Here is a 57671-nt window from a genome sequence, read left to right as displayed (position 1 = left end):
TGTAACCGACCATAGTCCAGCCACTCTGAACAAATAATAGCTTGCTTATTCGTTCGTTCTATACAGCCAATATGATCCTTTGCATACATCTTCATAAACCACGTATATCTTCTCATATCCTCAAGTTCACCTTTAGCATCAGCCAATTTAGCCAGGATTGTATTGAAGAACCGTTCTCTTTCTGAACCCTCTATAAACCGATTCAATCGTAATGTTGAATGGGAAGTTACATTGTCCTTTAATTCCAAGTTGATCAACTCACTCAGGATATCTCTAGCTTCCTTAAATTCACGATTACTTAAATGAATACGATCTGCCAAATGCTCAAACCAGTCAAATGAATTGTCTTTACTGCCAATATCCCAGACACAACTGTCATAGTAAATAGGCATCTCGTCTATGATCACCAATCGTTTCCACTTATGTACTTCTTTAAGCTGAGCATCATCTTTCGTATTCTTAGCCCGCTGCGGGTAATATAATAAATAGTTATTCATGTGCTCATCATCTAACATCAAATCTCGAAGTCTTTGCTGAGGAATACATAAAATTTGATATTTTCTCATAATATCTATCACTTTATGAATCTCATCAGAATTGACATATGCAATGGCATCTGGTATTTCATGTTGCTTGGCAAATTCAGAGACATCCTTATATACATTATTCTTCATCGTGTCGTTATTATTAAACACAAGCAATAGCGGATACTTTTCATGTTGATTTGAAGCATTTTTCTGTAATAGACTCTTGCATAGAACATTTAATGCTGTACTTTTCCCTGTGCCAGGAGCAGATTTAACTATCCATGACAAGTAGGATTCTTCACGTTCAGATTCATCCATATTCATTTGAAATCCCTTATGTACGAAACTTGTTAATGCATGATATGTTTCCATAAACGCCTCTTCGTGGAGACTGTTCATATGCGAACGAGAAATATAAGCTTCCAGATCGCTCCATTGATTCACTGCCAAATCAGATTCACTCCTTATATTTTCGGGTTCTTAATTTCCTCTAAAGCCTGTTGAAATTCTTCTTTAATAGCATACAGCCAAAACTTTTGATGCTTATCAATCGTCAAAGCACGAGTAATGTACCGGATATTTTTATCCTGCAATTTCCTCATCATCTGACCATCGTAACAATAAAAATAGCTCATTTAGATTCACTCCTCTCATTTGTGGATCGCACCCATATACTAGATGTCACCCAAGCGCCCGTGTTAACAGGCGCTATATGTGTCACGTGACACCATTTAATCCATGGCCAGCAATTCATCCAGTATGTCATCCGTTGAAACATGATTCTCTTTGGCAATATGATCTAATTGTTGCTTATAAAATTTGATTTCTTCTGTTAACATTCCCAATGATTTTCCCTCTAAAGCATCGCTATAATTTTTACATCTTTTCAATTCATCTTGAAAGCTATGTAAATTCCATTTGTCTTCGATGTTGGTATCAGAGTAAAAAAGTTCATTTCGCATCTCATCCCAAAACTTCTCAACCATCCACGGCCTGAATTCGGAATCAAAATGATCTTTATTTTTTTCCAAATCATAAACAACTGCAAAATCAATATCTTCTTCTGTGATGTTGGAGATATGAAGATGATTGACAATACAATCCATTTGAGCGGTTAAAGCAAACCCTCGATTTGTAGAAATAACTACAGAGCCAAGTCCCGTATAATTCAAAATAGGCGAGATGATTAAACCGTAATGCCAATCATCCACCCATCTCTTGACTTCGTTTACGGTTAGCTTTTCTTTTTTTATGTCATGTTTCTCCCAAAACGAACTATGAAATTTCCATTGATAGTTTTCAAAATGACTTTCTTCTCTCTGTGAACCGTCTTCATGAATGAATTTTAATGTCGGTTTATTATTTAGCAATCTATTCAAAAACGATTCCATTTTCAACAGTTGCTTGGCATGACCATCTGAAATATATCCTTCTGCAATCCAGTCATGAATAAAAGGTAATAGTTTCAATAATCTTAAACGGCTTGTAACGAAGGCTCTGTTTTTACTCACTTTTTTAGCAATTTGATCATGCGTGTATCCTCTTTGTACATACTCAAAAAATGCATGAGCTTCTTCAATAGGAGTCATTTGCTCCCGTTGAATATTTTCAATGACAGATAGATGAAAAGCTTCCTCATCGTTTAATTCCTTTACTTTCACTACAATCGTATCCAGTCCAGCCATTTGACTTGCTCGATATCTGCGTTCACCTTGAACAATTTCATATTGATTTCCCTGTGGTCTGACCAATATAGCTTCCTGTAATCCATCGCTTAGAATAGATTCTGCAAGATTCTGCAAGTTCCTGCAAAGACTCCTCGTTAAAATGCTTGCGCGGCTGATTGGGGTTGGTAACGATCTGGCTTAATTTTAATGTGATGTTCAAATGATGATATCTCCCTTATTTTTAGATTCGTATATATAACGTTCTAGCTGTCACCCAAGCGCCAGTGTTAACAGGCGCCTATCATGACACACTATGATTCAATTTATTCGATATGGACTATCGCCTTAAAGCTTGATTTCGTGACTTTTTCAATCCTGATAAATTCAATTGTCGCTCCGTGAAAATCTAGTAAGGAAAACCCTTCATCTCGACGAATGACCTGATCTCTCGGAATGATACACTTCACTTTACCCTGTTCATCTACAACATGAACATAGTTATACTCGACCACCTGAATCCGCAATTTCTTGCCTAATACATCATCAGCTATCGACTGTGATTCTTCCTGAGACCTTTTCAATGTGCTGAAGCCAAGCGGATAATTCCTCAATATTCGTCTTGTACTTTTCTCGTCCAACAGAGAAGGCGTATTACTGGTTTGTACTACGGTTTCCCGTTCAGCTTCGTACCCAATAAAAAATTGTCCCATAATCTCAAATAATGAATACACACCATCCGGTACATGAAATGGAAACTCAACATTATCTATTGTAGCCATGCCAGCTTGAACGGTAAGCTCCTTGCTTTCCACATTTCGATTCGTGAGCCGGTTTACTCTTCGTACTTCCCTCTTCATCACATTTTCATGCTGCTTTAGATTTTCCAGTAGTCCATCTACAAATAGCCATGCAAAGGAGTACGTTCTGTAGTTTTGATAAGCGATCTCGACAGCAACACTAGCAAGTATCGAAGGATAAGGACAGATCTCTTCACACTGAGCTTTGTATTCCTCTCGTAACCTAGCGTATTCCGCGCTAATTGCTTTGCGGGTATCATTATCCCGTTCCCATTTTTTCAGTTCATTAAATTCCTTTTGGCGATGATCAATTGGTTTCTTCTGCTCGTTGTATTCTGTATACAGTGGCTCAATGCGAGCTAGATAGTTCAGAAACTTGGGCTGGCTGACTTTGCTCATATCCTGTAACAATTGTCTCGTACTTTCGATGCCCAAAATAGACTGATCCAGTTTGCCATCTTCCATCTGGAACTTGTCATCTATGTACTTTTCTGCCTTGACACTAAATTGATTAAACGGCGATTTCGTCGAGTGCTGATAATCCTCTGCTTTGCCACCCTTCGCAAAACGGAAGAAATACGGCATTTGGATAGCCAGACGATCCAGCACATATGGAATCTCTACTTCCAGTCCATTTTTGGTTGCATCAATGATTTGACCTTGGAGAAATTTTAAAACTGAGTTTTCCAAAACGCGTGCTTGAAGGCTTCCTTCCTCCAAAGCCATATTCTGAAAATACGTGTTCACATTCGTACATCTTCCCGTCAGGTTATGTAGACTTTTCAGCTCCATCTTGACGATGCTGTCTATATTATTCGGTACAGGTGCAGCTACTTTTTTATCATCCTCATTGATGATCGTTGGAGCATCGATCACGGCTGAGAGTATGGTGGGATCATTGGTACATAGAGCTGTATCTCCGTCCACATCTCCGAGTCCGAGCCTTGCAAGTGTTAAATCACAACAGTTCAGAACAATCACATTATCCAAATGACGTATATATCGGTTATGTACTTGTACAAAATCTAGCTTACCCACTTCATTAAATATCGTTAGCGGTGAACGGAATAGAGCATGCATTCCCTGTTTCCGATTCATAAACGCCTCGTTCTTCTTCAGCACACCTGTTACATGTTTTCCAGCGGCATGCTCCATAAAAGCTATTGGATCATTGGTCAGATAAAAGTAGCTTCCACGAATTGGGATGCGACCTTTCAACATATCTTGAACTTTCTGCATGGCTTGCTTCACGATGAATTTGCGGACATTACCGTCATACATCATCAATTCATTCAAATCGATAGCTTGGATGATTTCTTTTATAAATTGCTTCTTCTGACCCCGTTCTATTTCATCTTCCTGTTCGTCGGGTTCTTCATCTATATCTTTGGGTTCATCGTCTTCTTGGACTAGCATATGTAGGAATGCTTTCGTGTACGCAATATCTCGAAGCCACTTTCCATGGGTGTTATCCTTTTGTCCATGTAGTACACATTTGATGACATCCATTAGAGGCGTAGCTAATTGATATAAATCGTTCAGTGTAAGATTCAGCGCATGAATATATTGGTATGTCAGTGGTGTGTAGGCGTTCATCTGGTATGCTGGCTTCGCATAATTGGCGACCCAAAAATGGTTATGATTATGTACTTTCAGTGATTCTTCATATTCCGTTATATTTTCAAATAAACACTTGGGCTTTACTTGTTCCTCACTGTATTGATGCCATGCTTTGAAGCAGGATTTTGTTAGGATGAGATCAATAGGACGACCCTGTTTGTCGATGATCGGCTGTGATTCACCGAAAACATCTATTATTTCTGTCACGCTATTTTCCTTGAACCAATTCAACAGATCGAATCGGATAAAGTTACCTTTAATATATGGAAGTCTTCCCTGAACTGCATTAGGTGAGTAGGATAGATTAAGGTGCTGTCCAATACGCTCGGCAAACTGGAAGCTCATTAAACCTTGACCATCGAAAAACTGAACATTCTTATTTTCATACTGTGGATACTCTACTCGCTTAAATCCGATGGACTCTTCATTGATAGCGATGACTGGGATTTCTTCTGTTTGCTCAATGGAATAGCAAGAATATAGTTCGTCATCATACATAACTGAACGAGCAGGAAAAGGAATTGCTTCTAGCTTCACACGACGATTTGCTTTATCCCATCCATTGAATGTTTTATAGTCTTTTGGATCGGGAACAGACTTTGTGTGACCATTCCACGGGATTATTTTATTCGGTATACGTTCTAACTTATGTAATTGTTCCTTGGTTGGTTTTAATTCTTTCTTCGCTTTGAAATATTCACGTTGCTGCGTCTTTTCATCGAATATCAACTTCTGCTGCTCAAAATCTTCAGCACACTTCTCCACTTTCCATACGTCTTCAATGATCGTTTTCTTTTCATAATCTGGAATGACGACAATACGAGGGATATACGGAACTGGTTGTGCCGCTGAACGACTCACACCAAGTGCTGCTTCCCACTTATGGATGTTGGTGAGTGGTGGTACTTTGCCCAGTGTAATGCGTCGATACAGATCAGCAACATACTTTTCTTGGATGAACTCTGTCCTCTGTGTACGTCCCATGGCAGGTGACTTAATTGAACGAACATATTTCCTTCCATTATAGTAGATGCCATCTCGTAACATACGTTCAAACAAGGCAAGTTGAGATGGATCGTCTTCGTCAATTTGGTCAGCTTTGAGCATAAAGATCACATCGGTAACATCAGCGAAAAGATCACGTTCTGCTACGACTCGTTTGAGTTGATCGAGATAGATGCTGTTTGATACGGTGATGATACGAGTGCTGGATGTTGGCGCGTTAATTTGGTCGCCTACATGTGTGATTTCGTTAAAATGGTACAGTTTGATTTGGTATTGATTTCTTGTTAGATTAGTAGACAAATTTTAGCCTCCTGTTTATTGATTGAATGATATGATTGTGAACGTTCAATACATGTTAAGCCCCCTCTTTGTATCAAAAAAGAAACATACGTTCCCATTTATTATATCGAATATACGTTTGTATTTCAAGAGGAGATTGGTATATTGAGGACAAAAATTCAAAAGGGATCAGAAAAACCGAGAGCTATATACCCTCGGCTTATCTATAATGTAGATGCACAAGTTTTTTTGAAAACAGTGCAATATAAGGAAGGAAGTCTATACACTAAAATATGATCAATTAATAAAAATCATTAATCGTATAGATCTTCACTTAATTCTGCGCTAATATCTTCACTTCGAGCTTCTCCACCATAGTAAGAAGCTATCGAACGAAGTATTGTTGTAGTACGGGGCCATCTCAAACTTGTGATATTAGCATAGTTGTTATACTTTTCACTCAAATGTCGCTCCTGTTCTCCGCCTTCTAATATCTGCTTCATGTAAACGCCTCTACTATTGTATACAGATGTTTTAAAACCTTTTTCTAAATTTAGATTCGCCATATCCTCTATAATATTGCGCACATATTCATGAGGGTAAGCTCCATCGTTTCCATTAACCGATTTACTTAAGATCTCTCCAATATGACGGGCTCCATATTTACTTCTTCCTCTATCAGAAACTATTCGCAAAGCTTCTTTCACCCATGTGTAAATGAACTCTTCATCTATATTATTACTATCATCCTGACCAGGTAAAACTGTCCAAGACTCCAGCAAATCTAATGCCCGATTTATATGCCATTGTGATTCTTCAGTTGTTTCTTTTAACTCATCTGGCTGTTCATTTTCGGAATCATATATTAATGTTATCACATCTGCAAAAAAACTAGGATCACGCGACAGTTTGTGATGAAGAAATTTAGGAGTATAAAATTGATCCTTCAAAATAGGAAGATATGCCCATTCCATAGATGCAATTCTTTCCTCATCTACTTCATTAGATTCTTCTAACACCTGAAAAATCTCAGATAGATAATAGGAAAAGGAGTCCCTCGAAATATTATCTTTATAAGAAACAGATAAAGCTTGTTCCAAAGACTCTATTATCTGTAGAGGTTTGGAGTAGTCCTTATTTAGTCCCAAAATCTCTATTGCAGAATAAGGAAATTTATACTGTAGGTAGTAACCCACTGCTTTATCCAAATTTTCTTGATGAATAGAATAGGGTGAAATCGAGGACCAATATTTACTTCTGATCTCAATACTTTCCTTCTCAAGTAACATCCATGTACTTTCTTCTGCAGGTAGGTGAAGAAATAACTCATTCTTTTTATTTACTGACCACACTTTCGCTACAGAAGACAACTTATTTCTGATCCAGTCATAGCCTTCATACACGATTCTCCCCAATAAATATCCTCTTGCATACTCTGAATATTTTTGTTCAGTTGAATCTAGGTTCATCTCCATCATATGGTCTTCTTCTGCACCGAGTATGCCAATTTCTCCTACAGTAACGCCCAACTGGTACGAATTTTCAACATTATCTAACAAATTCTCAATACCAGCTAGCCCTAACTTTTGATAGATAGCTGTTACAGCATCCTTACGTTCTTGCTTTAATAGTTTTTTGTGTTCCTCCCAATGCATTCCACGTTCGCGCGGAAATGCAGGTCTTTGATCAAATAACCAGCTATAAAGAAGTATAATATCAGTCGGTTTAAAATTAAAAAACACTGCTTCTAACTTGTCTACTAATTCGTTAGAAAGAGCCCAGTCTGAATCTGGAAATGAACGGTGTCTCAGCACTTCTCTTCTTAAAGCATTCCAAAGTTCTGTTTTCCTTTTAGAATCTAAATTTGATTGTGATAAAAGTTTTAATTGCTCAAGTACCAATTGAAAATCTTCTAGAGATTGATTGGACAAAGATTGAATAATCTCTTTCCAACGCTGAACAGACTCTCCAACTAAGGATAACAACATTTTGATAATTTCGTGTGTTGCTTTACCATATTCGGCCGCCGATATACTACCTTTATAATTTAGGGCCCACTCATTCCATTTAGGTTTTGAATTATTATGACCTATGCTGTTATATTGAGGTAATAACTTACATAATAGCTTCCAAGCTACATCTGGTTCCTTTCTAACTAATAACTCAAGAGTTTGAAGTCGTTGTTCCACTGTTGCACAAGTTTGTGCATGCCATGTTAAAAATATTTCACGTAGGCTATTATCCGGCCTATTAGACAATTTTCCCCCAGGATCTATATTGCTAAGTCTAGCTAGCAACATAGTTACTCTTCCTAAATATTCTGGATTCCAAGCTAATATTTCTAAAGCCCAGAGTATATGAGTATGTGGAGAAGATCCAAACATACTATCCTTCTGATCATTAAAAAGATTTACAGCTGTATCACTGTCTTTTAATTGAAACTCTAATGCATCAAAGAATCTGTCTGGCGCAGCTTCAGCAAGAAGCGGCAGAACTGGCGATAAAGTAGACCAGAGTTGCCAATCTCCTTTTGCTACTTCAAATAGCTCATATATAATTGTTGAGGAAATATTTCTTAGTGATAAAGATGGGTGGAAAGAAGCTGCTTTAGAGCCCATAAAAGCTAACGTATCAGCTATATTTCGTTTTAATAAATCAGAATAGATTGATGATCGACCAAGTAACCCTGCATACCATTGCCTTTCTATAGGCAAAGTATACTTAGGATTGACCTCACCCAATACATTTAAGACTAGGCTTTTAAACTTATCCATGTCGTTAGAAGTTATATATCGCACAAGTTGGGCCCATGCATCTTCTTTTGAGATTAAATACCAAATATGTCCAACTTTTCGTATTGGAGGATCTGATTCATAAGCCCATCTGATAAGCACTTCATTTACGTACTCGTAAGAAACACCTGCTAAATCTGCAAGGGCTTTTTTATCCCCCTCTCTATCTTCCTGCCAAGCACCTACTAATAGAATAGGTACTAAAGATCTTGCCTCGCTTGGTCGTGCCCATAAAGGTTGTCTCACTTCTGGGCTAATCGCCATCCGACGACGGTATGTAGTTAGTCCTCTTCGAGCCATAAGTCCAAGTTCCCGTGACTGATCATCATCAATTCCTTTTCCTATTAGAATCTCTGTCACTTTATCACGGGAAAGACGTGGAATCTGCAACGTGTCTGACGTAGAACTATCAGAGCGTCCTAAAACAATTAAAATATGATGGCCATTCCTAATTGCACGACTTAAGCTTTCTGAATCAAAAGTAGGAATTAGTATAAGGTTATTTTGTGAGGATGATAGATAACTCCAAGCATCTAAGCTTTTTACGACTATAGCCTTTGATAAAAAAAAGTCCTTTTCTTTTGAGGGAAGTAGGCTAATAGATGCAGCAAATACGGCAATAGCCTCATCACGTGTTTCCGCTTGAAGAGTTAATGGAGAATGGGAACTCTCAAGCCATTTATAAATTTCTGAAGTAATATTTTCACGCCCCGCTAACACCATTTCAGGTGTGATAGCTGGTTGAGTTTCCTCTGACCAATCGATCCAGTATCCACTTAAATCTATGCAATTTTGGGGGTGCTTACCAAGAAGTATAGATAGCCAAACATGAACAGTAGGATTAAGACTTAACCATGTCTCAAGATCATCAGCATCATAAACACAAACTTCCTTCCAAACTCCTTCTTTTTGCTTTTCTTCAGTCCATTTATCTTTATCCTTCCACCGCCTGAGCGTTATGAAAACATATGTAGTTTCTGCTGGAATCATAAATAAAGGGTTATTGCATCGTTTCTCGTAATCATTATCAGCTTTCCCCTTAACATTTCTATTTACCCCCATTTCCCATACTGATGTGCCTGTTGGTACAAAACTATCACCTTCTTCAGCAATAGTAATGCCATCCCATCCACCAAGGCTCACACCTTCACCTGCTGCAAAGTTTATACGGTTAATATGTACGCTGCTAGAAAGAATTAAACTCCTTATGAGTTGAGGAAGCATGGATTGGGAATCTCGTCTCTCGGCCCATTGAGCCAGGTCAGTTGCATCAACCAGTAGTTTAGAATGCATAAAACTTCCTCCCTAGTATTTCAATTTTATATTTCCTCATTATACGATGCTCTTGCTACTTTTAAATCCACCCTGCTTACTCCAAAGTCCTGTTAGCAGTTCTAATCCTCTCAATTACATAGACAATTTGCCTTCTTTCTGCATAATACGTTCTTGCCACTTGTTTTCACCTCATCAGAATATCTCACCTCATACAAAAGGACTATATACCCAAGACCAAGGGGATACTTCTGCCCAATACTCTACTAAATTATGCATAATTATTCTTTATTTCCTACATTATAGCATATTCATGGGGATATATGGAACAAAAAAAACCCTTGAATAATACCAAGGGCCTAATCAATCTGTATATCTAGTGAGTGTATCATGATTCGGCTTAATTTTGAAACAAAGTCCGTATTAAAAAAATTCTCCAAACAATTATTGAGTGATTACTAGAAACAGCTAATTCATTTATAAACAGTTTCAATGTATCATAAAACTGAGGTTTAAGTATAAGTAGTATCGAATGCTTGGACTTCCATAGTAGTTAATTACATCAATCAAAGCCCTATAAAACATTTTAGAATTATTTACACACTTAATTATCTATAAATCCAAAGATTTTTTTATTATATTCTTAATATTTTTTTGTCGTTTCTTAAAAGTGTCAGACAAAATATTAATAATTCCGATCTTTTCATCGTAAACATTACATGATTCTATAAATTTTTGGAGTTCTTCTTCAAAAATGAACTCAAAAATCTCATCGAATTTCAGAGATTCAATTTTACTTATTACCTCATAAAATTGCTTAATTTCTGATATTCTATCACCTATTACCTGTAAACCTGTAAAATTAAAGAATACAGGAAAATTATCTAAATGTAACTTTCTCAAATCGCCTGCTAAGTAACCGCCCAGACACCTAGTATGATCTATTAATACTGGATAGTAATTATTATTTTTTTTAGAAAAGCAAATGTTATCCACATGTCTATCAGTATTGCAAACTAATATGTCAAATGCAACCATATCAATCAAACAGGAAAAATTACATATATTCTCCATTTCGATTTCATCTAGTTTATAAACCGGAGGTGGAACTAATTTAGTAATTATACCAACTGTATATTGATCCATATGAAACGATGTATCTACCATTGGTAACTTCAACTCTAGACCTATTTTATTAGCTACTAGCTCGTTAACAATTTTTCTAACATAATCATCAGTTAAATTTCTTAATTCAACGTGCTTATATATGCCAACCTCTAAAGTTTTCTCATTTATGAGAATTTTTTTGTTGCCGTCTAAACCACCAAGGTCTAAATTAACAGGATTTATCCAGTTAACAAAATCACCTCTTCTCTTATCATTAATAATTATAATATTTTTTAATTTAACATCGTTGAAGGTTTCAATTAATTCTTCTCCCTGAGTAACTTTTTGCAACTCTAGATAACAAAATTGATCATTGTTGAAATATTCCTTAAAATTAACATAATGCTTTGTGGTTTGAATTGGGTATGTAGCGTTAAAAAGATGTTTACTATTTTTGAGGTTAAATATTTCAACTTTGAGTAGTATATTCTCCCTATCTGTCTCATCAATTATAATACTAAGATTTTTAACATAACCATCTCGTATTATTAAATTCTCTCTAAAAATTTCTACCAAAGATTCATATCCACGACTAGTATATTCAGACAGACGAATTACTGCATAAACTAAATTTTTCTCTTCATCCAAGATTGTTCCTACTCCCCCACCTCCAGGATTAATAATGCCATCTTTATACCAATCTAAATCAGGTAAGTTCAAAAAATTTTTATCATTAATTTTTTTATCTACTTCTAGTACACAAATTCCATCAACGGTTACTTTAAACACACTTATTACAAACTCTTCCGACTCAAGTGTATTATTGCTTATATGTGCAGCATGTATATAAATTCCCTGTACATTTTTTATTATTTTAATTATTTCTTCAAATTGGCTTCCATCAAATAATAAAAACCCATCGCTAATAATTATATTGTTTACCATCAAACTATACGTCTTTTTGATGGAGTTTATACTTATTGAAATTCCCATGCCAGGATCTAAGTAAAAATGTTCAATGTTTGATTCTCTTCTAATTAAGTTGTTATATTTTGTGATACACTCATTTTTGAATTTACTATAGGCAATTAGTGAAGGAAACAAAAATACTAAAGTTGGAATATCAGCCTCTATTTGCAGTTTAGGTAGAACTTTTTTCTCCAATTGCATAGATAATCTTCTAGCTTTTTTATTTTGTCGATTTGCCACTTTGAACTCTCCCTTAATGTTTTATGTTTTATGTTTTATGTTTTATGTTTTATGTTTTATGTTTTATGTTTTAAGAACTTTTCTTTCACTTAATGTCTTGTAAAGGTAGTTTCTGGATTTGACTACAAACACCTGCTTTACTTCAACTATAGAATATTAAGAACTTCTATTTTTGACTTTTTGAAATTCACATTAGTTATCATTTAATATAATTGATTCTCTTATAAACCTATCACAACAAAATCTTCTATCTAATAATTAATTAAAAGCTCATTTCCTCTAAATTATTAATAAAATTCATTTTGATTATAACAAATTTCAAGAAAAATACGATATATACAAAATTAACAGATACCTTCATTTCTGAACCTAATATAATAATTCTTAGGAGAGTCTTCAATAGCGTAAAAAATGCCCATAATTTCGTTAAAATGATGTGACTTTTTAATGCTATGAGATCCTACTAAATCCTTTTAAATATGCCCTTTCTATATATACCTCCTGACTTCTTGCGTGCCTTGCTATATGTAAATAATATATATTCCCGCACTCAACCCTAAAGACTTTTTTTGAATGCAGGAACATATTCAAATTCCCCTCTATCCCTCGTGCATCAATGCTTCTCATCTCGATATATTACTACCACGCACTCCACATGTGTCGAGACAGCGAAAGGGATATATTCCTTTTCATTATATATATTACCTATAATATCAAAAGCCACTCCTTCTCACAACACCACCTTTTTCCAGATGATGCCTGTTCCCCCTTCACTTCTACCAATCCCGCTAATTCCATATGAACCTGTATTTAATTTACCCGAATCCATGATCACGATTAAATCAGCCCCCTTCCTGACTTTGAAAAGCAATTGCTCAAAATTACTATCAGCTTTCTCTATTCCAGTATTACACATTGAAAATACCCCAACGAATGGGTCATTTTGTAAACTAAATCTCTCTTTCAACCGATATATACATATGCTGGACTGTTATTTAAATATCTCCTCTTGCCCTTTTGTACCTTGAATGAAAGCTTACTTGGAACGCCTGTATCCGAATAAGCACGTTTTATACCCAACAAACTCAATGATACATATGGGTCTTGACTCAAAGTTGTATTCATCCATTTCTTCTATTCGTCAGACTCGAATTAAATTGCTGCACTTTACTTTTGTAATCAGCCATCACATCTAGAAAGGAGTCATGAACTCACTTGAGCCTATTATCAGATGGGATCGGGTATGAAAGCCTACGCTTTTATGGTCCCTTTCAGCCGCAACACATCGATCAACTTCAAATAACACGTACCATCAATGATCATACCTTTTTACATATCAATGGTATGCTCTCAGAAGAACAAGGAGCAGCTTGTATCGGGCAAAATATGGAGCAAGAGCCGATTGTGATTCGTCAATTGGATGATCAGGGACAATCGCTAAGAAGACTGTTTCACGGGATCGTTACGCAAATGTCCGTACATTGTATACGTGGAGTATACACCTTTGAATTGGAGGCTGCTTCCCATTCCTATCAAATGGATATCAAGCTGAAAAAACGTTCCTATCAGGATATTCACCGTACCTATGATGATCTGGTCACCTCGATGGTTCGTAAATATGAGTATGGAGACGCCATTGATACCGTAACTAATTATGCCAAACTGGATACTTTTGTTTTACAATATGAGGAGACCGATTGGGCATTTTTAAAGCGTCTTGCTTCCCGTTTTGGCTCCGTGCTCGTGCCAGAGGTAACCGCAGCCTCGCCCAAGGTTTTCTTTGGGATGCCAGAAGGCAAACAGTACAAAGTAGAACGAGATGTATTCTATCGGATACGGAAAACGTTTCATGAGCTAGACACGGGAAAACCAGGAGAACGTGCCGACTCGTATGTCACCTATATGATTGAAAGCCTGCAATATTATGCGCTGGGCGACCTCATTACGTTACCCATTGGACAAGGCAAAGAGTTGGTCGTCGTTCGAGCAGTGACACGGTTAGAGGATGGCTTATTGCGTACTCGTTATGATCTCCAAGCGGAACAGAATATTCGCTATGCCCGGTATGAAAACGATCAGGCCACCGGGATTTCGCTGACAGGAACGGTGCTCAAGGTACAGCAGGATTTCGTACAGCTTCAACTTGTTATCGACCCGAAGCAAGACCCTGCCAAAGCCTGCTGGTTTCCCGTGGCGACTCGATATGTAGCTGAAGAACATAGCGGTTGGTACGATATGCCTGAGATCGGGGAACAAGTAGAACTGTATCTGCCTACACACCGCGAACAGGATGCCTATGTAACGGATTCGCTACGACAACAAAGCCACGCAAATGGACAACCGGATGTGAAGGTATGGCAACATGTGCAAGGTAGCGGGGTAGAAATGTCTGAGCATGAATTGACCCTGTCCACCTCGGATGGATTTTCAATTACACTAAATGAAGATGGTGGCATCACCATCAACAGTCCGGGGGATGTACAGATTCAGGGTGGTCATGTGAAGCTCGATGCAGGTGAGGAACTATCGCTGGAAGCTGGAACGGCGCTGTATCTCAAAGGTGGAGAAAGTAGCATGGTTCTGGATGGCGAGACGGATACCAAGTCTCCAGTGATTTATCAGGAAGGTACGGTGAAAGCTCCTGTTTTCGTGGCTGACCTCCCTCCTGTGCCTGAGCCACCATTGATGAGTATAAAAGCATATGAAGCAGCCCAATCAGCAGCAAAGGATTCATCTAGCAGCCAAGCCCCTACTCCTAAAGCAAAAATTACAACTCCAGCAGTACTTCAACAGGCGAATGCCTTGATGGGGACGATATCCAAACTGTTAGGCTCCATTCCAGCAGTAGGGAAAGTAGCCAGTGTGATGTTGAATACGGTGGGTGGGCCAGCAGGTAAAGTGGCGGCAACGGTGTTACAAGCAACTGGAGCCATCCCTATTCGTAGTAAAGGAACGCCAACGGTTGGAGGCAATAACAAGGGGAACGAAGTTCATCCGTTGAAATACTTGGCTGGTTTAGCCCTTGAGGGACTGATTAGTCAATATGAGCATGAGCAAGCGAGACAAGCCTACTATAGCAAGTGGATACTGGGCAAAGTGTATACGAGTGCGCGTCATGTGGCGGATTCCGGTGGCCCACTGGAGCTGGTTCAGAACTTGCTGAAAGAGTCAAATGCTATCGCTCATGCCTATCAGCAGATTCCTGTAGATCTGAGACAACGTTGGAGTGCCAATTCCGACAGCCGCATGGAACAGCAGCCGAAACCACAAGTCGTGCAGCCTAAGTCTTGGTGGGATCGCTATCTAGATCATACGGGTAATGGTGAGATGATAAAAGGCCAAATAGCCATGGAACAGGCACACACAGCACAAAATGTGACTGTGAAGTCGGCAGATAGCCTAACTGAAATAGGAAAAGGAATTTATGATGCTACTGCAGAAAGAACCCAAAAACGAAACGATTCAGTTGGCGCATATTTGGATTACTTGTCGTACGGTATACCTAAAGGATTGTATCAAGCCTATATGGAGCGCGCACGTAATCAAGGTAAATCTGGTAGTGACGCTATCAATTTTGCTACATTCGGAATAACGGAGACTATTCGGGGAGCGTTGACACCTAAAGATCCTTTGTCAGCAGAGCATTGGTCCAATATCATTGGTGTAGTAGGGATTACTGAGGGAGCTAGTTCATTTTTCAAGCCCAAACCTACACTAAAATTATCAGGTAAAGATCCTGTTCATCCAGGCCCTAAAATCATAAGTGAAAAAACAGAGGCCCCCCAACTCTCAAATCCGAAGCCCAATAAAGAGATTGAGGGGACGGGTGAAAATAGATTACCTAATCGGACAATAGATAGCTTATATGAGAAAACTCAAAATGTTAGAGGCGATATTAACAGAAAAATAGAAAAAACAAGAAATTCCGACGAATACAAAAATCTCTCAAAAACACAGAGAGATAAACTTGATAGAAAACTAAAAAAGTTAAGTAGTGGAAATGTCGCAGTGGCAGATGTAAGCATTCCTGGTATTAATAAAGAATTTCAAGCACACAGCCAGATTCATTCCTCTGATAGCATTGGTAGTAATGTTGGAGATTTCAGTTATTCTAAAGTTGATAAGTCATTGGAAACCTATGTTGATGATGAATTTCCAAGATTTAATGACACGGAGGCAAAGATTCTTGAAGATATTGCTTCTCAAATAAAAGACCCTAATGTTAAAGGGCGAATAGATTTGTTTACAGAACTAGATGCATGTCAAAGTTGTTCAAATTTAATTATGGAATTTAGACGTAAGTTCCCAAATATTCAGTTAAATATATATTCTAAAAATATGAGATAAGGACTGATGATATGGACATGACAAGTTATGAATCAATAAAATCATCTATAGTGTTAGACTTTGAGGAATATATTGAAGAAGAAGGTTTAAATGTGGCGCAGGTTTCAGCAAAAACTTTGGAAGAAGATTGGAGAATAGTAAACGATAGTTTGTTTACTAAAACCTTATATTTTGTTTCTATTGCAATAGAGAGTTTGAAATATAAAGAACTTGCTGATTTTATATATTCTAAACTGGATGGTTATCTGGAAAACACTAAATTTGAAGAGCACATAGATAAAAATGACATTGAAAAGCTGTTGCAAGACATTCAAATCTGTAAAAAATTAATTAATAATAAAGATGAATACAAAATCAGGGAAACAAGCGATTCTACTAAATCAAGAGTAGAATACATCTTAGGTTTGAAAGTTGATTAATTTTAGTGTTGTATAGGTGGTTGCAACGAACATAAATCATGTGGGGGCTACCCAGTGCCGAATGACCCATCATTCAACTGATAACACGTATAACCCATGTAATACCCGTATAAAGATTTCATCATTTTGTTTGTACGCACATCAATGCTTTAATTTTATAACCTAAATAACGCTATTCCGCTACATTAAACAGGTCGATTATGGTCAGATACCACCATGATTGACCTGTTTTTTGTTATCCTTATTAGTTAAATAAGGTATTTTTTTCAATATTTAAATCTATATATAAACCCAGAATCCTCTTAATGAAAAATATATTTTAAAGATAATTCAACAACCCTCCACACTATAAAAACAATGACTTGCCATCCCTCCCCATCAGAGTTAACATACACACACTTCAACCACGAGAGGGAAAATGTACCATGACAAATTGGCCAGATTGGTTTCAAGAAGCATTACGCCAGCGATTTTATGAGTTAGAACTCGCCAGTGAACAACAGGCTTCATATTCATTAGAAGATGTGCACCTATTCACTCAAATGGATCAATTCAAAATGAATCAAAACAAGGATATTCAGCAACTGCTATCCGAATGGGAAGAAGCCATAGGTTATCAGCTAAGTCAGGACAAACAGTCCATCTATATGGAAGGAGTTAAAGACGGGATTCGATTGATTCTTCCCGTCATACACTCCACAAATATTCGTTAGCCCACTGATAATGTTATCCTATGATTTCGTTAGTCCAGTATTTCGTCTATGCTCATTCCACTTTTTAAGGTAAAAACAAAATGCGCTGGTGAGAGAATGGTTATCTTCTCCACCAACGCATTAAATAGGTTATCATCAAATTGTTCCAGTATGTCTTGCCGCGAGTTTAATAGTTGAATAATCTCATCGACTCGCTCCTTGATTTTCGCCTGCTGATCCTCTTCCTCCTCTAATATCAGCATCTGTTGCCGTAGCTCATTTAGCTCACTGGAAAGTCTGTTCGTCTCTTCATCATATACAATCTCATCAATCTGATTCCGTAGCTTCAGATTCACTAATTCCTTCAAATCGGATTTCAATTGTTGCATCTGTCCTTCAATTTCAACTAAGGGGTCTCGTTCTACTTTGCTGGAAAGTACCGATTCAATATTGGCTTTCAGCGTTTTAATGAATCCTTTCTTGTTCTTATACATCCGATTGAACAATCGTACAAACGCGTAATGTAAAACTGGTTCATCGACTGATTTGGCATCACAGACTGCCCTACCTTCATTGACATACGTTTTGCATTGCCATACCACTTTTTTGGATGGATTATTGCTGTTCCAGGTTCGACGTTTAAAAATGGCTCCACAGCATCCACAATATACTTTACTGCTCAGTGCGTATTTACTGGAGTATCTTTTACTATCCCCCATCACACTCCCTTTTAGCTTGGCTCTCCGTTCTTTTTCTTTTTGCACCGCTTCAAATAGTTCCTTCGAGACAATCGGTTCGTGGTTGTCCTCAATTAAATATTGCTGCTCCTGTCCTTTATTCCGTATTCGTTTGTGGGTTAGAAAATCTATCGTTACCGTCTTTTGCTGAAGCAAAGCTCCGTAATATTTCTCATTGGTCAGAATTAAGGTAATGGAGGAATCCCACCACGTATCGCCACCCGTGACTGTTTTAATGTGGTCTCGCATCAATCCTCTAGCAATCGCCTGATAGCTTTTTCCGTCCAGATACTCCTCATATATTCTGCGTACAATCTCTGCTTCTGGCTCGTTAATCACCAATTCACCATGTTCATCCTTATCGTAACCGAGGAAGCGAGTGGTGTTGCAGAAGACTTTGCCGTTTTGAAAGCCACGTAATATGCCCCATCGACTATTCTCAGAAATGTTTCGGCTCTCGTCTTGTGCAAGAGAACTCAGAATGGTCAGTAATACTTCACCTGTGGTATCCAGTGTATTAATGTTCTCTCGTTCAAAGAACACAGCAACTCCGAGACTTTTGAGTTCCCGTACATATTTCAATAAATCCAGTGTATTCCTAGCAAATCTCGAAATCGACTTGACCAGTATCAGATCCAGTTTACCATTTCGTGCATCCTGTATCATCCGATTAAAATGCATTCTATTTTTAGTGGTGGTACCGGTGATGCCTTCATCTGCGTAAATATCAGCCATTTCCCATTCCAAGTTGTTTTGAATGTATTGAGTATAATGGTTTACCTGATTGGTGTAGCTCTCCTTTTGCTCCTCGGAATCGGTACTGACTCGGCAATAGGCAGCGACTTTCTTCTTTTGAATCGATTGAATTCCTTCTACGATGTCCATCGTTTTAATGGGAACGACGACGACTTTTTTTGCGGTTGCGGCTTGTGCCATAGGTGTTTCTCCCTTCAATATCTTCTTTATACGGTCACATGGTATAATGCTTGCGGCACATCATCAAGTCCATTTCTGCCCATGTTATAGCTACTTGAAAGATTTTTTATTAAGCTGGTCAATGGCTATAAATTCTTCTTCTGTAATGACATGTTGTGGTCTCAATTGCTTCAAAAGGCTCAGGCAGAGTAGGTAGTCGATGGATTTTCGTTGCATATGTATGTGGCTCCTTTGAAATGAAAATGGCTCACCTCTAAGGCAAACCAATAGATATAAAGCTTAGAATAAATTTTTAAGGCTAATGGTCTTTTCTATAGTCATGCTAGGATCGCTTACTAAGGTGGCTGTTAATATTAATGCTTTGTTGCTAGACCCACTACTGCTTCCGGCTTTTATCGTTACACTATTTCCTGTACTCGCTGTTATGCTCCCCATGATCGGAATTGAATCATCTTGATTTCGTAGGCTCCATTCCACCGACTGGTCAAACACTTCTGTTCCATAATCATAAATATGACTGACGTATGAGGCGCTTTGGCCTGTTTTTAGAACTGAATTGCCGATAATGGCTGTCGAATAGATATGCGTTCCCGTTTCAACGCCTCTCACTTCAATGGTACTTTGTACTGTTGGGTGATACATTAGTTTCGCAGTAATACTTGCTTGTCCCAAAGCGATGCCCATAACCTGACCTTGCTGATCTACACTAACCACGTTCGGATCACTAGATATATAGGTAATCGCCGGATTCTCTATTGGAATACCATTATCCGTAGCCGTTACTTTCAAAGATAACGTTTCGTTGAGCAGCACATGAGCTATCGTTCCCTGATGTATATGTAATGCGTATGTATGAGCAATCTCGTACTTCCATCTGTCTGCAATGTTATGTTCCACGTCATCATAAGCTGTATTCATACTATCCAATGTGCAGCTTAACTGGATGATGCCATTCATCGTGCGATCAATTCCAGTCACTTTAAAAGGCTGATGAGTCATATAAAATCGTTAGCTTAATGTAATGTCCCTCGCATCTACATTGTCCTGTAGACTAACCAGAATGTTGCCCTCTGGCATGGAGATAACTTTACCTGTTTCCGTTGAAAACGTTCTGGCTTCCACGACAGCATCAAACCATTTCACCTGCCCATTCCAGTTTAAAGCCAACCGTTGATTACATTTTCGCATCCTACATCGACACGACTTTTCATTTTGATCCACTTGACTGGTAATTAAATATCGTTCATAGCGATAATCTACGATATCACCTGTTTGTAAAGGTGTCGCTGCCCGAATGATTTTTTCATCGGTCATTTGAATGATATCTCTCGCATCCCGGATCAGAGCAAGCTGCTTTACACTATTAATTTGCACAAGCTCTCCCTTCTCTCTCAGAAAGAAATCCAGCATCGACTCTAGGCTCCTTGTCACTCCTCCACCTCCAATGCAAAATCTGGCTTACAGCGATACAGGTACAACTCAACGTAATCACTCCATTCTTTTATGTCTAAAATAATAAAGACATCTTTGCCAATTCGAACATAGGAATTTGACTGCCATAAAGATTCTAATGGACAGAAAGCTCGATATGTCGTCTCTAGTATGTAACCATCTTCAAATGAAAAGCTTTTGCGATAAGGTTGTACATCTGCCATGATTAACTGGACAGGAGTGAAATTGATATTATCCAAAATTTCCAACTTCGTATCATAGAACATTAATCTGTCCCGACCTTGATTTTAGGTAAAGGAAGAGCCAGCCGGATACTTGCCGGAATCCCTGTTTCATAGGTAGCTGAGCGTTCACCTTCCTGCTTATTTGTCAGGCCAACCGAATCCCTATTTTGATATAGATACACCGCATAATCGACCATAACATGATCGTATTCCACAGGCAGTGTTACGACATTACAATAGCCATAAATATTACTCCTTGCTTTATTCAAATAGTGGATCAGGATATCATCCTTGGATATGTCTGTCGGCTCCATGCTCAATAATCGTTTCAGCAAATCCATTAGCTCACTCATGTACTGGCTCCTGCTCCTCCTTTACCTGTACCTTCTCGGTGCGCTTCATATTCTTGACCGTTTGAACTTTCGTTACAGGTTCATCTTCCCCAGTCTCATCTGGTTTAGGCTCATTCACTTGCTTATAATACCCACTAGCCTGTAAACGCAGCATCAGCTCCTGATCCGTTACTTCCCATGTGCAGCCTGTTTCTTGATTCAAAAACCACATCTTATTACCCTCCAAAAATGAAAAATAGGGTATCCGAAACGGACACCCCAAACGTGTTTCTTCTATTATAATGTGTTCTCATATCATCCATTTTCAATTATGACTTATTGGCTGTAAGTATAGCGAGAGCTTCCGGCTTGATACACTTGGCTCCAAACACTTGCAACCCTTTCACTGCATCCGAAAATTGCTTCTCTGGTCTGAATGCTTCGACCGAATCCACTTGCCCGGCAAACGAAATCGCACTCTTATGACCCGCAATAATTTTATACTTGGCTCCTCCTGTATTCGGCACATTGTTGGATTTGTAAACCGTCATACCATCAATATCCCCTACATAACCCGTGCGGATAATATTTGAGTCTTTGGTGAAACGAGCATCTTTCAGTAGCAGGCCATAGTACCATGCAGGAACCACCACAAATCGTTCCGATTCAGGCACATTGTTCTCATCCAATAGTACGCCTAAATCAATCAGCAAATCATAGGCTGTATCCTTCGTTGGAACAATAGGCGCGGTGTCGTTACCCATCGTATTCTCTGTTTTAACCTCTGTATAAAATCCAGCAAGATACTGATCCACTACATTGGCGAGTCCATAGGAGGCTTCCACGATTCCACCATCCAGTAGATTTACATTCGCTTGAGCAGCATCTACATCATCCACTTGAAAATTGAAATACTTCGCTTGATCGATCACCAATGTTTTTTGTGTAGCATCCAGTTCCTGTGGATTCCCGATTCCAGCTACCTTGTCATAATTGCCAATCGTCACCGCTCCAATCGAATTGATCTTTACTGTAGCGCCTTGACCTTGAATCTCACCTTCATAATCGGTGTTGACCACATTACCGTACACCAAATTCTTCTTCAAACTTTCATTTAAACGTGCGCTCCAAATGGTAGGAATAAAATTCTGTACTGTCATATCTATTCACCTTGTCCTTTTCGTTTATTATTGTTTGTTTTGTAATGCTTGTTTGACTTGATCCCAATGCTGATTAATCTCGTTTGGCGACATTCCTTTAATCGAATCCAATGTAAATGTGTTACTTGTTGAACTAGCTGGGGGTGTATAGCCATCCCCTTTGAGCCGTTGCTCCACTTGCTGTTGGATAGCCAGTTGCATCGATTGTTCCAACATAGCCAAATTCGTTGTCGTCGCTTCTTCATCTGCACCAATAAAAAAATCCACTAACGGAAGTGGAAGTTTCTTTTCGGATGCAATTTTGATCGCTTGGCTGGTTAACCGTTCACGCTGCTTCTCTAGCTTCATATTTTCCACTTCGGCTCGTAGCTTCTCAACTTCGATTTCTTTCTCATCCTTCGCCCGGAATCGCTTCTTGATTTCAGCATTCAGTAAATCCTCCAGATGATTGGCTTTCCACGTATCCAACGATTTAGCTGATCGTTTGTCTACCTTGCTATCGAACCAACTTTTTGCTTGCTGATTGGATTGGATGTATTGCTCTATCCCTTCTACGTTATACGGATTCAAACCCTGAAGATACGTTTGCCATTCCTCATTCGTTTGGTTTTCTTCAATTAACTGCTTCATTTGTTCTAAATTCATTTTTGATAATCTCCTTTATTGCCCATTTGACTACACAGAACCGAACACGCTTATGTATGTATTGAGCCGTTTAATGTCATACTCAGGACAGCAATGTAACGCTTTAGAAATCACAAAAACGAGGAAAAGGTACAAACATACCAACTCCTCATTTTGGGTTGTTTTTCATCCTTAGTTTATTGGACTTTTTATACCTTTAAAGCGTAACATCAAGCCTGTTTTTTCCTCATCTGACGCATCCGTAATTTCGACTTTTCGTTTGCATTCTTATCCTTACATTCCTCACAATATTTCTGTCGATTCGAATTTGCCGAAAATGTTCCTCCACAACGTGTACAGTTCACCCTCGGCTTCGCTGTCTTAGGCTCAGTCTCTACATTACGTTCAGACTTATATTCTCGCTCCAGCTTCTCGTCTATTGGCAGCACTCCATTTTCAAAATATGTACATCGAAGCGGAGAATCATCTTGAGCGAAAAATACACATGGGCCATCTTGTAAACAGCAATAATTCGAGATGCCATGTTTCGTTCCGAAATAACACGCACAACTATTCTTAACCAGCTGTTTGATTTTATTTTTATTCTGCATCTGATACCTCCTTATCCGTAGCAATTAATCGCTGCTGTTCTGCATGAAATTTATTGAATTCCAGCTTGGGATTCTCTACAAACGGTAACAGTGTTAGCAACGTTTCCTGAGATACGACTTGCTGCAATTTAACGATTACATCTGCCATCCCCACTAAATCTGTCGGTAAGTTGCGAGTAAACTTCACAGCAATATCCCGGTAATCGTATTGAACGCCTTCTTTAATGTGCAGGAACGTGAAGAAATTACGTACCCGCTGCTTGATCGCTTTTTCCATCAACGCTTCACGCATCGCCACTCGATTCTCCAGATTAAGCAGCTTGTTTCTCAGCGCTAAGGAAGACGTATTACTGGCCCAGTTTTCATTAAAGTTAACCTGATCCATCATATCGAAAATTTTGCGTTCAATATTGTCCAATTCGTTCTTCACAAAAGAATCATTAATCTCCTTCGTAAGCCAGCTTACCTTTCCCCCAGTTGGAACTTGAATAATGCCCATCTTCTTCATATTCAACAAGTCTTCAGCTTCCAGCTTGGCATTCTCAATCACGAGATAGGCATTGCGATGATCTGCGATTTCATTGACCAAATCGGAATTCAATGCGTTATAAGCATCAAATAAAGAAATCACATCATGGAAGCCACTTTTTCTCTCCGTATTGGCTGGACAGGAGATAAGTGGGACTCTTCCAAAGATGTGATTATGTTTGCCGATATATTTTAATTCAGGTGCTTGGTTTTGCTTCATTGGATTGGGTTTATCATCGCTACCGATTGTATAGTGTAGAATTTCATGGTCGGAATACACGTCCAGATAGACTTGCTTATCAAAACGTCTCGTAAATTTATGGAGGCCAAGTAATACATTTCTTTCAGCCGTTCCATCTTCCAGCACATAGGCATTCAAAGGAGATAGCACCGTGGCTGAAAACTGGCCATCCGAATCAATATAGTTCAATTCGAAGCTCTCACCGAATATCTCGGATTGTTTCCGAAGCTGTAGATTATGCTCTTTGTCCCAATGACTCATATGTACATCTATATTATGTATAGCTTCGTCCTGATCCGACTTGGACACATAGTTTACTGGCTTACCGAGCAGATAGCCGACTTCATTATCTACAAACTTACGAGGGAAATTGAAGATAAGCTTTTGATTGCTTCGGCTTTCTTGCATCGCATAGTTCTTCAGAATGGTATGCTGACCATTGTAGTAATCTGCATATTTCTGTTTGGCTAATGCAGCCGATTGGAGTTGGTTTAGGCACTCTAATATGATTTGTTCGGTTATTTGCATATTACATCTCCTTTGTATTTTGGACACTAAAAAAGCCTATATCGTTAAGGACATAGACTCAATCGAATAATTCTATTTTTCTAGTTTCAAAATATCTTTCGCTTTTTTAATAATAAATCCATCAACTCTAGAATTGATAATGTTCTCTAATGCTTCAATTTGTAAGCCGTTTTCAAAAATTCTTATCGCACAATTCACCCTAGTAACCTGCCCAGTAATTGATTCTGCGTTTGGATTTTCTCTTAATAGCTTTTCTGATAATGCTTTCTTATCCAAATTTGGTTTATTAAACTCATAATAATAGTCGATAAATATCTTTTTCCCAATTGACTCCAAAAGACGACTCAAATCTGCCATTTAGTTACACTCCCTGCAGCTTTCTTATTATCATATCATAGTATTTGTAACATACAGTTGATTCTGATAAGCTAAACATCATGCCTGTCTATAATTAAATATTAATTGCAAAGTAATTATAGCTAAAAGACTTCTTCTATCGTTCCATCTTCTTTTACAAATAATATAGAAATGCTTGTACGATTTTTAGCCAGCTTGGGCAATCGTTCCCATAATCCTCGATATTGCTTCATATCAGGTAATGCTATACTGTATCTGGCATTAGGATCATCCATCCTTTGTAGAAGTTCGCCCAGTACTCCAATAAAGTAATTCACACGCATAGGTTGAAGTGATCCTGAACCTTTTACTTCAATAATCCATCGCTCATTTCCACGATGCGCATCAATGTCGATTCCCTTCGTCTTGCCCCAAGCCACATTTACGTCCCAGCCTTGATGCACTAATAAATCATGAAGGATAGCCTTTAAATAGTCTTCGCTTAAAGGCTGATATACTGTCTTCGGAATCTCAATTTTTTCACTATTTTGAACCAAGCTTTCCTTAAGAAAATTTCTGTATACACCAGCTACTTTCTTACGAGTGATTTTCTCAATTTGTGCAAGATGATTACATTCAGCATTTATTGACGATGGATGCGTTTCCTTCCCATAAATCTTATCAGTCAGTTGACGGTCAGTTTGACCATCAATCTCAGTTAATAGTTCAAGAATTCTTTGCTCACGACTTTTCATCAGAGTTCCCTCCCATTTGAAGGGATTATATCATACAGCTGCATCTGTAAATCAAGACTGTGACTAGCTGTTGTGTTACATGATTGTGATTATGTATTGTGATTAAAACAACAAACTGCGATCATAAAATTTCAGACTCTTGACCGATTGTATCAATTGAACAGCCCCATATAGGCTATCCGGCGCGTCATCATATGTACAATTTCGATTGTAGTCCTTCACCTGATGGTTATATCTGAGATTATCTGCATTGAACAGAATATGACCTTTCTTGATTTCCGGTTCCAAGCTAATAATACGTTCATGCTTCTGCCCTTTGGAATGCACACTTTCTACGGGTGTATGTATCTTCGCCTTCCATAGCTCTTCTTCAAACTTTTGCTTCATATAGCTCTGTGCCTGATTTACCTCAAAGCCCAGCTTATCTATAGGATAAAGCTTCAACTTTTCAATAGCTACTTGAAACAAATCATCCGGCAACAGTTTATAGATTTCGCCGTCGATGACATACATTTGCTTCGTCTTCCTGTGCTGCCCAATAATGGAGACAGCCGAATAGTCATTTTTCTTCCCGGCTTTAATGGCTGGATCAATGTACATCGCCATTTCCATTTCATCAAACTCAGGTAGCCTGTCCCAATACATGATACCCTGAAATATGTATTCGTCTGTTGAACGCGGATCGTTTTGTAATTCTTTATAGAAACTCTTTTCACCCATGGCTTGCTTCTTGCACATCAAATAATAATAGTCCAAATACTCGCTCCACAGGATTTCCGTACCCTCCAGCATTTCCTTCTCATTCGCCATAAAAAAAGACAAAGCCGTATTGATCCTGTCCTCATCCTGCAAGTTATTATATTGTCGTTCCCACTCTGACCACAGATCATCACGCTCTGAAAATTGAAGCACGGCTGCTTTACGAACACTTCGCACACCTGGTATCTTACCTTTGAGCAAATCGGCCATGATATCTTCTTCGTTGAGAATCGTTCCACAGATTAGAATATTGGTATTCCTTGTACCAATAGGAAGAATGACATCCGTAAAGGTATTTTTAATTTGTTCTCGTTTGGCTTCGGATCGCGCGGTGTCTTCCTTGAGCAAATCATCCATCAATACCAGCGTAGGACGATGATGCTTATAGTGAATACCTCTCAAGCTACCGTCAATCCCACGAATCATAATGCAGGAATCCAGTCCACCTTTACTCTTCAGCCAAATCTCATTGTTGTTCCAGCGGCTCCCCTTATGAATCCCAAAATCCTCAATCAACATCGTATTCGTTTCTAGCTCATCTTTGATCATATCCAAAAACGGCAATGCAATTTGTTCTGTCGCTGATATAATCAGCGTGAACTGTGATTTATCATATAAAGTCGCATACAGCGGAAATAAAAAAGAACTGATCGTTGACTTTCCATGCTCCCTTGGGAGTCCGAAAGCTGTAATCAGTCCTGTATTCGCAAGCATATGTCTTAATTCCGAAAATAACTCTTTGTGAAACTGTCCAAACGCTCGATCAAAGTATTTAGGGAAATAGGCTAAAGCGAAAAATTCAATGTCCATCTCACCAATAAGCTTGCGTAATTCGGAAAAAGAGAATGTTTCGATCAGCTGTTTCATTTTCGGTGGTTTAAAATGCTTCTCCATATACTGCTTAAGTAGCTCAGCTTGGCGTTGCTCTTTTTGCTTTATCGTTTCAATGGGTATAGCTCCTTTCTCAAATTCACTATAAAATCATCACAAAAATTTCTGCACCATTTGCTGGCGGCTCTGTTTCTACAAATAGAAGACCCCCTCCATCCACGACAAAAAGAGTGGCTGCTCACCACTCGATATTTGCCAAGGCTTCAGCCATATCCTGCTGTGTTGTTAGGGTATAGATATTGGTTGTTGCTACGTGATCATGTCCAAGGACTTGCTGAATGGTCGTCAAAGGAGTCGTCTTCACCAGCTTATAGCCAAGTGTATGTCTGAGCATATGTGGTGTGACCTTTACATTGACTCGATCCCCGTATTTGTTCAGAATCAGGTTAATCGCATTCCGTTCCAAAGGCCCTCGCTGGCCAATACATAAATATTCTGATTCCACTTGTGGCCTGATTTCAAGATACCGAGTAATGGCTTTTCGCACATCCTTATTCAATGGTATGGTGCGGTAGGAGTTCCCCTTGCCGAATACCTTCAATATTCCTTTGCGTTCGCTTATTTCAATATCTTTCAATTGGATGCCAACCAATTCGCTTACCCGTATCCCTGTTCCAATCAGCAATTCAATCATACAGATATGCATCCGATTGCCCATCCGGTGAATTTCATTCCGTAGCTTCCACAAATCCTTTTCCTCTAGCCCTTTGTATTGCTGGACATCCTTGTTCCTGACCGCTTCGATATGTATTTCTTCCTTAATATAGCCTTGCTGGTGCATCCACTGTGCAAATACGTTGATACTGGCAATCTTACGGTTGATGGTGAGTATCGCTTGGTTGGTGCTTTGCAGATATTTCTTGTACTCTACCCCATCCAATTCAATCCACTTGTCCAGTCCATATTCCGTCTTGCCCCGATACCAGGCTATGAACCGTAACACGTCCCGAATGTAGCAGGAAATGGTGTTCTTGCTTCGATCCTTGCTCCGTAAATGTGCTTCAAACCCTTGAATATACTCCATATTCGCCCCCACCCTTCCGCTTGTGTGTCACATCATACCGTTGATGCGGGGGAAAGTCCACTCCATGCATAACCTATCTTATGCACTGATTCTGGCTACTTTTGGGGCTAATTCAGGGCTGAAACTGGCGTTTATCTATACAAATACTGACGGCATAACGTTATAGCTCCGAATCATTAGGCTCCATATATCCTTCCTCAATCTCTACAGATTCCTCAATAGCTTCATAGTCGGCATCCACTACATCCGCTTCGATCATATCCAGAAATAGCTGCTTCCGTTCCTGTTCCAGTGCCTTCGTATTGACCACCAGCTCACGTCGATCATTCCACTCATTGGGTGCGCGATTCTTTAAATAGAAGATCATCGCTGTCGGATTGGGAGGCTGATATCGTTTTACCTTTTCGATACGCGTCTTCTTTTTTCCATTTTTGTCCTCTTCAATAATCGTTTTTATTTCTTCATATTCATAGCCCGTAGCAGCTTTCAAAAGTGAATTTTCCACGTGGGATATGGGGACAGATCTGCTCCATTTGACTAGTTCAGCCAGCATCGGATGTTTATCAATATACTCGTACCAAGTCGTTTTACCTATATCGAGTTTCCTGATGATGTCCTCTGCATTCACGCCTTCTTCGAACCATTGCTGAATCTCCGCTAATCTAGGATAAACATGGGTTTCCCACTTGGTTGGACGTTCTAATGCTTCAGCAAATTTCGGATGTTTCCTGCGATAATCGCCTAATGTCCAAATATGAATATTTAGCCGTTTCGCAATCTCCTCATCTGTGGCTCCTTCACGTACCCAAACGGGAATATCCTTCAGTCTTGGCACAACGAATTGATCATATTTGGTCAGTATTTTTGGTTTATTCCTTTTGGGATTGTTATTGTTCTTACTCATTCTGCTCACCTCCATCACAAAAAAAGGGAACAGCCGGCTATCGACCATTCCCCATATGTATCAGCTTACCCTTCTAACTCAGCCTCGTAAAACAATTCGATATCCTCAATCACCTTCTGAATCAACTCATTGTCCTCCCGAGCCTCCTCAGTTCCTAGCACATTTACCTTTTCAGCTTACATCCCCTTTAGGAACCGAATCACCATATTCACTTTTGCCTTACCCAATTGAATCACCCTTTCGGTTTAGTCAGCACATGATACCTCTGACCTTGCCGACTCAGCAATAGCTTCTTGATAGCCATATTGGTTACCATTCCGAATCAAATAGTTGTATAATATTGTATAAAGGGGTTGCATCGAATAATACGGTATATGAAGTGGAGGAATTTACCTATGCTTAAAAAACTGAATATCTACCAAGTTCTTAAATTTGTATGTGCCGTTGTTGTTATAATCACATCCCTTTGGTCACTTGCTTATCCTGGTAATAACCGACTCGCATCCTTATTTATACAGCTTTTTCTCAGCCTCCTGTTTTTATTTTCTGGCATCTCAGAGTTTAAGATAAATCGAAAAACAAATGCCATAGTTAGCTTCAGTGTATCCTTGTTCGCTGCAATTGTATTTATATCTACACTTTTATTGAGAAAAGGTTAACTACACGCACTCTAATTCTGACTCAGCAACAATTTCATGATAGTCATACTGATTACCATCCCGAATTAAATACACGCCGCTATTATCTCCAACATGGGCAATATATCGCTTCATAATCACATCTACATACTTAGGATCAAGCTCACTGGTATAGCAAATCCGATCCGTTTCCTCACAAGCAATCAATGTTGAACCTGAACCACCAAATGGATCAAATACGATATCACCAAGCTTACTCGAATTTTTGATCGGGTAGCTGATCAAGGGAATCGGCTTCATCGTGGGATGATACTCATTTCGGAAGGGGCGATCAAATTGCCATAAGGTTGTTTGCTTACGATCACTATTCCAGTAGTGTCCACTTGTTGGCTTCCAACCGTACAATACGGGTTCGTGCATCCAGTGATAATCTTGTCTACCCATCACCATTGCTTGTTTAGCCCATATACAACATTGTGCCAGTTTGAATCCAGCTTCGATAAATGCCTTCCTAAAATTTAAACCTTCACTATCGGCGTGGAACACATAAATACTTGCTCCGTCATCAGCTACTTTAAACATTTGAGTATAAGCAGCCAACAGAAAATTATAAAACTGGTCGTCATCCATCTTGTCGTTCTCAATTTTCAATGCATCCTTCGTCTTGCCCGTATAGTTCACATTATAAGGTGGATCAGTCACAATGAGCTGAGCCTTCTTCCCATCCATCAACATTGAAACGATATCCTGCGGATTAGTCGAGTCACCGCATATGAGCCTATGCTTCCCAAGTAGCCAAATGTCACCTTTACGAGTGATCGGATGTTCAGGCAATGCTTCCTCTATATCAAAGTCATCTTCTTCATCCACATTTTCTTCGTGTAATGTATCCAGTAACTTCTCCGCTTCAGACCAATCAAAGCCGGTTAGCTCAATATTATAATCTGCTTCCTTCAACTCATCTAATAATACAGCTAATGCTTCAAAGTCCCACTCTCCTGTAATTTTGTTGAGCGCTATGTTCAGGGCTTTCTCTTTCGATTTATTCACATCGACTATGACGCAATCAACTTCATTGTAACCGAGTGCCTTCAAAACTTTAGCACGTTGGTGGCCTCCCACGATGGTATAATCGCTATTACAAATAATCGGTTCACAATAACCGAATTCCATGACACTATTCCTGATCTTTTCAAACTCTGCATCACCTGCTTTTAAATCCTTCCTTGGATTATATTCAGCATGTACCAGTTGATCGATCTTCAATTTCATCCATTTCATTTATAAAATTTGCTCCTTTATGTCTACAGCTTTCTCATTGTTTCTGGCGTGTTTTATGTATGGTATGGGCATTTCTACGTTTACGAATTTGATTTCCAATCCGGCTCATTCTTCTCTCATTCAGAATTACAGTGAAGAATATGCTAAGCCAAATACAGATTTCTATAGCTAATGCTAGTAACAATACAATCATCCTAATTTCTCCTCTCTAAATGAAAAAGAAACCCTAGCTCGTAGCCAGAGTTCCCATGTTATGATTCTATAATTGTAAATCTGCTCATTGTGTCACGTGACACACCTCAGACTTGTAAGTCCTGAGTTCAAGTGCCTACCGCGCAACGATGGACCTGTTGCTTGCTTGTCCCCCCAATCCAAGGAAAACCATCTTGGATATGGAGGCACTCAACTGGAAACCTTCCTTTTAAAAAACTACATAACCCTTTTCCCAAAACTAAGCTAAGTTTAATGAACTGACCCCAGTTTCCCCTATATATAGAGAAGTGGGGTCACGTCTATTATGATCCAAATATCTGATATTCGTAATGTTTGTTAATCGTTGAAATATACTTGGTATTTGAGCTATACCGATCTTGTTTTTCATAAATGATATATCCGTATTGTGCAAAAACTTTATTGATCATCTCTTTCTTGTTTATCCAATTGTTGTTTTTGGACAGCCATTTCCTAAATTTCTCCCCAATACTATCTGCACCCTTTTGAATATTACTGACGGGCATCGGCAACTGATTAAAATAGGTTGAATTCTCCCAAATCCATTGATGTATTTCCTGTGCAAAGTTACGAATGGTATCTCCACGACTGTATAATGATTCATCATTGATGCCGTTATAGGTATAATTCATTTTTCCATGCATATACCAATTATTAATCTCCCAGAACATCGGTTGAACTGTAGCTATGTCTTTCTCATTTTGGTTAAATGCAACATATATGTGAATGGGCGTATCTTCATTAATTTTTCTTAACGCTGTCCGATGCACAATTTGCAAAAACTCAGCGTACAATTCTCCTCGATACACCATCTCTAACTTTTCATCTTCAAACCAATTCAGATCATCTTCTTCGCTCATTTTTAGTGAAACCTTGTCTCCATAAAGTGATATTGCAATGATTTTATAGTAGTCGGGATTCATTCGAGGCAGACTGGTCAAATACATCGCTGTCTTATCTTTAAGCTGATTTTTCCCTGTTGTGTTCATTAAGTTAATAGGCCGAGTATGATCACTTACTTTTTCTTCAAAGGAATCCTGCTGCTCTGTTCCAATGGCTCCTAATTTTTTGTAGATTGGGATGTCAAATTTCGTTGGCAATATGAATAAATCTAAATGCTTCTGCTTTAACTCAAGTATCCGTTCCGTAATTGCTTTTTGAGTAGTATGGCCCTTCTTCAAACGACTATTTTTTGAAGTATTAATTACATCTTGGCACATGTTTAGCCGAGCGTATTGATTATAATTCTGAATAATCTTTGCTTTAAAACCTATGTATTGTCTACTGTTCATTTTAGCAGTTCCATCTAGGACAAGCATATTTAACTTCAGTTTGCCATAGTGGATACGTTCTGAAACGATAATTTTTCTACCTGTCAAACCATTTTGCTCATAGTCGTCAATTCTTCCAAGTCTGGATCTCTTACATAACTTTTCAAAGTGAATCATTTTCTTGTACGCTTCAATTTTACTTTTGGATTCAGCATTAGCCTTTATGGATTGAATGGCATTTAGAATACTATTCATTTTGTTATCTTTGGTTTTCGTCATAAGAGCCGTTGTTACATCTGAAGTGTTTTCGACGAGTTGGTTTGCAATTAAATGAAGAATATACGTTTTTAAAACTTGAGCTTGAAAAGGCTGCATTTTTAAAACAAACGACAGCGTATTAAACCAATCTAATGCATTATCCCAACTGTCAATTCCGAAAATCGATGCGTTGACAAAGGAAGGTTTCTCATCAACGATCAATAATCGTTGTCGGGTGCATACATAATTGTGAGTATCAAGAGCATCGTAGCTACTAAAACCATTCATGCGATATTGTTTCCAACTCTTATACATTTGAGCATTTCCATATCCAAGAGCCAGATTATCGAGTCTACTATGAGTAATAATGATAATTTGATGATAACAAACATATGGTTCAATATCTTCTTTATTGGCAGCTCTCACACTGACAATACAATGCTCATCAAATTTCTTCAATTCATTGAATACTTCTTCAGCCATCCCATTCTCCCGAATGACTAATAAGACTGGAACCTTCTTCTTCAAATAAGTTTCAGATACAAGCCACTTCAAGAAACAAATTAATACGGTTGTTTTACCATGCCCCATACTCGCGTTGCAGAGCCATTTTACAGCTGAATCAGGCTTTTCTACCCGGTTATTATTTTTAAATTCTACATATTGATGATACTGTTTGGTGTACTCGTCATATAAATCTAGAAATACGTTTGCAATATCCTGAAATGCTTCCTTATGTACATTTTGTTTATGTTCTTCAGTTAAATAATTATACATTTGTTCAATTTCACAATCCCGATTCACTGCCAAATCAGATTCACTCCTTATATTTTCAGTTGCTTAATTTCCTCTAAAGCCTGTTGAAATTCTTCATTAATAGCGTACAGCCAAAACTTTTGATGCTTATCAATTGTCAAAGCGCGAGTAATGTACCGAATATTTTTCTCCTGTAATTTCCTCATCATCTGACCATCGTAACAATAAAAATAGCTCACTCAGATTCACTCCTCTCATTTGTGGATCGCATCCATATACTAGATGTCACCCAAGCGCCCGTGTTAACAGGCGCTATATGTGTCACGTGACACCATTTACTCCATGGCCAGCAATTCATCCAGTATGTCATCCGTTGAAACATGATTCTCTTTGGCAATATGATCTAATTGTTGCTTATAAAATTTGATTTCTTCTGTTAACATTTTCAATGATTTGTCCTCTAAAGCATCGCTGTAATTTTTACATCTTTTCAATTCATCTTGAAAGCTATGTAAATTCCATTTTTCTTCAATGTTGATCTCAGAGTGAAAGAGTTCATTTCGTATCTCATCCCAAAATTTCTCAACCATCCACGGCCTGAATTCGGAATCAAAATGTTCTTTATTTTTTTCCAAATCATAAACAACTGCAAAATCAATATCTTCTTCTGTGATGTTGGAGATATGAAGATGATTGACAATACAATCCATTTGAGCGGTTAAAGCAAATCCTCGATTGGTAGAAACAACCACAGAGCCAAGTCCTTTATAATTCAAAATAGGCGAGATGATTAAACCATAATGCCAACCATCCACCCATCTCTTGACTTCGTTTACGGTTAGTTTTTCTTTTTTTATGTCATGCTTCTCCCAAAACGAACTATGAAATTTCCATTGATAGTTTTCAAAATGACTTTCTTCTTTCTGTGAACCGTCTTCATGAATGAATTTTGATGTCGGTTTGTTTTTTAGCAATCTATCCAAAAACGATTCCATTTTCAATAGTTGCTTGGCATGACCGTCCGAAATATATCCTTCTGCAATCCAGTCATGAATAAAAGGTAATAGTTTCAGTAATCTTAGGCGGCTTGTAACAAAAGCTCTGTTTTTACTCACTTTTCGGGCAATTTGATCATGCGTGTATCCTCTTTGTACATACTTATAGAATGCATGAGCTTCTTCAATAGGGGTCATTTGCTCCCGCTGGATATTTTCAATGACAGATAGATGAAAAGCTTCCTCATCGTTTAATTCCTTTACTTTCACTGCAATCGTATCCAGTCCAGCCATTTGACTTGCTCGATATCTGCGCTCCCCTTGAACAATCTCATAGTGATCTCCCTGTGGTCTGACCAGTATGGCTTCTTGTAAACCATCGCTTACAATGGATGCTGCCAGCTCCTGCAAAGACTCCTCGTTAAAATGCTTACGTGGCTGATTCGGGTTGGTAACGATCTGGCTTAATTTTAATGTGATGTTCAAATGATGATATCTCCCTTATTTTTGGATTTGTATATATAACGTTCGAGCTGTCACCTAAGCGCCCGTGTTAACAGGCGCCTATCATGACAGACCTATAATTTAATTTATTCGATATGGACTATTGCCTTAAAGCTTGATTTCGTGACTTTCTCAATAGTTAAAAATTCAATTGCTGCACCATCAAAATCCAGTAAGGATAATCCCTCATCTCGACGAATGGCCTGATCTCTCGGAATTATACATTTCCTTTCCCCATGCTCATCTACAATATGAACATAGCGGTACTCGACCACCTGAATCTGTAATTTCTTGCCCAATACCTGGTCAGCAACCAACTGCGATTCTTCCTGAGACTTTTTCAAGGTGCTGAAGCCGATCAAGTAATTCTTCAACACTCGTCGAGTGCTTTTTTCGTCCAGTAGAGAAGGCGTATTAGTGGTTTGTACTACGGTTTCCCGTTCAGCTTCGTACCCAATAAAAAATTGTCCCATAATCTCAAATAATGAATACACACCATCCGGTACATGGAATGGAAACTCCAGATCATCTATTGTAGCTATGGCAGTGTGAACGGTAAGCTCTTTACCTTCTACATTACGATTCGTGAGCCGGTTCACCTTTCGTACTTCCCTCTTCATCACATTTTCATGCTGCTTTAGATTTTCCAACAGCCCATCTACAAACAGCCATGCAAAGGAGTAGGTTCTGTAGGTTTGATATGCGATCTCGACAGCAACACTAGCAAGAATTGAAGGGTACGGACAAATCTCCTCACACTGAGCCTTGTACTTCTCTCTTAACCTGGCGTATTCAGCACTGATCGCTGACCAATCCATAACTACATTTGGCTACCCCTGGCTGGTTATTTGAGTTGGTTTTGTCCTAAAAAAAATATTAAGAAAAACCGATACTTTAATGTAAGGCACAATTATACATAGGAGTTGAACAAATGTCTGGAGACATCCTGTTTCTTATCGTCATTGGCATCATCATCATTATGATCTTTGTATTAGTGATTACTGAAATTCCACAATTTTTGTGGGTAAGAAGAAATCTAAAAAAACCGCTAAAAAGATATAAATCAAAATTAGAGGACGATTTGCAATTTAGTTACCAATTAGACAAAAAAACAAATACTTTTGTAGAGTATTATAAAAAGTATGACACTCAATCCTTAGATGATTTAAAATTAGATATTATTATCAGGCAGCAAAGATTTACTATTAAAAATCAGTTGACGAAATACTTTACTTCTGGTGTTTTACCTACTATTTCAGTTAGCATAGCAATATCTTCGCTTTACTTCCGGAATGATGTTAAAAACCTTGATCTTTTAATTGGGGCAGGTTTTCTTGTAGTTCTTGCACTTGTAATCTGCCTAATTATTTTTCTTTGTTTCACTTTTGAAACCTTTGTCCTCAACCCACTTGTTGACCACCTATTGATAATTGATGATGTGTTATCTAAGAGAAGCAAAGAATCTGTTTAGCGCTTTAGATAAAATATCTTTAACATACATAGACCCGCGTATCCTACTTAGCTGTCACCTCTCAGCTATTTTCAGATGTATATTACGGGTCTATGTATATAAAAAAAGCCGCTTCTCGGCGACTTTAATAAATAATTATAATTTTGGATAATTAATTATTGTGTCAACATAGGATCAAAGAAGCCAACTTGAAATGACCCATAACCTTTTCTTTCAAGTTTAATTTGTAACTATAGTGCATTATTAATATCTAAGTTTAAGGCTTTTGGAAAATTACCTGGTGTGATTTCCTCAGAGTATATATCCTTTCCATCTGCAGATATAGTTACTCTTGCAATAGCATTTGTGTCTTTATATTCATCTGTTACCCCTAGTGTTGCTTTGAATTTTTTCATATTTCCATTTAAAAGGTACTCCACATACTCCCAGGCATTTTTCTCACTAGGCGTCGAGTACACAGTCATGAGTTAGACCTAGTCTTAAAGTCATGATATAGGATTCAATCCCGCTCTGTACAGAAAAATTTTAACATTATTTTCTACCGATCCACAGCTTAGAACTTTATGATATAGATGAATGGCACACATGGCGGAATCGAACCGCCCATAGTCCTATATGCACCACAAGCCCGGCATAAGCCGTGAAAGATATTACTTGAGCTGATCTGCTAGTTGTTTAATCTCAGTAGGTGTAGCTAATCGTTCACCATCTTTACGGTCACCGCGAATGTAGGACGCGTCTTCTTTGCTGTAATAAACAACTCCTTTGCCGTCCACTACCGGATAGCTACTATCATCCGCTTCCAAATTGGTAGCAACATTTTTTTAGTTTTTACCATCCTCTTGCTGATTATGCAACTGTAAGATGCCGTACTGATCGAGATATGCGTAATTCTGTGACATTTACTATTCCCTCCTTTGAATGCAAAAAAAAGCGGCGGTTTCCCGTCGCTCTCTTGCACGTACTTCACTCAGTACTTTCTAACATGAAGGTCATGAGTGATTATTATTGACTATAAGAAAAAACATTAATTATAGTCTCCAACTTTATATGACATTCGTAGGACTTTTTTTACTGCCTTTCTCTACGTGTCATAGAATTTAAAATTTCCCGATTTTCTTGGAGTTCTCTTTTGGTATATCTTCTACCTTGTTCTTGTGAAATACTTAATTCAAAGTTTGCTTGGGTCGGTTTGGCTAGACCTAGTACCTTGCCCTTTATTAAAAAAATAAGTTTTGACAAACTAAGTTTAACGTATGCACCCACATTTTTATCCCAAACATATGCAGCATCAGCATCAATATCCTCTTCCTCAATTTCATAATCTATATCCCACTCTTGCATAACTAAACTCATTTCTTCTATAAAATATAGTATATTAATATAATTTTTAACAATATCACTGATTCTTATTACATTAATTTGATTGAAAGGAGCTAGGGACTTCTCTTCCAGCCCTAAAACGTAAGCGCCAAAATGATAATAAAATTTGTGAAATGTTAATATCATAATAAAATTGGAATTTTCCTTTTTATATGTGTATCCATTTTCTTCGTGATCAGCATTTATAAAAATTAATCCTGCACTTTTAAACATGCCTTCCACTATATGTTTGTTCTTCTCTATATATTCTTTCTCCCAGATATGCGGAACTGATTCAAGTGTAACGCTACCGTGTTCCCTTAAAATCTCTTCCGACTTCTTGTCCTTTTTATCTTGAAGCCATCTAATCATTTTTTTAGTAGCTATAAAAGGCATATTTTCATTTTCCTTTTGATATTGCTCAAACATTTTAATAGTACTACTTTCACTCTTGATCAAAGCTTCTATTTCTTCTAAAGACTGTTCGATTTCGTCACCTTTTAAATAGTTACGATATAGGTCGTTCAGCAATTGACCATTTCTATTGTAAGGTTCCTCCATAGAACTCGGCAGGACTATCTCGTATTTCTCAGTTCTGCTTAGCCAATCAGAAATAATGCGTTCAATTCCAGGAAACTTTTTATTTATTGTTCCCATTCTTCTTAATTCCTGTGCTTTTTTAAGCAGTTGTCCCTTGGTTTTACCTTCTCTCAACAAATCTAGATCAACAAACTCTTCAACACAGTCTTTTCCAACGTTTAATTTATTGTTGTTTAGTCTGTTTTTTATATAATATATGTACCGATTAGGTGTTCCACACAAACCACATTTACGTCGTTTTTCCCCGAGGTCTTCTACGGGATGGAGGAGTGACTCATCTCCCATCCATTCATCACCACACACTTTTAATATGTGTGGGAGCACATACTTGAAATCGCTCATCTTATCAGATGGTACATCTTCAATTTTTACACTTTCCTTCTCATCTATTAACTGTAGAAGCCACGGATATTCTTTAATGGCCTCGCTACGAATAATTAAATTTCTCTCTTTCTTTAAAAGACGATCTTTCATTTTTTAACCCTCCTAATTGTATTTCCTTTTAGAAGAACCTACTCCATAAGGAATAGGCTCTCGTTTTGTAACTTTTACTTGTGCTCGTTCAATATGTTCTTGTACACTGCCTTTACTAATCCCAAAATGTCGGCAATCTCACCAAAAGAAAAGCATTCACCATGCGCCATTACATAGCATTCGCGTTCCCTTTCGCTTAAGTGGATAATGCATCTTGGATCTGGAACCTCTGCCAATTCATCAGATTGCAGTTCACCTCTCAGTGGCTCATATGAAAGTATTCTATTTCAACCTTCTAGGTAACTGATGGAAATCCAGACCACCTTTATTATATTCATTATAATTCCAACGAAATCTTTCTGACAGGTAAATTTCATCTCTATCTCAGACTCAACATGAATTAAGTTGTTCCTCGCTTTGCCGCTCTTCCTGAAAATATAGCGCTATGGTCTGTTTAGCTGGAATAGTTAGTGTAATTAGGCAAGCATCCTTTCGATTATCAGAATGAAAACATTTCCCGGTAATCCAACATAGAAAGACTCGCACCAAAACTCCAATAGCATTCTCTTGTTTTGCCAAAGTAAGTAATCATACGTCACTGCAAGCTCTAAATTCCCTTCACAATCTGCTATCCTCGCTCTGTTCAAAATAGTATCTGATATTGGATATAAGCATAGTTGTTTGAGTAATCTGGTTTAAAACCCAATCAAGTAACTGCGGATAATATAAAGCATCAGATGAAACGAATGAAACGCTTGATTACAAGAATGAAATTTATTGATCATTAAGAAGAATTCGGCTCTTCGCTATACTGGGTGGCTAATGACACGTTTGATAGGTTAATAGAGCGATTTGACATGGAGCCTCTGCGGGCATGAGTACTCGCGAAAGCCGCGAAGCATAGGGACTTCGCGATGCTAACCAGCTTATCATGCCCGTCCCTCCATATAAAATCGCAGTCTATTTTACCCATGCCGAATAGCGGGGAGGCAAGAATTCTCAAGGCAATCAAGATTCGTTGATGTTACCTTGAGAGGGTGTTATCTTAGGTATAGAAATCACATTAAAACCGTAATGCTTTCAGCTTTCTATGGACGCTTGAGAGAGCTGTTATAGCAGAAGGATTATGATCTTTAACATATCCAATGATTCCTTTTACTCTAGAAGTAAAATTATCTTTAATCGTTACATAATTTATTCCATCTGGATCGTATGAATTCAAGTATCTATCAACAAATTCCCAAAACTCTTTGCTACATAAATCATTTCTAATTTCATTAATTTCATTTGTTTTTCCTAAGTATTCATATAATGGATTAAAATATGGATTAACAATCCAGTAAACCGTTTGCATGGTATCAGGGGTAAATACTCTATCAAACTCCGCGTGAATACGCCCAGCATTAAGCTCGTTTAGCAAGACTCGATACCGCGATTCGGAATCCTTCATAAAATAATAAAATCCAGAAATAAACCTAATAATTTTATTGCTCTCTGATTCACGTGATATCATATAAAGCAGAAAATTTAAATCAAGTATCAGTTCAAATGCGAATATTTCTTCGTCTTCACTTTCGACTACCTTATTATAACTACCATGTGCTATAGGGTTTCTGACAAAATGGTTGTAATAGTATTTAAAGTACAAAATGGCCTCCATATAGATACCTGAGTTTACATTTTGTAAAAAATCGATTTTCTCTCTCAATACGGCATCCTCAAACATTTTCAAATCGGTGAAACGATATGTCATTGTAGAATCCATAAGATAGTCGTTAAAAATACCCTCCATTTGAACTGCCATCAGGTTATTAAACACTTGATATTCCTTATTCGAGTAGAACTCGATGGTTCTCAATAATAAATGTCTTCGTTCATTCAAACAATAGCTATTTTCAGTTTGAATTTTTATAAAATCTATAGCTTGCGTTCTTTCAATAAAATCCAACAATTTTGTTTTATACAAGTTAAGATTCGTAAATTTCAAATCAGCTAACTCATCTGGGCTCGGTATTTCGTTCATCATTTTACCGAAATGAGTTTTTACCTCTTCATGATCTAATTTATATGTTTGTGAATGAGCTTGTCTTTGAGCATCCATAATAGTTTTGTAAATTTTAACTTTGAAAAAAATTTCCCAATAATTATCTATATTACTTTTAGTGTTTTCGAGCACTTCATAATAATAACTGAATTTCATTTCCAATGTGCTTAACAAATGATTGCTACTAGCTAGTTCTAGTGCTAACTGACGTATTTCCTTTAAAATTAGTTCCTTCTGAGACTTATCCGCCAAAACTCCAAAATCTTTAATTAATGTATTTTTTGAAAATTCAAGCATTTCTTTCTCAGTAAATAATAATTTAGATTGAAAAAGACTTTTAGTTAGTTGATTTTCATACTCTTTGAGATTCTTCATCGGACTTTTATCAGAATTACTCCTACTAACAATTGCATTTCTCTCTTTTGTTAATCGTTCTAGTTCAGATGTAATATTTGTCACCTTTGAATTAATTATACGAATAACCTCTTTAAACTTATTATTTAGTTTTATATATTCTCTAAGGCATTGAGTGTATTTAATCTTAGGCAAGTCTTTATATCCTAATACATCTTTAGCAAAGTAAATAAAAAATGAGCCCTCATCAACTTCAATTTCTGCTAAATTCTTTGATAATATTTTTGTAACTTCTCTCAAGTCACTTAAAGTGATACCTGATACATTTTCATAAAGCATATCCGCAATTTTTCTACCTAACTGCTCAAAAGAGTTGCAATGAAATAACTCTTTATCTACACTAGTCTTTAATCCGCTACGTAAAAAATTATTAATCTTTAAGAAGCGTTCTTTTGTAAGTATGATCTCCACACCTCCGGCTAAACCAATCTATATTCTATTTAACACACATTTACTCTGCACGAAAAAGTCCCAAAAGCCCGAGTATTGTCCCCCTTGAGTTTTTGGGACTTTTCTAAACATAAATTAAACTGCAGAACGACATTTCTGTCAGTTTCAGTTGCCTTGAGGTATTATTGTCACGGCTTTCATTGCTTCCATTTTGCAAATCGTTCATGATTTACAAACCATTCTCTATATTTTTGGCTAATCGAAACCAGTTCTACATACTCTTTATAGCCTTGTTCATTTTGTTCAGCAAAAATACTATGCTTAGCAGTCTGATACCACAAATCAAATATCACACAAGCAACATATCCAATTTCCCAAAGAAGTGACCTTTGAAGAAAAGCATCATGTTTATCAAAGAAACCAAAGTTCCCTTCTTTTCTCAGAGAATTGAACATATTTCCATGTGCATAGAAGCCGTTTATCATATCCTTGACTTGTTTAAGACGGTATGAGTGAGATGGAAACTCTTTCTCAACATATTTAAATGAACGATCTAATGTCTTCTTTACTGGCTTTGACCCATTTTCATCATGATCAAGAAACTTATCTAAATTTGGTTCATACAGTGAGAATGCAGCCAAACATGCCTTTTCGATTGCTTGACGCTTCATTAACTTTGACTGTGTCTCGTGATTTCTAAGTGATGAGAGTAAACTTAATATCAGATCATTTCTTACCTGACTACTAAGAAAGTAAAAACTGACAGCCCTTTTGTCCTCCGAAACTACAACATTAGAAAGAATCATTATTAAAGATTCAGTATTTGTAAGAATATCCTCATTGCTTCGTTGAGATTCTATTAATACTTGCTCTTCTTGATAAATTAAATCGATTATTCTCATAGCTCTCAACTCCTACTAAACGTTCTTAAGATTCCTCAATTCATTTCTCCACTGTTTTACAAGAGTCGTTATATTTCCTTTATAATTATCATTTGAAGACGGCAACAAAACAATTATTATCAGAGTGACTATATCCATTAAGAAAGAAACTTCAAAATAAAATGTAAGTTGCATAGCTAGTTCGCGGCTGAACCCCATCAAAAGAAAAAACACAGCACTGGCTATAGTTAGTGGTTTTAGCCCAATAATTAATAGAACTAAAATCCAGAATGATATTTTCCGGAACTTTTTGCTTCCTAAAAATTTATCATAAGACATCGCTCTTGCAACAATTGCGGAAACTAGACTAACCACAAGAAATACTCCCGCTATTCCCTTAAGACTTTCTAATGGATTTATTGCGTCAAAAAAATAATAAAAAGCACCTACTAGAGCAAGATGAGGAAGTACTAAAATAGCGACTGACAGGTACCCTCTTGATATTGCAAAATTATTATACTGAGGCTTTGAAAAATCTATCCATAACGCGAAGTTAGTATTAATAATAATCATAAAGATATAGACTATTCCAAAGATAATGCCCACTAGCCCTATTTCGTTTAAGTACTTGTATCCGATTAGCAAGAATGGAACGAGAGTAAAAAAATAATTAAGTGCAATGGCTGTGCTACACTTCATTGCTTCTTCATTGCCCATTCCTGTATTTAATTTTTCTTTATCAATTGCCCTTGAAATTGAAAAGACAAAGCTAAAAGATGAGAAAACCGATAACACCGTGTAGTAAAAATAGTCATTATTTAGTGAACTAGAACTACTTGCTGCAAGAGATAATTGTTTATAGATCAAGAATATCCCTACTATATGGACTCCCAACATAATAAAAGAGAAGACTGGCTTTATTGAATGAGGACTTTTTCCGTACAGAAATACAAATAGTATCTGAGCGAACTTTTTCCCAAAGTAAAATTGTAACGCCTCTAGCATATTGGCTGAATTAAGTAAACTTGTAACATGTAATAGTTTATCTAGTGGGGACAATATTCGTAGAAATGTTAACCCTAAAAAAATAAAAATTAAAAAGTAAAATATTACTCCGAAACTATTCGCAATATTTGAGTTTTTAATAGATCCCAAAATTAAAAATACAAGTGCTAACGAAATTCCTGTGGGAATATAGTGCTGCAACGTACCTGGAATCCTAATCTTATCAATTAAAAACGTTGTTCCTAGATAAATAAAAAAAAGTCCTACAAATACGACTATCTGGATAAAGAAGTCTTCAAAGTGAAACTGAAGCCCTCCCTTTATTATTAACGGATATGATGCAAGAAGAATAATAATCGCCGCTGTACTTTCTGTACTTGATCTTACCTTATCACTAAAAGAAAATACTTTATCGAAAAATCTAAGAAAAAGCATAACAACAATAAAAATGAACACTACTGTGTACATCGCATCCGTCGATTGCGAGATCATAAATACTGCTAGTACAATGCCAAACAAATAACCCGATATTATATATTTTCCAATATTAACGAATAGAATAAACGCCAGTACTACAATGGTTGCAACAATTGGCTTTAACGGTTGTTCATATGCTATCGCAAGTAACCCCAGACCAACAGAAGCAATAGATAGCTTAAGTAATTTATCGACAACTACCATATAGTTAGCATTAAATAAATTTGTTTTTTCGAGTATCCAAGTAACCCCTCGACTTAAAAAGGGGATTAGCGGAATAACGAGAACCTTTGTTCCTAACTGAGAAATACTGACTAGAGGAATAACAATAATTGCCACAATAGCTGACAATAAAAGAAGCATCTTTGAGCACTTACGAATAATTCTATTAGGATGACGATTAATTAAGATAAAAAATGGAAGCAACAGTATGGGAAGAATGAAGCCCATATTAACCACTGATATTGACATTATGCTCCCCTTGTCTAGTATTTGAAGATTTGCATATCTGTGTTACTACTTCTCTCTTTAATTTTCTACAAAATTCTCCAAAATCCTTTATCCAGAAATAATTATAAGTCAGTCTCAGTAATGATTAAATAAAAAACTCAAACCATTTTCAACTTGAGTTTTCATACTATTTGTTTAAGTTTAAGGTAACCGTGGCTTTCCTACTCTCAGCTACAACTTACAGAAATCGATACGTAACGTGCTCTAAAAACCCAATATTCTTAATCGATACTGCACATCTCATTTTCGAACCATCAATATTACCGTCTTCACGTGTCTTGTCTATGTAAATAATATATATTCCCGCACTCAACTCTAAATCGTTTTTTTGAATGCAGGAACATATTCAAATTGCCTTCCATCCCTCGTGTATCAATGCTTCTGATCTCGATATATTACTACCACGCACTCCACGTGTGTCGAGACAGCGAAAGGGATATATTCCTTTTAATTATATATATTACCTATAGTTATCAAAATCCGATCCTTCTCACAACACCCTTTTTTTACCCTAATCCATAATCACAATTAAATCAGCTCAGTTCCTGACTTTGAAAGACAATTGCTCAAAATTACTTTCAGCTTTCCCTCCTCCCATATCACCTGCTTCCAAAAGTACACATTGTAAATACAGCTTCCAATGGGTCATTCTGTAAAGTTAATCTCTCTTTTAACCGATAAATACATATGCTGGATTTGAACTATGAGAGTAATGGTTTTAAGGAGGTGTTAATAGTTGATAAAAATATGTAATTATTAGAAAAGTACGGATATATACATACGGGACTCACTATTAACGTAAACATAACCAGAAAGGAAGTTTTCATGTGATTGTTTGGAAGGGTTTTGGTATTTTAAATATTGTTATTCCAGGGATTTTATTTGTTATTGTCGGGAGTTTAGTATCCGCTCTAGGACTTGACTCAATAGATTCCCGGCTGCCGATGGCTTTTGTATTCATTGTGTCTGGAGTTATTATCTGGTATCTGGGGAAAGCACTCAACGCCGACTCGGACAAAGTGCTAGTTGATATGGAAACGGGGCAACGCTATCAAATGGGAACCCAGCACAGTCTGTTTTTTATCCCTATGCATTATTGGGGCCCTGCCGGTCTAGTGATAGGATTTATTTTAATAGTTGCAACGATAGTTACATAACGTTAATTGCAAAACATGAGCAATTCCTTGATCAAGGTGTGCCTGTAAAGTAATATAAAGTGTACGTTTCCTGATTCTTTCGATGCATAATCTATATAAAAGACCACAAAGCGAGCCAGTGCTCCTATTGTGGTCTTTATTTCCTTTTGTGCCTGTCGCGGCGGCAGGTGAAATAGACCTCTTTTTCAAGGGACCTAAATGCACTGTTACGTCAATTATTTTTCATTTCTAACAAGTAGTGAACAGCACTCCATATGTTTCGAGGTGATGGAAAGGATATGCTCCCTCTCACCTTCTAATTTATAAGCTTTTATATACTATAAACTTCCTCCCACACCTCTACCTTCCATAAATAAACATTGAAAATACCGCAACGAATGGGTCATTTTGTAAACTAAATCTCTCTTTCAACCGATATATACATATGCTGGACTGTTTAATAAATATCACCTCTCGTAACTTTGTACCCAACAAACTCAGTGATACATATCTATCTTGATTCAAATTTGTACCCATCTATGGCTTCTATTATCAGAAGCAAATTAAAAATGCTGCACTTTAATTTTGTAATCAGCCATCAAATCTAGAAAGGAGTCATGAACTCATTTGAGCCTACCATCAGATGCAATCGGGTATGAAAGCCTACGCTTTTATGGTCCCTTTCAGCCGCAACACATCGATCAACTTCAAGTCACACGTACCATCAATGATCATACCTTTTTACATATCAGTGGTATGCTCTCCGAAGAACAGGGAGCCGCATGCATCGGACAAAATATGGAGCAAGAACCGATTGTGATTCGTCAATTGAATGATCAAGGACAATCGCTGAGAAGACTGTTTCACGGGATCGTTACGCAAATGTCCGTACATTGTATACGTGGAGTATACACCTTTGAATTGGAGGCTGCTTCCCATTCCTATCAAATGGATACCAAGCTGAAAAAACGTTCCTATCAAGATATTCACCGCACTTATGATGATCTGGTCACCTCGATGGTTCGTAAATATGAGTATGGAGACGCCATTGATACCGTAACTAATTATGCCAAACTGGATACTTTTGTTTTACAATATGAGGAGACGGATTGGGCTTTTTTAAAGCGTCTTGCTTCCCGCTTTGGCTCCGTACTTGTGCCAGAGGTAACCGCAGCCTCACCCAAAGTTTTTTTCGGGATGCCAGAAGGCAAACAGCACAAAGTGGAACGAGATGTATTTTATCGGGTACGGAAAACGTTTCATGAACTGGATGCCGAAAAGCCGGGAGAACGTGCTGGCTCGTATGTCACCTATACGATTGAAAGTCTGCAATATTATGCGCTGGGTGACCTCATCACGTTGCCCATTGGACAAGGCAAAGAATTGGTCGTAGTTCGAGCAGTGACCACGTTAGCCGATGGCTTACTGCGTACCCGTTATGATCTCCAAACCGAACAGAATATTCGCTATGCCCGTTATGAAAACGACCAGGCCACTGGGATTTCGCTGACAGGAACGGTGCTCAAGGTACAGCAGGATTTCGTACAGCTTCAACTGGGCATCGACCCGAAGCAAGACCCGGCTAAAGCCTGTTGGTTTCCCGTGGCGACTCGATATGTAGCCGAAGAACATAGCGGTTGGTACGATATGCCTGAGATCGGGGAACAAGTCGAACTGTATCTGCCTACACACCGCGAACAGGATGCCTATGTGACGGATTCGCTACGACAACAACGCCACACAAATGGACAGCCGAATGTGAAGATATGGAAACATGTGCAAGGTAGCGGCGTAGAAATGTCTGAGCAAGAACTGACCCTTTCTACCTCCGATGGATTTTCCATTACACTAAATGAAGATGGTGGCATCACCATCAACAGTCCGGGGGATGTACAGATTCAGGGTGGTCATGTGAAGCTTGATGCAGGTGAGGAACTGTCGCTGGAAGCTGGAACGGCGCTGTATCTCAAAGGTGGAGAAAGTAGCATGGTGCTGGATGGTGAGACAGATACCAAAGCTCCAGTGATTTATCAGGAAGGTACGGTGAAAGCACCCGTTTTCGTGGCTGACCTCCCTCCTGTACCTGAACCACCATTAATGAGTATAAAAGCTTATGAAGCAGCCCAATCAGCAGCAAAGAGCAGCCAAGCCCCTACTCCTAAAGCAAAAATTACGACTCCAGCTGAGCTTCAGAAGGCTAATGCTTTGATGGGGACGATATCCAAACTGTTAGGCTCCATTCCAGCAGTAGGGAACGTAGCCAGTGTGATGTTGAATACGGTGGGTGGGCCAGCAGGTAAAGTGGCGGCAACGGTGTTACAAGCAACAGGAGCCATCCCTATTCGTAGTAAAGGAACGCCAACGGTTGGAGGCAGTAAAGAAACGGGGTTGCACCCGCTCAAACACTTGGCTGGCTTAGCACTCCAAGGACTAATCAGTCAATACGAACATGAGCAAGCAAGACAAGCCTACTATAGCAAGTGGATTTTAGGAAAAGCATATACGAGTGCACGTCATGTAGCGAATTCTGGAGGCCCACTGGAGCTGATTCAGAACCTGCTGAAAGAGTCGAATGCTATGGCTCATGCCTACCAGCAGATTCCTAAAAGTGTTCGAGATAAAATGCTCAGAGATTATACGAAAAAACAACGCCTTCAGGCAGCGCAAACACAGAAACATGAGAATTCAAAACTTGCACTATGGAGAGAAAGAAAAACTAAGGAGTATACTTCATATTGGAATCAAACTGATTATTTTACAGCCAACTGGTGGCAGGATGAAGGTAAGCTAAAGCAAGCTGAGCAAGCACTACGCACTGAAATTACAATGCAGCGCAAACTATCACTGTATGATATTAAAGACCCCAATAAAATGGCTGCCATCCAGCGCATCGTCAACACAAAGCGAACACAAGTATGGGATGAAGGAACCCTAAATGCCATAGAAAATGGATTAGTAGCTATGGGAGTAGACTCAACAAATGCTATTGAGTTGGACAAAGAGAAAATAGATGCACTCATTGCTCGATACAATCAGGGCTTCATCGGACAAAAATCCGGAGACTACATGGAGAGGACAGGTCTAAGTGATTTAGTCGAAGACACGACTTATGGGGTTGTAGGAGCTCGTATCGGTATGGGGACTGCTGGAAGGCCTCCTGCTAGGCCCAGCCAACCACCTATTGTAGAGAATCCGCCTGTAAAACCCAACCCAAAAGGTGGCCCAGGTGTAAACAAGCCGATTGATGAATTCAATGATTCGCCGATTTATAATGGGGCAAATTCTAGTAGGCCTAAGGAGACACCTAAATCAACGAATCCGAGTAAAACTCCTGAGGGGACGGGTAAAACTGGAAATTCAAATAATGGACAATATTCAGGGAAATTAGTAAAGGTTCCTAAGGAAGATGAAGCAGCTGATATGTTAGCAGAAAAACTAGGTGGAGAAGCCAGAGTTAAATTTAGCAATGACCCTAAGGGACGTGAGTTTGATACGGTAAGCGACCAGTACATTGCTCAAACCAAACCACCGTTGAACAGTTTAGATAAGCAATTTAGAAAACAAGCGAAAGCTACGATTGAAGCAGCAATTGAGACGAACAGAAAAGCGTACTTTCACTTTGAAGGTAAGCCTGATGATAGAGTGCTAAGACAACTTAAAGAATATGCCGAAAGATATGGTGTAGAAATAATTATTGATACTAAACCCCTTATACCATGAGAGGATGAGAAGAAATGTTTGAGTATCACGGGTGGGCAACCATTAGAGAAAGTTCCTCATTTGAAGATGATGATGAAAAATTAATTTTAGTCATTCAAGAGATACAGAACTTTTTGAATGAATTAGATTGGCCTTCTGGCGTTTTGGATTTAAGAGCCGTAAATGGAGATTTTCAACTCTGGATAGCAGGTCTTAATAATCATAAACCTACAGCTAAACATAATCCCATAGAATTATTAAAAAGAGTGGGTGAGTTTGCTCCCGGCTCATATGGAATTTTATATGTAAGGGATAGTGATGATATGAAACTATTTAATGAATTTAGGGTTCATACATTAATTCGAGGTGAATTGACTGAACACACAGACCCTTTCTTGTCTCCATTCATACCTAAAGTAGAAGATGACTATGAAGATTAACATAAAGTTGAAATAGAGCTATTAACTCCGACAATAAGAGTGCAATACCACCAACAAACCAAACACTGAACAAATTAACAAACACTTGATGAACTTTAAAAAGCTTGTTCCAACTTGAATCATGAGTAGGAATGAGCTTTTTTGTATAATCAAAATAAAAAGGTTAAAAAATCATAATAATCCATCTTTCCTGCACAAAACAATAACTTGCCATCCCTCCCCATCAGAGTTACCATACACACACTCAAACCACGGGAGGGGAAATGTGTTATGTCAAATTGGCCAGATTGGTTTCTCGAAGCATTACGCCAACGTTTTTATCAATTAGAACTCGCTAGTGAACAACAGGCTTCATGTTTATCTGAGGACAAAAATCTATTCACTCAAATGGATCAATTCAAAACCAACCAAAACGAAGATATTCAGCAACTGCTATCCGAATGGGAAGAAGCCATAGGCTATCAGCTAAGTCAAGACAAACAGTCCATCTATATGGAAGGAGTGAAAGACGGGATTCGATTGATTCTTCCCGTCATGCACTCCACAAATATTCTCTAGCCTATTGATCGTTTCAGCCTATGGTTTCGTTAGTCCAGTATTTCGTCTATGTCCATTCCACTTTTCAAGGTAAAAACAAAATGCGCTGGTGAGAGAATCGTGATCTTCTCCACCAACGCATTAAATAGGTTATCATCAAATTGTTCCAGTATATCTTCACGTAAGCTTAGTACTTGAATGATTTCATCGACACGTTCCTTAATTTTCGCTTGTTGCTCATGCTCCTGCTCCAGTGTCAGCTTCTGTTGTCGTAGCTCGTTGAGTTCACTGGAAAGCCTGTTTGTTTCTTCTTCATATACGGCCTCATCAATCTGATTCCGTAGCTTGAGGTTCACCAGTTCCTTCAAGTCGGATTTCAATTGTTGCATCTTTCCTTCGATATCCAATAGCGGTTCTTGCCCTACTCTGCTGGAAAGTGTCGATTCAATATTGGCTTTCAACGTCTTCATGAATCCTTTCTTATTCTTATACATCCGATTGAACAATCGTACAAATGCGGAATGTAAAACTTGTTCATCGACTGATTTGGCATCACAGGCTGCTTTACCTTCATTGACATACGTTTTGCATTGCCATACCACTTTTTTGGATGGATTATTGCTGTTCCAGGTTCGGCGTTTAAAAATGGCCCCACAGCATCCACAATATACTTTGCTACTGAGTGCATATTTACTGGAGTATCTTTTACTCTCCCCCATCACACTCCCTTTCAGCTTGGCCCTCCGTTCCTTTTCCTTTTGCACCGCTTCAAATAGTTCCTTCGAGACAATCGGTTCATGGTTGTCCTCAATTAAATATTGCTGCTCCTGTCCTTTATTCCTGATTCGTTTGTGGGTTAGAAAATCTACCGTTACCGTCTTTTGCTGAAGCAAAGCTCCGTAATATTTCTCGTTGGTCAGAATTAAGGTAATGGAGGAATCCCACCACGTATCGCCACCCGTGACTGTTTTAATGTGATCTCGCATCAATCCTCTGGCTATCGCCTGATAGCTTTTTCCATCCAAATACTCCTCGTATATTCTGCGTACAATCTCGGCTTCTGACTCGTTAATCACCAGTTCCCCCTGCTCGTCCTTATCGTAGCCGAGAAAGCGAGTGGTGTTGCAGAAGACTTTACCGTTTTGGAAGCCACGCAATATTCCCCATCGGCTGTTTTCAGAAATATTCCGACTCTCGTCTTGGGCAAGGGAACTCAGGATGGTCAGCAATACCTCACCTGTGGTATCTAGCGTATTAATATTCTCCCGTTCAAAGAATACAGCAACTCCGAGACTTTTCAGTTCCCGTACATATTTCAATAAATCCAGTGTATTTCTCGCAAATCTCGAAATCGACTTGACCAGTATGAGATCCAGTTTACCGTTTCGGGCATCCTGTATCATGCGATTAAATTGTGTTCTATTTTTAGTGGTGGTTCCGGTGATGCCTTCATCTGCGTAAATATCAGCCATTTCCCATTCCAAGTTGTTTTGAATGTATTGGGTATAATGATTGACCTGATTGGTATAGCTTTCCTTTTGCTCCTCGGAATCGGTACTAACCCGGCAATAGGCAGCGACTTTCTTCTTTTGAATCGATTGAATTCCTTCTACGATGTCCATCGTTTTAATGGGAACAACGACGACTTTTTTTGCGGTTGCGGCTTGTGCCATAGGTGTTTCTCCCTTCGATATCTTCTTTATACGGTCACATGGTATAATGCTTGCGGCACATCATCAAGTCCATTTCTGCCCATGTTATAGCTACTTGAAAGATTTTTTATTACGCTGGTCAATCGCTATAAATTCTTCTTCTGTAATGACATGTTGTGATCTCAATTGCTTCAACAGGCTCAGACTGAGCAAGTAATCAATAGATTTTCGTTGCATATGTATATGGCTCCTTTGAAATAAAATGGCTCACCTCTAGGGCAAGCCGATAGATATAATGCTTAGAATAAATTTTTAAGGCTAATGGTCTTTTCTATGGTCATGCTAGGATCGCTTACTAAGGTGGCTGTCAATGTTAAAGCTTTGTTGATCGTTCCACTACTGCTTCCTGCCTTTATGGTTACGCTATTTCCTGTGCTGGCTGTTATGCTTCCCATGATCGGAATTGAATCATCTTGATTCCTTAGGCTCCACTCTACAGACTGGTCAAACACTTCTGTTCCATGATCATAGATATGACTGACATATGAGGCGCTTTGACCTGTTTTGAGGATGGAATTGCCGATAATGGCTATCGAATAGATATGCGTTCCCGTTTCGACGACTCTCATTTCAATCGTACTCAGTATCGTAGGGTGATATGTTAATTTTACGGTGATACTTGCTTGGCCCAAAGCGATGCCCATAACCCGACCTTGCTGATCTACACTAATCACACTCGGATCACTGGATGTATAGGTAATCAGCGGATTGGCTATCTCATCCCCATTATCCGTAGCCGTTACTTTCAAAGATAACGTTTCGTTGAGCAGCACATGAGCTAGCGTTCCCTTGTGAAAATGTAATGCATATGTATGAGTAATCTCGTACTTCCATCTGTCAGCGATGTTATGTTCCACGTCATCATAAGCTGTATTTATGCTATCTAATGTGCAGCTTAACTGGATGATGCCATTCAATGTATGATTTATTCCAGTCACTTTAAACGGCTGATGAGTAATGTAGAATCGTTGGCTTAATGTAATGCCCCTCGTATCTATTGTCTTGTACGGTAATCAGGATGTTGCCCTCCGGCATGGAGATAACTTTACCTGTTTCTGTTGAAAACGTTCTGGATTCCACCACAGCATCAAACCATCTCACCTGTCCACTCCAGTTCAAAGCCAGCCGTTGATTACATTTTCGCATCCTGCCTCGACATGACTTTTCATTTTGATCCACCTGACTGGTAATTAAATATCGTTCATAACGATAATCCACAATATCTCCTGTATGTAGAGGTGTTGCTGCCCGAATGATTTTTTCATCGGTCATTTGAATATGATCTGACGTATCCCGAATCAAAGCAAGCTGCTTTACATTGTTGATATGTACAAGCTCGCCTTTCTCTCGTAGAAAAAAATCTATCATCAGCTCTAGGCTCCTCATCCTCCAATGCAAAATCTGGCTTGCAGCGATACAGGTACAACTCCACATAATCACTCCATTCCTTCATATCCAAAATAATAAAGACATCCTTACCAATTTGGACATAGCGATTCGACTGCAATAAGGATTCCACCAGTGTACAGAAAACTCGATATATCGTCTCTAGTATGTAACCATCTTCAAATGAAAAGCTTTTGCGATAAGGTTGTACATCTGCCATCATTGGGCAAATAGGTTTCAAATCAGCATCTAAAATTTCCAGCTTCGTATCATAGAACATTAATCTGTTCCGACCTTGATTTTAGGTAGAGGAAGAGCCAATCGAATACTTGTTGGAATCCCTGTTTCATAGGTAGCTGAGCGTTCACCTTCTTGCTTAGTTATAAGTCCAACCGAATCCCTATTTTTATAGAGATACACAGCATAATCGACCATAACATCTTCATATTCCACAGGGAGTGTTGCCACATTACAATAACCAAAAATATTACTTCTTGCTTTGTTGAAGTAGTGGATCAGGATATCGTCCTTGGATATGTCTGTTGGCTCCATGCCTAAAAATTGTTTCATTAAATTCAATGAATCATTCATGTGCTGCCTCCTATACTTCCTTTACCTGTGCCTTCTCGGTACGCTTCATATTCTTGACAGTTTGAGCTTTCGTTAGAGTTGCTTCTTGCTTAGTCTCATCTGGTTGCGGTTCCTCTACTTGCTCATAATGCCCACTGGCCTGTAACCTCAACACCAACTCCTGATCCGTTACTTCCCATGTACATCCCGTTTCCTGATTCAAAAACCACATCTTATCACCCTCCAAAAAATGAAAAATAGGGCATCCAAAACGGACACCCCGAACGTGTTTCTTCTATTATAATGTGTTTTCATATGATCCCATTTTTAATTAGGACTTATTAGCCGTGAGTACAGCGAGGGCTTCAGGCTTGATACATTTGGCTCCAAACACCTGTAAACCTTTCACTGCATCCGAAAATTGCTTCTCTGGTCTGAATGCTTCCACCGAATCCACTTGCCCGGCAAACGAAATCGCACTTTTATGACCCGCAATAATTTTATACTTGGCTCCTCCTGTATTCGGCACATTGTTGGATTTGTAAACCGTCATACCATCAATATCCCCTACATAACCCGTGCGGATAATATTAGAATCTTTGGTAAAACGAGCATCCTTCAAAAGCAAGCCATAGTACCATGCAGGAACCACCACAAACCGTTCGCTTTCCGGTACATTGTTTTCGTCCAGCAGCACGCCAAGATCAATCAGCATATCATAGGCTGTATCTTTCGTTGGAATTACAGGCGTTGTATCATTGCCCATCGTATTCTCAGCTTTGACCTCTGTGTAAAATCCAGCAAGATACTGATCCACTACATTGGCCAGTCCATACGAGGCTTCCACGATTCCACCATCTAGTAGATTTACATTCGCTTGAGCAGCATCGACATCATCCACCTGAAAATTGAAATACTTCGCCTGATCAATCACCAACATCTTTTGCGTAGCATCCAACTCCTGTGGATTCCCGATTCCAGCTACTTTGTCATAGTTGCCAATCGTCACCGCCCCAATCGAATTGATTTTCACAGTGGAGCCTTGGCCTTGAATCTCACCTTCATAATCTGTGTTGACCACGTTCCCATACACCAGATTCTTCTTCAAACTCTCATTTAAACGTGCGCTCCAAATCGTAGGAATAAAATTCTGTACTGTCATATCTTTTCACCTTGTCCTTTTCGTTTATTATTATTTGTTTTGTAATACTTGTTTGACTTGATCCCAATGCTGATTAATCTCATTTGGCGACATGCCTTTGATTGAATCCAATGTAAATGTGCTACCTGTTGAACCAACCGAAGGTGTATAGCCATCCCCTTTGAGCCGTTGCTCAACTTGCTGTTGTATAGCCTGTTGTAGCGATTGTTCCAACATAGCCAAATTCGCTGACGTTGCGTCTTCATCTGCTCCAATAAAAAAATCCACTAACGGGAGTGGAAGTTTCTTTTCACTGGCTATTTTGATCGCTTGGCTGGTTAACCGTTCACGCTGCTTCTCCAGCTTCATGTGCTCTACTTCAGCACGTAGCTTCTCCACTTCAATTTCTTTTTCATCCTTAGCCGGGAATCGCTTCTTGATCTCAGCATCCACTGCACTTTCCAAATGATTGGTTTTCCATGTTTCCAGCGATTTAGCTGATCGTTTGTCCACGGTGCTATCGAACCAACTTTTTGCTTGCTGATTAGATTGGATGTATTGCTCTATCCCTTCTACGCTATACGGATTCAAACCCTGAAGATACGTTTGCCATTCCTCATTCGTTTGGTTTTCTTCAATCAACTGCTTCACTTGTTCTAAATTCATTTTCGATAATCTCCTTTATTGCCCATTCGACTACGCAGAACCGAACACGCTTATATATGTATGGAGCCTTTTAATGTCATGCTCAGGACAGTGTTGTTACGCTTTAGAAATCACAAAAACGAGGAAAAGGTACAAACATACCAACTCCCCACTTTTGCCTATTTTACATCCTTTGTTTATACGGCTTTTTAATAGCCTAAAGCGTAACACTGAGCCTTTTGGAATTCGAGCTTCAGAACACGATATGTATGTTGAATTTGTTTACGTCATATCTGCTACAATGATGTTACGCATTAGAAATCGCAAAAATGAGAAATAGGTACAAACATACTCCCTCACCATTTACGGTTGTTTTTCACCCTTAGTTTATATAGCTTTTTGATAGCCTAAAGCGTAACATCGAGCCTGCTTTTTCTCATCTGGCGCATCCGTAACTTCGACTTTTCGTTGGCTTGCTTATCTCTACATTTCTCACAATATTTCTGCCGATTCGAATTTGCTGAAAATGTAGCCCTACATTTCTGACAGTTCACTTTTGGCTTCGCTGTTTTAAATTCAGATTCTACATTCCGCTCAGACTCATATTCTCGTTCCAGCTTCTCGTCTATGGGTAAAACTCCTTTTTCAAAATATATACAACGGGGCAGAGCATCATTTTGACTAAAGAATGCACATGGACCATCCTGTAAAAAACAGTAGTTTGGGATACCGTGCTTCGCTCCGAGATAACATGCACAATTATTCTTAACCAACCGCTTGATACTATTTTTATTCTGCATTCGATTTCTCCTTACTCACATCTGCTAATCGTTGCTGCTCCGCATGAAATTTATTGAATTCAAGCTTTGGATTCTCGACAAACGGAAGCAATGTAAGCAACGTTTCCTGAGATACGACTTGCTGCAATTTAACGATCACATCAGCCATCCCCACCAAGTCTGTCGGCAAGTTACGAGTAAACTTCACCGCAATATCACGGTAATCATATTGAACTCCTTCTTTAATGTGTAGGTAGGTGAAGAAATTCCGTAAACGCTGCTTGATCGC

Annotated in this window: 53 protein-coding genes (1 of these 53 running past the window's edge); 9 read left to right on the top strand and 44 right to left on the bottom strand. The window is 38.4% G+C overall.

Annotated features, from left to right (window positions below; all coding sequences use genetic code 11):
- From ABIA61_RS25165 to ABIA61_RS25135, 8 genes are all read right to left on the bottom strand, one after another.
- Positions 1-977 carry the 5' portion of a hypothetical protein gene (locus ABIA61_RS25165; protein WP_404581445.1) on the bottom strand. Its footprint begins 1036 nt before the window's first position, so the window shows 977 of its 2013 coding nt (coding positions 1-977); the start codon lies at positions 975-977; the stop codon falls past the left edge of the window.
- A 14-nt stretch (positions 978-991) separates the two neighbouring features.
- Positions 992-1162 (bottom strand): hypothetical protein, encoded by a 171-nt coding sequence (locus tag ABIA61_RS25160; protein WP_404581444.1) that lies wholly within the window; start codon positions 1160-1162, stop codon positions 992-994.
- A 96-nt stretch (positions 1163-1258) separates the two neighbouring features.
- Positions 1259-2329 carry a ParB/RepB/Spo0J family partition protein gene (locus tag ABIA61_RS25155; protein ID WP_404581443.1) on the bottom strand — a complete coding sequence of 357 codons (1071 nt, stop codon included), beginning with the start codon at positions 2327-2329 and terminating at the stop codon, positions 1259-1261.
- The gene (locus ABIA61_RS26670) at positions 2250-2414 is read right to left on the bottom strand and encodes a ParB N-terminal domain-containing protein (RefSeq protein ID WP_483874948.1); all 165 of its coding nucleotides are present in this window, start codon (positions 2412-2414) and stop codon (positions 2250-2252) included. The genes ABIA61_RS25155 and ABIA61_RS26670 overlap by 80 nt, the downstream gene beginning before the upstream one ends.
- 103 nt (positions 2415-2517) lie before the next feature.
- Positions 2518-5916, bottom strand: coding sequence for an RNA dependent RNA polymerase (locus ABIA61_RS25150; RefSeq protein ID WP_404581442.1), 3399 nt, complete (start codon positions 5914-5916; stop codon positions 2518-2520).
- Between the two features lie 293 nt (positions 5917-6209).
- A complete protein-coding gene (locus ABIA61_RS25145; protein WP_404581441.1) occupies positions 6210-9980 on the bottom strand; it encodes a hypothetical protein in 3771 nt (1256 codons plus the stop codon).
- 591 nt (positions 9981-10571) lie between these two features.
- Positions 10572-12275, bottom strand: a complete 1704-nt coding sequence (locus ABIA61_RS25140) for a hypothetical protein (protein WP_404581440.1) — start codon at positions 12273-12275, stop codon at positions 10572-10574.
- Between the two features lie 730 nt (positions 12276-13005).
- On the bottom strand, positions 13006-13242 hold the full coding sequence (locus ABIA61_RS25135) for a hypothetical protein (protein ID WP_404581438.1): 237 nt from the start codon (positions 13240-13242) through the stop codon (positions 13006-13008).
- A gap of 248 nt (positions 13243-13490) precedes the next feature.
- Here ABIA61_RS25135 and ABIA61_RS25130 point away from each other — a divergent pair, with 248 nt between their 5' ends.
- From ABIA61_RS25130 to ABIA61_RS25120, 3 genes are all read left to right on the top strand, one after another.
- Positions 13491-16622: a deaminase domain-containing protein gene (locus ABIA61_RS25130; RefSeq protein ID WP_404581437.1), complete on the top strand. Its 3132-nt coding sequence runs from the start codon at positions 13491-13493 to the stop codon at positions 16620-16622.
- A gap of 11 nt (positions 16623-16633) precedes the next feature.
- Positions 16634-17041, top strand: coding sequence for a hypothetical protein (locus tag ABIA61_RS25125; RefSeq protein ID WP_404581436.1), 408 nt, complete (start codon positions 16634-16636; stop codon positions 17039-17041).
- 425 nt (positions 17042-17466) lie between these two features.
- Positions 17467-17754 carry a hypothetical protein gene (locus tag ABIA61_RS25120; protein ID WP_404581435.1) on the top strand — a complete coding sequence of 96 codons (288 nt, stop codon included), beginning with the start codon at positions 17467-17469 and terminating at the stop codon, positions 17752-17754.
- A 29-nt stretch (positions 17755-17783) separates the two neighbouring features.
- On the opposite strand, the gene ABIA61_RS25115 is transcribed toward ABIA61_RS25120, so the two are convergent.
- From ABIA61_RS25115 to ABIA61_RS25045, 15 genes are all read right to left on the bottom strand, one after another.
- Entirely contained in the window at positions 17784-19406 is a 1623-nt protein-coding gene (locus tag ABIA61_RS25115) for a recombinase family protein (protein WP_404581434.1), read from the bottom strand.
- A gap of 90 nt (positions 19407-19496) precedes the next feature.
- A complete protein-coding gene (locus tag ABIA61_RS25110) occupies positions 19497-19622 on the bottom strand; it encodes an SHOCT domain-containing protein (RefSeq protein WP_404521919.1) in 126 nt (41 codons plus the stop codon).
- A gap of 63 nt (positions 19623-19685) precedes the next feature.
- Positions 19686-20405 (bottom strand): Ig-like domain-containing protein, encoded by a 720-nt coding sequence (locus ABIA61_RS25105; protein WP_404581433.1) that lies wholly within the window; start codon positions 20403-20405, stop codon positions 19686-19688.
- A gap of 9 nt (positions 20406-20414) precedes the next feature.
- Positions 20415-20837 (bottom strand): hypothetical protein, encoded by a 423-nt coding sequence (locus ABIA61_RS25100; protein ID WP_404581432.1) that lies wholly within the window; start codon positions 20835-20837, stop codon positions 20415-20417.
- A complete protein-coding gene (locus ABIA61_RS25095) occupies positions 20834-21061 on the bottom strand; it encodes a hypothetical protein (RefSeq protein WP_404581431.1) in 228 nt (75 codons plus the stop codon). The genes ABIA61_RS25100 and ABIA61_RS25095 overlap by 4 nt, the downstream gene beginning before the upstream one ends.
- A 62-nt stretch (positions 21062-21123) precedes the next feature.
- Positions 21124-21435 (bottom strand): phage head-tail connector protein, encoded by a 312-nt coding sequence (locus ABIA61_RS25090; RefSeq protein ID WP_404581430.1) that lies wholly within the window; start codon positions 21433-21435, stop codon positions 21124-21126.
- Positions 21428-21646, bottom strand: a complete 219-nt coding sequence (locus tag ABIA61_RS25085; RefSeq protein ID WP_404581429.1) for a hypothetical protein — start codon at positions 21644-21646, stop codon at positions 21428-21430. Before ABIA61_RS25085 ends, ABIA61_RS25090 begins: the two co-directional genes overlap by 8 nt.
- Positions 21647-21743: 97 nt before the next feature.
- Positions 21744-22574, bottom strand: a complete 831-nt coding sequence (locus ABIA61_RS25080) for a phage major capsid protein (protein WP_404581428.1) — start codon at positions 22572-22574, stop codon at positions 21744-21746.
- 27 nt (positions 22575-22601) lie between these two features.
- Entirely contained in the window at positions 22602-23219 is a 618-nt protein-coding gene (locus ABIA61_RS25075; protein ID WP_404581427.1) for a DUF4355 domain-containing protein, read from the bottom strand.
- Positions 23220-23798: 579 nt separating this feature from the next.
- Complete coding sequence (locus ABIA61_RS25070) at positions 23799-25106, bottom strand: phage portal protein (protein ID WP_404581426.1); 1308 nt, start codon at positions 25104-25106, stop codon at positions 23799-23801.
- Positions 25107-25178: 72 nt separating this feature from the next.
- Positions 25179-25463: a hypothetical protein gene (locus ABIA61_RS25065; RefSeq protein ID WP_404581425.1), complete on the bottom strand. Its 285-nt coding sequence runs from the start codon at positions 25461-25463 to the stop codon at positions 25179-25181.
- Between the two features lie 122 nt (positions 25464-25585).
- The gene (locus ABIA61_RS25060; protein WP_404581423.1) at positions 25586-26197 is read right to left on the bottom strand and encodes a MarR family transcriptional regulator; all 612 of its coding nucleotides are present in this window, start codon (positions 26195-26197) and stop codon (positions 25586-25588) included.
- Between the two features lie 102 nt (positions 26198-26299).
- On the bottom strand, positions 26300-27823 hold the full coding sequence (gene terL, locus ABIA61_RS25055; protein ID WP_404581422.1) for a phage terminase large subunit: 1524 nt from the start codon (positions 27821-27823) through the stop codon (positions 26300-26302).
- A 202-nt stretch (positions 27824-28025) separates the two neighbouring features.
- Positions 28026-28871, bottom strand: a complete 846-nt coding sequence (locus ABIA61_RS25050) for a tyrosine-type recombinase/integrase (protein ID WP_404581421.1) — start codon at positions 28869-28871, stop codon at positions 28026-28028.
- 160 nt (positions 28872-29031) lie between these two features.
- Positions 29032-29775 carry a transposase gene (locus ABIA61_RS25045; RefSeq protein WP_404581420.1) on the bottom strand — a complete coding sequence of 248 codons (744 nt, stop codon included), beginning with the start codon at positions 29773-29775 and terminating at the stop codon, positions 29032-29034.
- A 374-nt stretch (positions 29776-30149) separates the two neighbouring features.
- Between ABIA61_RS25045 and ABIA61_RS25040 the strand changes: the two genes are divergently transcribed.
- Positions 30150-30434, top strand: coding sequence for a DUF3953 domain-containing protein (locus ABIA61_RS25040; RefSeq protein WP_404581419.1), 285 nt, complete (start codon positions 30150-30152; stop codon positions 30432-30434).
- Here ABIA61_RS25040 and ABIA61_RS25035 read toward each other — a convergent pair whose 3' ends face one another.
- From ABIA61_RS25035 to ABIA61_RS25015, 5 genes are all read right to left on the bottom strand, one after another.
- Positions 30435-31694: a site-specific DNA-methyltransferase gene (locus ABIA61_RS25035; protein ID WP_404581418.1), complete on the bottom strand. Its 1260-nt coding sequence runs from the start codon at positions 31692-31694 to the stop codon at positions 30435-30437.
- 515 nt (positions 31695-32209) lie between these two features.
- Positions 32210-34264, bottom strand: coding sequence for a hypothetical protein (locus ABIA61_RS25030; RefSeq protein ID WP_404581417.1), 2055 nt, complete (start codon positions 34262-34264; stop codon positions 32210-32212).
- Positions 34265-34278: 14 nt separating this feature from the next.
- Positions 34279-34449, bottom strand: coding sequence for a hypothetical protein (locus tag ABIA61_RS25025; protein WP_404581416.1), 171 nt, complete (start codon positions 34447-34449; stop codon positions 34279-34281).
- Between the two features lie 96 nt (positions 34450-34545).
- Positions 34546-35691, bottom strand: coding sequence for a ParB/RepB/Spo0J family partition protein (locus ABIA61_RS25020; protein ID WP_404581415.1), 1146 nt, complete (start codon positions 35689-35691; stop codon positions 34546-34548).
- A 104-nt stretch (positions 35692-35795) separates the two neighbouring features.
- A complete protein-coding gene (locus ABIA61_RS25015) occupies positions 35796-36527 on the bottom strand; it encodes a hypothetical protein (RefSeq protein ID WP_404581414.1) in 732 nt (243 codons plus the stop codon).
- 113 nt (positions 36528-36640) lie between these two features.
- Here ABIA61_RS25015 and ABIA61_RS25010 point away from each other — a divergent pair, with 113 nt between their 5' ends.
- Positions 36641-37180: a hypothetical protein gene (locus ABIA61_RS25010; protein WP_404581413.1), complete on the top strand. Its 540-nt coding sequence runs from the start codon at positions 36641-36643 to the stop codon at positions 37178-37180.
- A gap of 230 nt (positions 37181-37410) precedes the next feature.
- Here ABIA61_RS25010 and ABIA61_RS25005 read toward each other — a convergent pair whose 3' ends face one another.
- The 7 genes from ABIA61_RS25005 to ABIA61_RS24975 all read right to left on the bottom strand — a co-directional run bounded on the left by ABIA61_RS25005 (position 37411) and on the right by ABIA61_RS24975 (position 45166).
- Positions 37411-37644, bottom strand: a complete 234-nt coding sequence (locus ABIA61_RS25005) for an NPCBM/NEW2 domain-containing protein (RefSeq protein WP_404581412.1) — start codon at positions 37642-37644, stop codon at positions 37411-37413.
- 186 nt (positions 37645-37830) lie between these two features.
- Entirely contained in the window at positions 37831-37986 is a 156-nt protein-coding gene (locus ABIA61_RS25000) for a hypothetical protein (protein ID WP_404581411.1), read from the bottom strand.
- A 265-nt stretch (positions 37987-38251) separates the two neighbouring features.
- Positions 38252-39616 carry a hypothetical protein gene (locus tag ABIA61_RS24995; protein ID WP_404581410.1) on the bottom strand — a complete coding sequence of 455 codons (1365 nt, stop codon included), beginning with the start codon at positions 39614-39616 and terminating at the stop codon, positions 38252-38254.
- Between the two features lie 74 nt (positions 39617-39690).
- Positions 39691-39786: a hypothetical protein gene (locus ABIA61_RS24990; RefSeq protein ID WP_404581409.1), complete on the bottom strand. Its 96-nt coding sequence runs from the start codon at positions 39784-39786 to the stop codon at positions 39691-39693.
- A gap of 893 nt (positions 39787-40679) precedes the next feature.
- Complete coding sequence (locus ABIA61_RS24985) at positions 40680-42485, bottom strand: hypothetical protein (protein ID WP_404581408.1); 1806 nt, start codon at positions 42483-42485, stop codon at positions 40680-40682.
- A 176-nt stretch (positions 42486-42661) separates the two neighbouring features.
- Positions 42662-43366: a hypothetical protein gene (locus ABIA61_RS24980; RefSeq protein ID WP_404581407.1), complete on the bottom strand. Its 705-nt coding sequence runs from the start codon at positions 43364-43366 to the stop codon at positions 42662-42664.
- Between the two features lie 15 nt (positions 43367-43381).
- Entirely contained in the window at positions 43382-45166 is a 1785-nt protein-coding gene (locus ABIA61_RS24975) for a hypothetical protein (RefSeq protein WP_404581406.1), read from the bottom strand.
- A 998-nt stretch (positions 45167-46164) separates the two neighbouring features.
- On the opposite strand from ABIA61_RS24975, the gene ABIA61_RS24970 reads away from it, so the two are divergent.
- The 4 genes from ABIA61_RS24970 to ABIA61_RS24955 all read left to right on the top strand — a co-directional run bounded on the left by ABIA61_RS24970 (position 46165) and on the right by ABIA61_RS24955 (position 51170).
- The gene (locus ABIA61_RS24970) at positions 46165-46494 is read left to right on the top strand and encodes a hypothetical protein (protein WP_342416723.1); all 330 of its coding nucleotides are present in this window, start codon (positions 46165-46167) and stop codon (positions 46492-46494) included.
- Between the two features lie 606 nt (positions 46495-47100).
- A complete protein-coding gene (locus ABIA61_RS24965) occupies positions 47101-50193 on the top strand; it encodes a restriction endonuclease fold toxin (RefSeq protein ID WP_404581405.1) in 3093 nt (1030 codons plus the stop codon).
- Positions 50194-50207: 14 nt separating this feature from the next.
- Positions 50208-50612 (top strand): Imm7 family immunity protein, encoded by a 405-nt coding sequence (locus tag ABIA61_RS24960; protein ID WP_283652795.1) that lies wholly within the window; start codon positions 50208-50210, stop codon positions 50610-50612.
- A gap of 270 nt (positions 50613-50882) precedes the next feature.
- The gene (locus ABIA61_RS24955) at positions 50883-51170 is read left to right on the top strand and encodes a hypothetical protein (protein ID WP_404581404.1); all 288 of its coding nucleotides are present in this window, start codon (positions 50883-50885) and stop codon (positions 51168-51170) included.
- A gap of 29 nt (positions 51171-51199) precedes the next feature.
- Here the strand turns inward: ABIA61_RS24955 and ABIA61_RS24950 are convergent, their stop codons facing one another.
- The 9 genes from ABIA61_RS24950 to ABIA61_RS24910 form a co-directional block, all read right to left on the bottom strand.
- On the bottom strand, positions 51200-52822 hold the full coding sequence (locus tag ABIA61_RS24950) for a recombinase family protein (RefSeq protein WP_404581403.1): 1623 nt from the start codon (positions 52820-52822) through the stop codon (positions 51200-51202).
- A gap of 90 nt (positions 52823-52912) precedes the next feature.
- On the bottom strand, positions 52913-53038 hold the full coding sequence (locus ABIA61_RS24945) for an SHOCT domain-containing protein (RefSeq protein WP_404581402.1): 126 nt from the start codon (positions 53036-53038) through the stop codon (positions 52913-52915).
- Between the two features lie 62 nt (positions 53039-53100).
- Complete coding sequence (locus ABIA61_RS24940) at positions 53101-53718, bottom strand: Ig-like domain-containing protein (protein ID WP_404581401.1); 618 nt, start codon at positions 53716-53718, stop codon at positions 53101-53103.
- A gap of 82 nt (positions 53719-53800) precedes the next feature.
- A complete protein-coding gene (locus tag ABIA61_RS24935; RefSeq protein WP_404581400.1) occupies positions 53801-54229 on the bottom strand; it encodes a hypothetical protein in 429 nt (142 codons plus the stop codon).
- 297 nt (positions 54230-54526) lie between these two features.
- Positions 54527-54838: a phage head-tail connector protein gene (locus ABIA61_RS24930; protein WP_404581398.1), complete on the bottom strand. Its 312-nt coding sequence runs from the start codon at positions 54836-54838 to the stop codon at positions 54527-54529.
- 10 nt (positions 54839-54848) lie between these two features.
- A complete protein-coding gene (locus ABIA61_RS24925) occupies positions 54849-55049 on the bottom strand; it encodes a hypothetical protein (RefSeq protein ID WP_404581397.1) in 201 nt (66 codons plus the stop codon).
- Between the two features lie 99 nt (positions 55050-55148).
- Positions 55149-55979 (bottom strand): phage major capsid protein, encoded by an 831-nt coding sequence (locus tag ABIA61_RS24920; RefSeq protein ID WP_404581396.1) that lies wholly within the window; start codon positions 55977-55979, stop codon positions 55149-55151.
- 30 nt (positions 55980-56009) lie between these two features.
- Complete coding sequence (locus ABIA61_RS24915; RefSeq protein ID WP_340959173.1) at positions 56010-56624, bottom strand: DUF4355 domain-containing protein; 615 nt, start codon at positions 56622-56624, stop codon at positions 56010-56012.
- 768 nt (positions 56625-57392) lie between these two features.
- The coding region (locus ABIA61_RS24910; protein WP_404581395.1) for a phage portal protein at positions 57393-57671 on the bottom strand (279 nt) is incomplete at its 5' end.

Origin of the sequence: Paenibacillus sp. RC21 (genome assembly GCF_044907935.1) — a bacterium.
Lineage (GTDB): Bacteria > Bacillota > Bacilli > Paenibacillales > Paenibacillaceae > Paenibacillus > Paenibacillus terrae_A.
Note: the sequence above shows the minus strand (reverse complement) of the source record. Positions and strands in the feature narration are given on the sequence as shown.

Bases quoted from the DNA above. Each gene is read 5' to 3' on its own strand.
- ABIA61_RS25160 (WP_404581444.1), bottom strand. From the start codon at position 1,162: ATGAGCTATTTTTATTGTTACGATGGTCAGATGATGAGGAAATTGCAG.
- ABIA61_RS25145 (WP_404581441.1), bottom strand. From the start codon at position 9,980: ATGCATTCTAAACTACTGGTTGATGCAACTGACCTGGCTCAATGGGCC.
- ABIA61_RS25125 (WP_404581436.1), top strand. From the start codon at position 16,634: ATGGACATGACAAGTTATGAATCAATAAAATCATCTATAGTGTTAGAC.
- ABIA61_RS25120 (WP_404581435.1), top strand. From the start codon at position 17,467: ATGACAAATTGGCCAGATTGGTTTCAAGAAGCATTACGCCAGCGATTT.
- ABIA61_RS25115 (WP_404581434.1), bottom strand. From the start codon at position 19,406: ATGGCACAAGCCGCAACCGCAAAAAAAGTCGTCGTCGTTCCCATTAAA.
- ABIA61_RS25110 (WP_404521919.1), bottom strand. From the start codon at position 19,622: ATGCAACGAAAATCCATCGACTACCTACTCTGCCTGAGCCTTTTGAAG.
- ABIA61_RS25105 (WP_404581433.1), bottom strand. From the start codon at position 20,405: ATGACTCATCAGCCTTTTAAAGTGACTGGAATTGATCGCACGATGAAT.
- ABIA61_RS25095 (WP_404581431.1), bottom strand. From the start codon at position 21,061: ATGGCAGATGTACAACCTTATCGCAAAAGCTTTTCATTTGAAGATGGT.
- ABIA61_RS25090 (WP_404581430.1), bottom strand. From the start codon at position 21,435: ATGAGTGAGCTAATGGATTTGCTGAAACGATTATTGAGCATGGAGCCG.
- ABIA61_RS25085 (WP_404581429.1), bottom strand. From the start codon at position 21,646: ATGTGGTTTTTGAATCAAGAAACAGGCTGCACATGGGAAGTAACGGAT.
- ABIA61_RS25080 (WP_404581428.1), bottom strand. From the start codon at position 22,574: ATGACAGTACAGAATTTTATTCCTACCATTTGGAGCGCACGTTTAAAT.
- ABIA61_RS25075 (WP_404581427.1), bottom strand. From the start codon at position 23,219: ATGAATTTAGAACAAATGAAGCAGTTAATTGAAGAAAACCAAACGAAT.
- ABIA61_RS25070 (WP_404581426.1), bottom strand. From the start codon at position 25,106: ATGCAAATAACCGAACAAATCATATTAGAGTGCCTAAACCAACTCCAA.
- ABIA61_RS25065 (WP_404581425.1), bottom strand. From the start codon at position 25,463: ATGGCAGATTTGAGTCGTCTTTTGGAGTCAATTGGGAAAAAGATATTT.
- ABIA61_RS25060 (WP_404581423.1), bottom strand. From the start codon at position 26,197: ATGAAAAGTCGTGAGCAAAGAATTCTTGAACTATTAACTGAGATTGAT.
- terL (WP_404581422.1), bottom strand. From the start codon at position 27,823: ATGAAACAGCTGATCGAAACATTCTCTTTTTCCGAATTACGCAAGCTT.
- ABIA61_RS25050 (WP_404581421.1), bottom strand. From the start codon at position 28,871: ATGGAGTATATTCAAGGGTTTGAAGCACATTTACGGAGCAAGGATCGA.
- ABIA61_RS25045 (WP_404581420.1), bottom strand. From the start codon at position 29,775: ATGAGTAAGAACAATAACAATCCCAAAAGGAATAAACCAAAAATACTG.
- ABIA61_RS25040 (WP_404581419.1), top strand. From the start codon at position 30,150: ATGAAGTGGAGGAATTTACCTATGCTTAAAAAACTGAATATCTACCAA.
- ABIA61_RS25035 (WP_404581418.1), bottom strand. From the start codon at position 31,694: ATGAAATGGATGAAATTGAAGATCGATCAACTGGTACATGCTGAATAT.
- ABIA61_RS25015 (WP_404581414.1), bottom strand. From the start codon at position 36,527: ATGGATTGGTCAGCGATCAGTGCTGAATACGCCAGGTTAAGAGAGAAG.
- ABIA61_RS25010 (WP_404581413.1), top strand. From the start codon at position 36,641: ATGTCTGGAGACATCCTGTTTCTTATCGTCATTGGCATCATCATCATT.
- ABIA61_RS25005 (WP_404581412.1), bottom strand. From the start codon at position 37,644: ATGACTGTGTACTCGACGCCTAGTGAGAAAAATGCCTGGGAGTATGTG.
- ABIA61_RS24995 (WP_404581410.1), bottom strand. From the start codon at position 39,616: ATGAAAGATCGTCTTTTAAAGAAAGAGAGAAATTTAATTATTCGTAGC.
- ABIA61_RS24990 (WP_404581409.1), bottom strand. From the start codon at position 39,786: ATGGCGCATGGTGAATGCTTTTCTTTTGGTGAGATTGCCGACATTTTG.
- ABIA61_RS24980 (WP_404581407.1), bottom strand. From the start codon at position 43,366: ATGAGAATAATCGATTTAATTTATCAAGAAGAGCAAGTATTAATAGAA.
- ABIA61_RS24960 (WP_283652795.1), top strand. From the start codon at position 50,208: ATGTTTGAGTATCACGGGTGGGCAACCATTAGAGAAAGTTCCTCATTT.
- ABIA61_RS24955 (WP_404581404.1), top strand. From the start codon at position 50,883: ATGTCAAATTGGCCAGATTGGTTTCTCGAAGCATTACGCCAACGTTTT.
- ABIA61_RS24950 (WP_404581403.1), bottom strand. From the start codon at position 52,822: ATGGCACAAGCCGCAACCGCAAAAAAAGTCGTCGTTGTTCCCATTAAA.
- ABIA61_RS24945 (WP_404581402.1), bottom strand. From the start codon at position 53,038: ATGCAACGAAAATCTATTGATTACTTGCTCAGTCTGAGCCTGTTGAAG.
- ABIA61_RS24935 (WP_404581400.1), bottom strand. From the start codon at position 54,229: ATGATAGATTTTTTTCTACGAGAGAAAGGCGAGCTTGTACATATCAAC.
- ABIA61_RS24930 (WP_404581398.1), bottom strand. From the start codon at position 54,838: ATGAATGATTCATTGAATTTAATGAAACAATTTTTAGGCATGGAGCCA.
- ABIA61_RS24925 (WP_404581397.1), bottom strand. From the start codon at position 55,049: ATGTGGTTTTTGAATCAGGAAACGGGATGTACATGGGAAGTAACGGAT.
- ABIA61_RS24920 (WP_404581396.1), bottom strand. From the start codon at position 55,979: ATGACAGTACAGAATTTTATTCCTACGATTTGGAGCGCACGTTTAAAT.
- ABIA61_RS24915 (WP_340959173.1), bottom strand. From the start codon at position 56,624: ATGAATTTAGAACAAGTGAAGCAGTTGATTGAAGAAAACCAAACGAAT.